44 protein-coding genes and 1 other RNA gene are annotated in these 54,949 nt (G+C 59.2%); 34 read left to right on the top strand and 11 right to left on the bottom strand.

Translation table 11 applies throughout. The features are described from left to right. The coding region (locus tag HMPREF2528_RS08955) for an S-layer homology domain-containing protein (protein WP_141744706.1) at nt 1-825 on the top strand (825 nt) is incomplete at its 5' end. Nucleotides 826-946: 121 nt separating this feature from the next. On the opposite strand, the gene HMPREF2528_RS08950 is transcribed toward HMPREF2528_RS08955, so the two are convergent. The 4 genes from HMPREF2528_RS08950 to HMPREF2528_RS09185 form a co-directional block, all read right to left on the bottom strand. Then, nucleotides 947-1,711 (bottom strand): PspA/IM30 family protein, encoded by a 765-nt coding sequence (locus tag HMPREF2528_RS08950; protein ID WP_070543768.1) that lies wholly within the window; start codon nt 1,709-1,711, stop codon nt 947-949. 265 nt (nt 1,712-1,976) lie between these two features. Continuing rightward, entirely contained in the window at nt 1,977-4,046 is a 2,070-nt protein-coding gene (locus HMPREF2528_RS08945) for a TPM domain-containing protein (RefSeq protein ID WP_070543767.1), read from the bottom strand. Nucleotides 4,047-4,315: 269 nt separating this feature from the next. Beyond that, a complete protein-coding gene (locus HMPREF2528_RS08940) occupies nt 4,316-6,730 on the bottom strand; it encodes a non-ribosomal peptide synthetase subunit (protein WP_070543766.1) in 2,415 nt (804 codons plus the stop codon). Between the two features lie 314 nt (nt 6,731-7,044). Then, nucleotides 7,045-7,212 carry a hypothetical protein gene (locus HMPREF2528_RS09185; protein ID WP_168160863.1) on the bottom strand — a complete coding sequence of 56 codons (168 nt, stop codon included), beginning with the start codon at nt 7,210-7,212 and terminating at the stop codon, nt 7,045-7,047. 380 nt (nt 7,213-7,592) lie between these two features. On the opposite strand from HMPREF2528_RS09185, the gene HMPREF2528_RS08935 reads away from it, so the two are divergent. After that, complete coding sequence (locus HMPREF2528_RS08935; RefSeq protein WP_070543765.1) at nt 7,593-8,921, top strand: S1C family serine protease; 1,329 nt, start codon at nt 7,593-7,595, stop codon at nt 8,919-8,921. Nucleotides 8,922-9,114: 193 nt separating this feature from the next. Here the strand turns inward: HMPREF2528_RS08935 and HMPREF2528_RS08930 are convergent, their stop codons facing one another. Both HMPREF2528_RS08930 and HMPREF2528_RS08925 read right to left on the bottom strand, forming a co-directional pair. Next, entirely contained in the window at nt 9,115-9,762 is a 648-nt protein-coding gene (locus HMPREF2528_RS08930) for a uracil-DNA glycosylase family protein (protein WP_070543764.1), read from the bottom strand. Between the two features lies 1 nt (nt 9,763). Further along, nucleotides 9,764-10,231 (bottom strand): tRNA (cytidine(34)-2'-O)-methyltransferase, encoded by a 468-nt coding sequence (locus HMPREF2528_RS08925; RefSeq protein ID WP_049352650.1) that lies wholly within the window; start codon nt 10,229-10,231, stop codon nt 9,764-9,766. Between the two features lie 180 nt (nt 10,232-10,411). On the opposite strand from HMPREF2528_RS08925, the gene HMPREF2528_RS08920 reads away from it, so the two are divergent. The 10 genes from HMPREF2528_RS08920 to secA all read left to right on the top strand — a co-directional run bounded on the left by HMPREF2528_RS08920 (nt 10,412) and on the right by secA (nt 24,292). Beyond that, on the top strand, nt 10,412-11,659 hold the full coding sequence (locus tag HMPREF2528_RS08920; RefSeq protein ID WP_070543763.1) for a cysteine desulfurase family protein: 1,248 nt from the start codon (nt 10,412-10,414) through the stop codon (nt 11,657-11,659). A gap of 188 nt (nt 11,660-11,847) precedes the next feature. After that, nucleotides 11,848-13,071, top strand: a complete 1,224-nt coding sequence (gene mnmA / locus HMPREF2528_RS08915) for a tRNA 2-thiouridine(34) synthase MnmA (protein ID WP_049358409.1) — start codon at nt 11,848-11,850, stop codon at nt 13,069-13,071. Nucleotides 13,072-13,172: 101 nt separating this feature from the next. After that, a complete protein-coding gene (locus HMPREF2528_RS08910; RefSeq protein WP_049342203.1) occupies nt 13,173-13,562 on the top strand; it encodes a chorismate mutase in 390 nt (129 codons plus the stop codon). A gap of 150 nt (nt 13,563-13,712) precedes the next feature. Beyond that, on the top strand, nt 13,713-15,017 hold the full coding sequence (locus HMPREF2528_RS08905) for a uroporphyrinogen decarboxylase/cobalamine-independent methonine synthase family protein (RefSeq protein ID WP_049358411.1): 1,305 nt from the start codon (nt 13,713-13,715) through the stop codon (nt 15,015-15,017). A 55-nt stretch (nt 15,018-15,072) separates the two neighbouring features. Next, nucleotides 15,073-15,774, top strand: coding sequence for an MtrAB system response regulator MtrA (gene mtrA / locus HMPREF2528_RS08900; RefSeq protein ID WP_012903206.1), 702 nt, complete (start codon nt 15,073-15,075; stop codon nt 15,772-15,774). A 34-nt stretch (nt 15,775-15,808) separates the two neighbouring features. After that, complete coding sequence (gene mtrB, locus HMPREF2528_RS08895) at nt 15,809-17,563, top strand: MtrAB system histidine kinase MtrB (protein ID WP_070543762.1); 1,755 nt, start codon at nt 15,809-15,811, stop codon at nt 17,561-17,563. A 235-nt stretch (nt 17,564-17,798) separates the two neighbouring features. Continuing rightward, complete coding sequence (locus HMPREF2528_RS08890) at nt 17,799-19,505, top strand: LpqB family beta-propeller domain-containing protein (RefSeq protein ID WP_070507581.1); 1,707 nt, start codon at nt 17,799-17,801, stop codon at nt 19,503-19,505. A gap of 228 nt (nt 19,506-19,733) precedes the next feature. Further along, complete coding sequence (locus HMPREF2528_RS08885; RefSeq protein ID WP_246823926.1) at nt 19,734-20,474, top strand: ComF family protein; 741 nt, start codon at nt 19,734-19,736, stop codon at nt 20,472-20,474. Between the two features lie 209 nt (nt 20,475-20,683). Then, entirely contained in the window at nt 20,684-21,325 is a 642-nt protein-coding gene (gene hpf, locus HMPREF2528_RS08880) for a ribosome hibernation-promoting factor, HPF/YfiA family (protein WP_239665130.1), read from the top strand. A 351-nt stretch (nt 21,326-21,676) separates the two neighbouring features. After that, nucleotides 21,677-24,292, top strand: a complete 2,616-nt coding sequence (gene secA, locus HMPREF2528_RS08875; RefSeq protein ID WP_070543761.1) for a preprotein translocase subunit SecA — start codon at nt 21,677-21,679, stop codon at nt 24,290-24,292. Between the two features lie 113 nt (nt 24,293-24,405). Here the strand turns inward: secA and HMPREF2528_RS08870 are convergent, their stop codons facing one another. Both HMPREF2528_RS08870 and HMPREF2528_RS08865 read right to left on the bottom strand, forming a co-directional pair. Beyond that, nucleotides 24,406-25,059: an Rv3235 family protein gene (locus tag HMPREF2528_RS08870; RefSeq protein WP_070507575.1), complete on the bottom strand. Its 654-nt coding sequence runs from the start codon at nt 25,057-25,059 to the stop codon at nt 24,406-24,408. Nucleotides 25,060-25,168: 109 nt separating this feature from the next. Then, nucleotides 25,169-26,101 carry a LysM peptidoglycan-binding domain-containing protein gene (locus HMPREF2528_RS08865; RefSeq protein ID WP_070507664.1) on the bottom strand — a complete coding sequence of 311 codons (933 nt, stop codon included), beginning with the start codon at nt 26,099-26,101 and terminating at the stop codon, nt 25,169-25,171. 208 nt (nt 26,102-26,309) lie between these two features. On the opposite strand from HMPREF2528_RS08865, the gene HMPREF2528_RS08860 reads away from it, so the two are divergent. Then, the gene (locus tag HMPREF2528_RS08860; RefSeq protein WP_049349479.1) at nt 26,310-26,963 is read left to right on the top strand and encodes a hypothetical protein; all 654 of its coding nucleotides are present in this window, start codon (nt 26,310-26,312) and stop codon (nt 26,961-26,963) included. Nucleotides 26,964-27,154: 191 nt separating this feature from the next. Here the strand turns inward: HMPREF2528_RS08860 and HMPREF2528_RS08855 are convergent, their stop codons facing one another. Beyond that, nucleotides 27,155-27,388, bottom strand: a complete 234-nt coding sequence (locus HMPREF2528_RS08855; RefSeq protein WP_044150292.1) for a helix-turn-helix domain-containing protein — start codon at nt 27,386-27,388, stop codon at nt 27,155-27,157. 363 nt (nt 27,389-27,751) lie between these two features. Here HMPREF2528_RS08855 and HMPREF2528_RS08850 point away from each other — a divergent pair, with 363 nt between their 5' ends. From HMPREF2528_RS08850 to HMPREF2528_RS08840, 3 genes are all read left to right on the top strand, one after another. Next, a complete protein-coding gene (locus tag HMPREF2528_RS08850) occupies nt 27,752-28,444 on the top strand; it encodes an SAF domain-containing protein (protein WP_012903218.1) in 693 nt (230 codons plus the stop codon). After that, nucleotides 28,441-30,120 (top strand): CpaE/TadZ family protein, encoded by a 1,680-nt coding sequence (locus HMPREF2528_RS08845; protein WP_070543760.1) that lies wholly within the window; start codon nt 28,441-28,443, stop codon nt 30,118-30,120. Before HMPREF2528_RS08850 ends, HMPREF2528_RS08845 begins: the two co-directional genes overlap by 4 nt. Before the next feature lie 324 nt (nt 30,121-30,444). Then, the gene (locus HMPREF2528_RS08840) at nt 30,445-32,019 is read left to right on the top strand and encodes a sensor histidine kinase (protein WP_070543759.1); all 1,575 of its coding nucleotides are present in this window, start codon (nt 30,445-30,447) and stop codon (nt 32,017-32,019) included. A gap of 155 nt (nt 32,020-32,174) precedes the next feature. Here HMPREF2528_RS08840 and HMPREF2528_RS08835 read toward each other — a convergent pair whose 3' ends face one another. After that, nucleotides 32,175-32,423 carry a WhiB family transcriptional regulator gene (locus HMPREF2528_RS08835; RefSeq protein ID WP_005505386.1) on the bottom strand — a complete coding sequence of 83 codons (249 nt, stop codon included), beginning with the start codon at nt 32,421-32,423 and terminating at the stop codon, nt 32,175-32,177. Nucleotides 32,424-32,902: 479 nt separating this feature from the next. Between HMPREF2528_RS08835 and HMPREF2528_RS08830 the strand changes: the two genes are divergently transcribed. Further along, nucleotides 32,903-33,343 carry an alpha-N-acetylglucosamine transferase gene (locus tag HMPREF2528_RS08830; protein WP_070543758.1) on the top strand — a complete coding sequence of 147 codons (441 nt, stop codon included), beginning with the start codon at nt 32,903-32,905 and terminating at the stop codon, nt 33,341-33,343. A gap of 65 nt (nt 33,344-33,408) precedes the next feature. On the opposite strand, the gene HMPREF2528_RS08825 is transcribed toward HMPREF2528_RS08830, so the two are convergent. Next, nucleotides 33,409-37,932, bottom strand: coding sequence for an FtsK/SpoIIIE domain-containing protein (locus HMPREF2528_RS08825; RefSeq protein ID WP_246823925.1), 4,524 nt, complete (start codon nt 37,930-37,932; stop codon nt 33,409-33,411). Between the two features lie 621 nt (nt 37,933-38,553). On the opposite strand from HMPREF2528_RS08825, the gene glf reads away from it, so the two are divergent. The 17 genes from glf (at nt 38,554) to HMPREF2528_RS08740 (ending at nt 54,879) form a co-directional block, all read left to right on the top strand. Then, complete coding sequence (gene glf, locus HMPREF2528_RS08820; RefSeq protein ID WP_005508581.1) at nt 38,554-39,741, top strand: UDP-galactopyranose mutase; 1,188 nt, start codon at nt 38,554-38,556, stop codon at nt 39,739-39,741. A 2-nt stretch (nt 39,742-39,743) separates the two neighbouring features. After that, entirely contained in the window at nt 39,744-41,750 is a 2,007-nt protein-coding gene (locus HMPREF2528_RS08815) for a glycosyltransferase (RefSeq protein ID WP_070543756.1), read from the top strand. After that, nucleotides 41,747-42,628, top strand: coding sequence for an ABC transporter permease (locus HMPREF2528_RS08810; RefSeq protein ID WP_012903227.1), 882 nt, complete (start codon nt 41,747-41,749; stop codon nt 42,626-42,628). The genes HMPREF2528_RS08815 and HMPREF2528_RS08810 overlap by 4 nt, the downstream gene beginning before the upstream one ends. A gap of 4 nt (nt 42,629-42,632) precedes the next feature. Next, a complete protein-coding gene (locus tag HMPREF2528_RS08805) occupies nt 42,633-43,406 on the top strand; it encodes an ABC transporter ATP-binding protein (protein ID WP_044150294.1) in 774 nt (257 codons plus the stop codon). Between the two features lie 437 nt (nt 43,407-43,843). Continuing rightward, entirely contained in the window at nt 43,844-45,106 is a 1,263-nt protein-coding gene (locus tag HMPREF2528_RS08800) for a TadA family conjugal transfer-associated ATPase (protein ID WP_070507565.1), read from the top strand. Further along, complete coding sequence (locus HMPREF2528_RS08795) at nt 45,106-45,960, top strand: type II secretion system F family protein (protein WP_070507563.1); 855 nt, start codon at nt 45,106-45,108, stop codon at nt 45,958-45,960. The genes HMPREF2528_RS08800 and HMPREF2528_RS08795 overlap by 1 nt, the downstream gene beginning before the upstream one ends. Continuing rightward, nucleotides 45,957-46,889: a type II secretion system F family protein gene (locus HMPREF2528_RS08790; RefSeq protein WP_070543755.1), complete on the top strand. Its 933-nt coding sequence runs from the start codon at nt 45,957-45,959 to the stop codon at nt 46,887-46,889. The genes HMPREF2528_RS08795 and HMPREF2528_RS08790 overlap by 4 nt, the downstream gene beginning before the upstream one ends. 108 nt (nt 46,890-46,997) lie before the next feature. Beyond that, nucleotides 46,998-47,225: a hypothetical protein gene (locus HMPREF2528_RS08785; RefSeq protein ID WP_005505403.1), complete on the top strand. Its 228-nt coding sequence runs from the start codon at nt 46,998-47,000 to the stop codon at nt 47,223-47,225. Beyond that, nucleotides 47,225-47,680: a TadE family protein gene (locus HMPREF2528_RS08780; protein ID WP_070543754.1), complete on the top strand. Its 456-nt coding sequence runs from the start codon at nt 47,225-47,227 to the stop codon at nt 47,678-47,680. The genes HMPREF2528_RS08785 and HMPREF2528_RS08780 overlap by 1 nt, the downstream gene beginning before the upstream one ends. After that, nucleotides 47,646-48,167, top strand: coding sequence for a pilus assembly protein TadE (locus HMPREF2528_RS08775; protein ID WP_083297896.1), 522 nt, complete (start codon nt 47,646-47,648; stop codon nt 48,165-48,167). Before HMPREF2528_RS08780 ends, HMPREF2528_RS08775 begins: the two co-directional genes overlap by 35 nt. Beyond that, nucleotides 48,154-48,723, top strand: a complete 570-nt coding sequence (locus tag HMPREF2528_RS08770; RefSeq protein WP_083297895.1) for a pilus assembly protein TadG-related protein — start codon at nt 48,154-48,156, stop codon at nt 48,721-48,723. Before HMPREF2528_RS08775 ends, HMPREF2528_RS08770 begins: the two co-directional genes overlap by 14 nt. Nucleotides 48,724-48,984: 261 nt before the next feature. Beyond that, nucleotides 48,985-50,112, top strand: a complete 1,128-nt coding sequence (prfB, locus tag HMPREF2528_RS08765) for a peptide chain release factor 2 (protein WP_070543752.1) — start codon at nt 48,985-48,987, stop codon at nt 50,110-50,112. Nucleotides 50,113-50,131: 19 nt separating this feature from the next. Next, a complete protein-coding gene (gene smpB / locus HMPREF2528_RS08760) occupies nt 50,132-50,626 on the top strand; it encodes an SsrA-binding protein SmpB (RefSeq protein WP_005508591.1) in 495 nt (164 codons plus the stop codon). A 127-nt stretch (nt 50,627-50,753) separates the two neighbouring features. Continuing rightward, on the top strand, nt 50,754-51,218 hold the full coding sequence (locus HMPREF2528_RS08755; RefSeq protein ID WP_049354298.1) for a DUF4190 domain-containing protein: 465 nt from the start codon (nt 50,754-50,756) through the stop codon (nt 51,216-51,218). Nucleotides 51,219-51,457: 239 nt separating this feature from the next. After that, nucleotides 51,458-52,321 (top strand): DUF4190 domain-containing protein, encoded by an 864-nt coding sequence (locus HMPREF2528_RS08750; protein WP_070543751.1) that lies wholly within the window; start codon nt 51,458-51,460, stop codon nt 52,319-52,321. Between the two features lie 345 nt (nt 52,322-52,666). Beyond that, nucleotides 52,667-53,039: a transfer-messenger RNA gene (gene ssrA, locus HMPREF2528_RS08745) on the top strand. A 1,240-nt stretch (nt 53,040-54,279) separates the two neighbouring features. Then, entirely contained in the window at nt 54,280-54,879 is a 600-nt protein-coding gene (locus tag HMPREF2528_RS08740; protein ID WP_070543750.1) for a hypothetical protein, read from the top strand. The last annotated feature ends 70 nt before the right edge of the window (nt 54,880-54,949 follow it).

Raw genomic sequence — 54,949 nt, 5'->3', positions numbered from 1 at the left:
TCCGGTGGCGCTGAGTTCATCACCTACGAGCTGACCGACCACAACACCTCCTGGCGTAACGGCGGCGGCTCCATCATGGTCGCAGGCGGCGACTCGGATGGCTCCGTGGACGCTGACGCAACCACCAAGGCATCCCCGATGTACTGGTGGGTTGGTGCGAAGGACACCTCCGGTAACACCAACCCCGTCACCTGGAGCGCACGAGGCGCAGTCGAGTCTGGATACAACGCATACCTGGGCGCAGGCTTCTCCGATGCCCGCGTGAAGCTGATTGACGGCTTCAGCCACCACGATTACGACCTGCCGCACATCCTGGCGTCCTCCCTGGACTTCGCCGGTAAGACCCCCGCGCTGGGCTACAGCGACCTGTCCGACTCGAACCCGAACTACAACGAGATCAGCTGGAACTCTGATCACCGCATCATGCTCGGCTTCGCGGACGGTACCTTCCGCCCGAACGCATCGGTCAACCGTGCGCAGCTGGCAACCTACCTGTACCGCGTGGCTGGCCGCCCCGCAGTGAACGCACCGGCTGTTTCGCCGTTCAGCGACGTTCCGGTCAACCACCCCGCGTACAAGGAGATTTTCTGGCTGAGCCAGCAGGGCATCAGCGGTAGCGACTTCCGCCCCCTGGAAGCCGTCACCGAGTCCACCATGGCTGAGTTCATGTACCGTGCAGCTGGCTCCCCGGCACAGGCTCAGGGCGGCTACGCGTCCCAGGCTCTGGCGTGGGCTGCCTCCAACGGCATCGGTACCGGCTCCACCTCCTCGGCAGCCATCACCCGTGACGCTATGGCAGGCTACCTGTACATCTACGCTAACTAAGGCGCACGGCCCCTAACGCATAAAGAACCGCCCCGCTCCTGAAATTCAGGAACGGGGCGGTTCTTTCTATAGGTTTAGCTCAAGAAGCTATACGCTAGACCAAGCTTAGAAGATCCTAGGCTTAGAGGGTCTGGGTGGGGGATTCCACAGCCAGGGGAGCCGGAGCTGCTGGAGCGTTCTTTGCCTTCAGAGCAGCCAGGCGAGCGTCCAGCTCGGTGTCGCGCTCCATCTGGTCCAGGGTGTTGAACTGTGCGTCCAGGGAGGAAGCTGCCAGCTCCTGCTGACCGATGACGCGTGCCTCTTCGCGGCGAACCTTCTCTTCGAAGCGGCTCATCTCGCTGGTCGGGTCCAGAACGTCGAACGCCTTCAGAGCGTCGTTCACCTGGGTCTGAGCTGCTGCAGTCTTCTGACGTGCGGTCAGCTCATCGCGCTTGTACTTGACCTCTTCAAGCTTGGAGCGCATCTTCTCCAGGCCGTCCTTGAGCTGGTTGACAACCTGAGTCTGAGAAGCCAGCTGAGGCTCAACAGCCTGCGCAGCCTTCTCAGCCAGCAGCTGCTTGTTCAGAGCAATCTTCGCGAGGTTATCGAACTTGTCAGCGTTGGCAACGTCGCCAGCTGCGCGGAACTCATCAGCCTTGTTAGAAGCTGCCAGAGCCTTGGTGCCCCACTCCTGAGCGGTCTTGACGTCCTCAGCGTGGTCCTTCTCGAGCAGACGCAGGTTGCCGATGGTCTGTGCTACTGCAGCCTCCGCCTCGCGGATGTTGTTGGTGTAGTCACGAACCATCTGGTCCAGCATCTTCTCCGGGTCCTCAGCTGCATCAATCAGAGCGTTGATGTTTGCCTTAGCGAGCTGTGCAATACGGCCGAAGATGGTCTGCTTAGCCATAATCTCCTACTTTCTGTTCACGGGCTGCGGGGGAGCACTACGCTCCTCGTGAGCCGTGCCCGTATAACTAATTATGTGGCAGATTTCTGGGTGCATGCTGTGAAAATGATGCACGCCTGATTTCTGCAACCTAAACTTTTGGTAAATTACCTCAGGTGTTTTCCGACTGGGGAAGAAAGCGGTGAGGTAAGCTATCCACCCCGCCGGTCAGACTGTAGAAAAACCTACAGAAACCGACCGACAGAATCGGTAGCATCGGAGGCGGTTAGAAGCTACCGCCGTCACCACCGCCGCTACCCCAATCGCCGCCACCGCCGCTGAAGCCGCCGCCCCAGCTGCCGCCGCTACTACCACCACTGCTGTGGCCGCCGCTGCTACCCCAGCTACTGGTGCCGGAGTTCATCGCGGTCATCAGAGCGCCCAGCAGCAGGCCCTTCGCCAGGTCACCGCCGAAGCTACCGCCGCCGCGGTCGTTCTGGTTGTTGTAGTAGTTGCCGACCTCGCTCTGAGCTCGGTTCTGCGCGTCGGTCGCCTTCTGAATCGCCATGTTGGCTTCCTTCATAGCGTTCAGCGGATCCGAAGAAGCCAGACGCTGAGCCTGACCCAGGTGACGCTCCGCCTCAGAAACAGCGGTCAGGGTCATCGGACCCACCGCAGCACGGCGGTTATTGATGTAGCTACGCGCACCGTTCACCGCAGCGTACGCAGAACGCATCGTACGATCCAGGTTCTGCGAAGCCGCACGAGAACGCTCGCGGGTAGCACGCATATTCGTCATTGCCTTATCCAGCTCGGCGGAAAGCTGACGCAGCTGGTTCGCCAGAGTCAGCGGGTCATTCGGGCGAGCCGAAGCGCTCTGATTGACCTGGTTGAGCACCGCCTCCATACCGGCAGCGACCGCACCCAAATCATCGCGACGCTGAGATGCAGCCAGGCTCTTCGCCTCCGCCACGTCACGCTGAATGCTCAGCAGGTCGGTGCTCAGACCCAGCTGAGCCTGCTCCAGCTCCTGCGCGCGGGTATTGACTGCCGCACCCAGAGTCTGAATCTGCGAGGCGGCTTCCTCAGCGGTGCGCAGGTGAGCAACTGCCTCCGAACGAGCGGTCGCAACGGTCGCCTGAGCCTTCTCAACCTCCGCAGCGCACAGCACCATGTTCGAGTCCAACAGGGTGGGAGTCTTCGAAATGGGCTCCAGGGCGCTGGGTAGGTAACGTTCCTTCAATGCGCGGTACTGGGCGGCAATCTCCTCCACCGAGGCACGCAGCTGCGGCAGACGCTGAGCCAGAGCCTCAATAGCCTGCGGTGCCTCCTGCTCCAGGTTGCGCAACTGAGCCAGCTTAGCGTCCTGCTCCTGAGCAATGCGGGTGACTTCCTGAGAGTTATCAATAATCTCAGTCAACCAGGCACGCTGCTCAGCCTCGGTATCGGGGATGCTATCGGTCAGGAGCTGCTGACGCTGGAAGGACTTACGCATCAGATCCTCAGCACGCGCAATCTCCTGGGCGAACTCAGCAACCTGCTGATCGCTGTACTGTGCGCGCGCAAAATCCAGTTCCTGCTTCGCGTGGCTCATCGTCGTATCAGCCTGCAGCAGGGCGCTACCGGCGCGAGTGCGCAGCTCCTCCAGCGGAACCTCCGGAATGGGGGAGTAGTTACGAGGCGCACCGTAGGAACGCTGAGGCTGCTGCTGAGCGTTCTTCTTCTTGCGGCGGCGGTACATCGCGTAACCGCCAGCACCCACGGTCGCCGCAGCACCCACACCGAGCACGCCGGTTACAACACCCGAAGAGCTACCGCCCTTCTGAGCCTCGATACCCTCAACCGCGGCCAGTGCCGCACCCGAATAGTCACTATTCTGCAGCTTCGGTTTAATGTAGTTCTGGTACACCTTGGTCTGCTGATCACTCGACAGGGTCTTCGTGCTACCAGCCAAGAAATACGCCTGGCGAGACTCGGTAGCAATCACCAGCACCACATCGGCAGAACCCCAATTGTTCTTCGTAGCAAGCGCCTTCGTCCAGCTCGAAGAAGTAGACGGGTTCTCAAACTTATCGATGACCACCACATGCAAATCCACGTTGTGCTTCTTCGACAGAGCAGAAATCTTAGACTTCAGGGTAGCGGTATCACCCAAAGAGTTCGTGGAATCGTACACAGTGGTGCCCGTAATCTGCATCGGGTCAGCAGCCTGCGCCGAGGTGCTCAAAAATGCAGAACCAGCCGGCAGAACCACCGGGGCACAAGAAAGACCTGCCGCCAGCACTGTGGCACCCAAGATAGTGCGCAGGCGAGGGCGTGCGGGACGAATCTGACGCGCAAAGGCGTGCTCGGTCATGGTCTTTCCTCCGTTGTCGTGAAGTATGAACGGACCTGCACTTCACGGCGTGCGTGTTCATCGCACACCTTAGTGCTGGTCACATTATTAGTGTAGCGGTGGCACAGGGGCCCAACAGCACAGATACGAGAATATTGCGCCGCTGTTTGCCGACCGTTTACCGTCTTCCCAGGCTTTATACAGGAAAGCCGGTATACAGGAAAGCCGGTATACAGGTGAGCCGGCGTCTAGCCTCACGCCAGACCCCGGCTCACCGGCTATTCAGACAGTTAGCGCCGACGCGCAATCTTTAGATTGCTCATCAGGTGCTCCACTACCTCCGCGGCATTAACATCGTGGATGCTCTGTGCTATGCCGTTCACTACCTGAACCCGCGAAGATGAGGCGAACATCCAGCCTAAGAACTGCACAGTATTCAGCAACCTAGAACTGCGATCTGCCTGCTTTCGCATCTGTGACCACAAAAAGGGCGTAGTCGGCACACCACGGCCCTTATACACCTGGGAATTAGAATGGGCATCCAGAAGCTCAGCGAGCGCCTCAATATTTTCGGTCAGCTCCTTCAAATCCTCATCCCCGGCAGAGGAGCCGACGTAATACCGTTCAACCAGGCTCAAAGGCATGTAGCCGCTACAGCTACTCACCCACGCCAGCTTCAAACGCAGATTCTGCAGACGAAGCACCTGCTTCAGAAGTCTCGAATGGGTGCGCAACACAGACAACGGTATGGAAGAGAATGCCATCGCCTCCGAGAGCAGGCCCTCGGAGAGCGCCTCCTCGGAAGACGCCTCGTTCTGATTCAAGCTACCCACCAGAAGCTCCGGTCCCTCGTAGTGAACGAACGCCAGAACCTCGGGAACACTCGAGAGGGAACGGATGCGCTCGCCAATGGTCGGAAGATCCTCCCCATCCGGGGCGTACTGTTCGCGGCTGAACATCAACGTCTGGATAGGCTTCTCGGCAAGGTCGGGCGAGTAATGAGCAAGCGCCCGCAAATCGGTCACAACCTCCGCTAGAACGCCGTCCTGCTCAACCTGCAGAAGCTCCTGGAGAAGCTCAATGACAGAGCGCGCCTGCAGGCACAAGACAGCGGCGCAGAACTCCGCATCCTGAAGCTCAAGACGCACCTTCTCCAGGCGCTCTTCCAGCGTGGACTGCACGCCCTTGAGCTCAAACTCGCTTAGCTGTTCCGGACGGAGCATACGGTGCGTACCATCATCGCCGGAACGGTAGAAAAGCTCGCTAAACTCCAACGTAGACTGAACGCCCTTCAACGCCCGCTCTCGCAACTCGGGCAGAACGTTAAAGGCGACTTCGGTCATCTCATTCCAGACCTTGGCCTCATCGATCTTCGAATCCTTACGAGCAGTCTTCTTCCATGTCTCGGCAAGCTGCATAGCGCGGTCAAATTCGCTCAGTTCCACAAAAGCCGCCAGCTTCTGTGCGCTCTCACGCAGATAACGCACCGCATACAGGCGGTCGCTCAAAGAATCTGGGAGGGTATCCTCCAGCAGACGCCAACGGAAGGTACGCTCAAAGCACTCCTCGGTCAGGCTAATGACGGTGGCGCTCAGGGAGAGCGCATGATCGCGAGCAAACGCGAAAGAACCCGGGGTATCCGCCAGACGAGGCAGGGACGTATAGAACTCCAGCGCCCCGCTCAGCTTCAGCTGAGATACCCGGATGGTTTCTTCCAGCTCGGCGGCAAGCACCGCGCGGTCAGCCTGGGCAGTCTCCTTGAAACAGTGCAACGGAGAAACCTGCGCACGCTCGAGCGTCTGCAGGTTCATGACCGCACGCATGAGATAGTTCTCAAGAATATCGATCTGCTGCCGGCGCGGACGCTGATTCAGCGGAACATGATTCTCCTGCGTGCCGACCAGCAGATGCTGCGGCACACCGCTAATCGACGGCAGCGCAAAGACCTCATCCTCTGATGTACTGACAGAAAGCACCATGGGGTAGCGGCTACGCTGCGCATTCTCTAGAGGGGGAATGAGCTTGAAGTTGGTGCTCAAAGAGAAATGGTCAGAGGGCGCCGGGTTACTCTTGGGAGCCTGCTGGGCGGTCTCCTGCTGCGGGCGCTCTTCAGGCTGCGCCGGGGTGTTCTGGGGCATGCTCTGCTGTTCCTGGCTTTCTGCTGAATGGTTTTGCGCCGAGTGGTTCTGTGCCGAGTGGTTCTGTGCCGAAGAACCGGAGACACCACCGGCCTGCATCGGCTCCAACGGGGATGGCGCCGCCACCGGCTGCTGAGGAGGCTGAGGCGACTGAGTCTGCTGTGCCTGAGCCTGTTGAGCTTCGACAGCCTGATCCTGCTGGGGGATCGGGGGCTGTGCCGGCTGCTGAACGCTACCACCGGGCTGTGCCGGTTTCGGTTGGTAATGCATCGGGTAGCTCACCGCGCCCTGTACCTGCTGAGGGGGTACTTGCTGTGAAGGCCCCTGCTGAGGTGGTACCTGCTGATTCATCGCCTGGTTCTGCTGCTGTTGCAGTACCTGCCGCCTAATCTCACGCGCACGACGGCGCGAAGGGCTCAACGACGCGAAAAACGCTACAGCCGCGCAGATTAGAACAAATATAAGCAACGCATACAGGCGTGTTGCGCCGTCTAGGGAAGACGCCACCGCCGCAGGCATGATCGGCAGCGCGCCAACAAGAGCGAAAACAGCAGAAATAATCCTCATGACTTCACCATAACCCAGCTAAATCCCGGGTGCTCGCAACGCCGTTGCCTTACCGCATACTAAAAGGGAAGTAGCCGGGGTACCGGGTGCTCTCCGCCAGTGCTTCCCGTGCTCGCATCCGCATCCGCCTCACAGTTAAAAGACGATGCGGCGTGCGCCCCATGTAGGGGCTCACGCCGCATCAATCATCACTCAACTCATTATCACACCCGGGCCGGTCCTCACACCGACCCTTCGGGACATACTGGGGATTCTCGCCCCTCCCGGTGCAGGGCTCTCATCTCCCGCCCCGGAAAACTATCAAACTTTATACGCTACCTACCGGCAGTCAGTGCGTGGGTAGCCATCTGCTGAGCCAGCTCGGAGGCCTTTTCCGCACGATGACGGCGGTACACCATTCCCGAGCAACACGCCACAATACCCGCACCAATACCGATGGAGCTTGCCAAGATCGCACAGAAAATCAGGGTGCCGATCATCATGGGTTTCTCCTTTACCTTTGTCCTTTGCCTTTGTTCTCGGCTCTATGTGCCTTCAACATTACGGAGCAACCCTGTGTTCAAGCTGTGTACCAAGAAGCGTCATGCTGTGTAAACCGTGAAGAAAAACTGGGCTCTTTAAAAGAGAAACCTGAGAGTGACGAAAAATAGTGAACAAAGCCCCAAAATAAACTAGCTGCCGGGCAAATCGCCGGGTATCTCAGACCAGCGAATCAGCTGCCGATGAAAGGGTGCGAGGAAAATTCCCAGGGAACTCCCCGATAACCAACAGCAAAAAGATATAGAACGCAATGAAACACCATCTACAGTAGAAAGATAGCGTGCGCCCAGGGTGACGCATACGCACGACTCTAGGAGAACTCATGACTCAAAATAACGGATGGTCTTACGGCGGCAATGACGGCGTCACGGATGCAACCCGTCCCCTGCAGAACGTGAACGGACAGGCAAGCTACCAGCCCGCAAACCAGCAGCAGGGTCAGAACGCATACCCGCAAGCATATGCTTCTCCCGGCTACACCTACCCCCAGGCAGCCGCTGCTCAGGTCGCTTCGGCGCAGTCTGCACGCCAGAACACCGATAACAACAAGCGTTACGGCGCAGGTGTTGTGCTCACCGCGGCTCTGCTTGCAGCCCTCGTTGGCGGTGGCGTTGGCGCGGGTGTCGGAGGCGGCATCGCAGCATCGAATAACAGCTCCACCAGCACCTCCTCCCGTGGTTCCGTCAGCTCCAATATCAGCAACTCTTCCACCGTGGCAGGCGTAGCAGAAACCGCGAAGAAGGTCCTGCCCTCTACCGTGACCATCATGGCCTCAAGTGGCTCCACCTCCGGCGGCGGTAGTGGTGTCGTCCTCGACAAGGACGGCCACATCCTCACCAACCACCACGTGGTCACCCTCGAATCTTCCAGAGAAGCATCCACCATTGAGGTTCGCCTGAGCGACGGTACCGTACGCACCGCATCCGTGGTAGGCCTGGACTCTGCCGCTGACCTGGCAGTCCTGAAGATTAACCCCTCCGGCCTGGACCTGCAGCCCATCACCTGGGGCGACTCCTCCAAGCTGGTCTCCGGCGAAGCCGTGGTTGCCCTCGGCGCGCCGTATCGTCGTAGCGAATCGGTGACCGCCGGCGTAGTCTCGAACGTCAACCGCGTGCAGCCCGCTGACGCGAAGGGTCAGAACTACATCCCCATGATTCAGGTTGATGTGCCCATCAACCACGGTAACTCCGGTGGCCCGCTGGTGAACCTCAAGGGCGAACTGGTCGGCATTAACGCGCAGGGTCAGGCAAGCCAGGACGGCGGCACCGCCGACGGTATGGCGTTCTCCATTACCTCCAACTACGCCAAGCGCATCTCCTCCGAGATCATTGCCAAGGGTAAGGCAACCCACGGCTACCTGGGCGCGAGCGTAAAGAACAGCCCCGCGGACACCGGTTCGGGCTCGTCCAAGCTCATCCCCGGTGGCGTTGAAATTGCCTCGGTAGAATCTAACAGCCCCGCCGCGAAGGCAGGCCTGCGATCCGGCGACGTCGTGATTGAAGCCGACGGTCACGCCGTGACCAAGAGCGACGAGCTTAACGGTACCGTGCGTGCCGCGGCAGCAGGCTCTGATCTGAAGCTGAAGATTAAGCGCGGCTCCTCCACCCATGACATCACCGTGACCCTGGGCGACGCCGACAGCCAGAAGTAAACAGCCAGAAGCAAAACGCGTTGCGCCAACGAACGTTGAGAGATACGGCTGAGAGACACCCGCTCAGTTGCCTATAACGTTCAGCAAGAACGCAACATAGCGTACACAAAGAAAGCTCCCACCCCGCGTATGGGGTGGGAGCTTTCTTTTGTTAGTACAGCAAACTGTATTGGCGTTGCAGATTAGGGGAGAATTAGACGCCCTCGAGAACCTCGCCCACGCGCTTCTGCAAAGCCGGGACAACCTCCTGCTCGAACCACGGGTTCTTCGCCTGCCACCTAAAATTCAGCGGCGAAGGATGCACCAGCGGCAGAAACTTAGGAAGATAAGACTCCCACGCACGAACCGTCTCCGTCAGGTTCTTCTGCGCCTTAGGGGCGTGCACACCATCCAGGTAGTGCTTCTGAGAGTAAGCCCCCACCAGCAGAATTAGCTGAACGTTCGGCATGAGCTCCAGAAGCTGCGGATGCCACTTCGGGGCGAAATCCTTACGCGGCGGGTTATCGCCGTGCGCGCCCTTACCCGGGTAATAGAAATCCATCGGCAACAGCGAAATCAGGTCGGGGTCATAGAACTGCTCATCCGTCACGCCCATCCACTCGCGCAACTTCACGCCGCTCGGGTCATTCCACGGGATACGGCTCTCCTGCGCGGCACGCCCAGGCGCCTGACCAATCACCACAATACGCGCCTTTGGGGACGCCGAATAGACCGGCTCCCAACCCTGCTCCGTGAACTCCCTATTCTGCGGATCCTGGCGAATCTGCTCAGCCAGGGGAGGGCGCGTCTCCAGAATCTGCTGAACCAGAGGCCCCGGCAGATTATGGTGTGCTGCAGCCATGCTAGATAGCGCCTCCCTCAAAACCGTTCTGACGCCACGCCTCAAAAATCGCAATGGACGCAGAATTAGCCAGGTTCAGCGAACGGCGACCCGGCTTCATCGGAATCTTCACCCGCTTAGTCACGTGCGGGTCCTGCTGAACCTCAGCAGGCAGCCCCACCGACTCCGGACCAAACATGAACACGTCACCGGGACGGTACTCAATATCCGCATACGACGTCGAAGCAGTCGTCGTGAACGCAAAAACACGCTCCGGAGCCAGAGCCTCCCACGCATCCTCGAGGGTCTCGTGCACCGTCACCACCGCCAGGTCGTGGTAGTCCAGACCCGCACGGCGCAGATGCGCATCATCAAAGTTAAAGCCCAGCGGCTTCACCAGGTGCAGCTCAGCGCCAGTAATCGCCGCCAAACGGATAGCATTGCCGGTATTGCCCGGAATCTCAGGGGTATAGAAAAGAATCTTGAACACGTTCCTAAGTGTACCGCGCAGCCCCCGACCAGCCCGGAACAGCCCCCGACCAGCATTGAGCGTCCCGGGGCAGTAGCGCTCGCCGACCCAGCCGCAGGTGAACACACCTAGAAGAGCGCGGATAGAGCGCGATAAAATAAGCGAGGCGAAAAACCGCCGAACAACCCAGCAGGAGGAACCATGAGCGCAGAAACCAACCGTCAGAACGGCCGCGTCTACCTTGACCACGCCGCCACCACCGACGTACTGCCCGCAGCCATCGACGCCATGGTCGAACAGATGCGCAACGGCGGCAACCCCTCCTCCCTGCACGCTACCGGACGTGATGCCCGCGCCACCGTCGAGTACGCCCGCGAACGCATCGCCCGCGCCGTCGGAGCCGACCCCGCCGAAATTATTTTCACCTCCGGCGGCACCGAAGCAGACAACCTCGCCGTCAAGGGCATCTACTGGAAACGCCGCGAAGAAAACCCGCAGCGCACCCGAATTCTCGTCTCCTCCATTGAACACCACGCCGTGGAAGAAACCTGCGAATGGCTCGAAAAGGCAGAAGGCGCGCAGCTCGAATGGATCCCCGTAGACGAGCACGGTAGCGTCAACCCGCAAACCGTCCGCGAACTCATCGAAAAGAACCCCGAAGACGTCGCGCTCGTGACCGTCATGTGGGCGAACAATGAGGTCGGTACCGTACAGCCCATCCCCGAGATCGCCGCTATCGCCGCCGAATACGGTATTCCCGTGCACTCGGACGCGGTGCAGGCATTCGGCGCAATCCCCATTGACTTCCACGCCAGCGGGGTAGCGACCCTCGCAATCTCCGGCCACAAAATCGGTGGTCCCATGGGCATCGGCGCGCTGGTTGCAACCCGTGCCGTGCAGATGACCCCCGTCCTCCACGGAGGCGGCCAGGAACGCTCCGTACGCTCCGGCACCATCGACGCACCCGCCATCGCAGGTTTCGCAGAGGCCGCCGTGCACTCGGTACAGCACCTCGACAAAGAATCCGCCCGCATCGCCGCGCTACGCAACGAACTCGTTGCGGCAATTAGCGCGCTCATCCCTCAGGCGCACCTGAGCGGCGAAAACCCGCTCACCGAAGAATACCCCGGCCAGAAGCGACTGCCCGGCAACGCCCACTTCACCTTCGAAAACGCAGAAGGTGACACCCTGCTCTTCCTGCTGGACATGCAGGGCATCAGCAGCTCCACCGGCTCCGCCTGCAACGCCGGGGTGACCCGCCCCTCCCACGTGCTCATGGCAATGGGAATGGACGAAGACACCGCCCGCAGCGCCCAGCGCTTCACCCTCGGTCACTCGACCACCGGAGCCGATATTGCGCGCCTCATCGCGGCACTACCCGCTGCCTACGAACAGGCAGCAAAGGCGGGGCTGTCCTCGCAGCTGCCGGACGCCTCCCGCTGGTACTAAAAGACAGAAAAAAGGTACCGAACCGCCCTCAGCTTGCAATATCAGCGTTCGCTGAGGGCGGGCTGAGGGTGCACTGCCCAATATCCCGCCGAGCCCCTGCGTACAATGGGTAGCTACAGTAACGAAAAGTCCGCCCACACAAATAAGGCGTACCTTTCTAAAGGCTCAACACAACAGAAGGATAGGCAGTGAAAATTCTTGCAGCTATGAGTGGCGGCGTTGACTCCGCAGTCGCCGCAGCCCGCGCCGTAGAAGCAGGACACGAAGTAGTCGGCGTTCACCTCGCACTATCCCGCATGCCCGGCACCCTGCGCACCGGCTCCCGCGGCTGCTGCACCCTCGAAGACTCCATGGACGCCCGCCGCGTCTGCTCCCAGCTGGGCATCCCCTTCTTCGTCTGGGACTTCTCCGAACGCTTCAAGGAAGACGTCGTCGACGACTTCATCTCCGAATACGAAGCCGGACGAACCCCCAACCCCTGCATGCGCTGCAACGAAAAGATCAAGTTCGCCGCGCTCCTCGAACGCGCCCTCGCACTCGGCTTCGACGCCGTGGTGACCGGCCACTACGCCCGCGTCATCACCACCGAAGACGGCAACCGCGAACTGCACCGCGCCGCCGACTGGGCCAAGGACCAGTCCTACGTGCTCGGTGTGCTCACCCACGAACAGCTCAAGCACGCCTGGTTCCCCCTGGCGGACACCCCCTCCAAGGCGCAGGTACGTGCGGAGGCGGCAGAGCGCGGCTTCTCCGTGGCGAAGAAGCCCGACTCCTACGACATCTGCTTCATTCCCGAAGGCGATACCCGCGCCTGGCTGGGCGACCACATCACAATGCGCCCCGGCCTCATCAAAGACACCCACGGCGAGGTGCTCGGCGAGCACCCCGGCGCGCAGGCATACACCGTAGGCCAGCGCAAGGGCCTGGCACTGGGCCGCCCCGCCGCCGACGGCAAGCCCCGCTTCGTGCTGGAGGTGCGCCCCAAGGAAAACGAAGTTATCGTCGGCTCCCGCGAGCTGCTTGCCGTGCACGAAATCCGCGGTATCCGCGCCACCTGGGCGGGCGTACCCGTAGAACAGGCGGCACGCTTCCTGGAACAGCCCGCACAGCTGGGCGCCCGCAGCGAAGAGTTCGAGGTGACCGCACAGGTGCGCGCGCACGCCGACCCGGTCCGCGCCAAGGCGTACATGACCTGGGCACCCGACCCCGAAGCTGAAGAAGAAGGCGCACTGCGTCTGGAAACCGTAGTGCGCCTCCTGGATCCGCTCTCCGGCGTGGCACCGGGACAGACCATGGTGCTCTACCAGGGCACCCGCGTACTGGGTCAGTCCACGATCGCCCGCGCCTACTCGCTGGACCGCGAAGACATTCAGGAAACCCTGTCTGCTGGCGCCTCCACCAGCGCCGACTAGCCGCACAGAATAGCCGCGTACCCCGCTATTCGCAGCTGTTGCCGCAACAGCCTGCTCGAGCGCAACGCACAGAAGACCACAACCGGACTGAGGAGAGACCGATGACTGCCGAACACACTTCCTGCGAATTTGACCCCCACGCCACCTCCATGGGCGATGAAGTCGCGCCGGAGGTTTACGAGGAGCTCTTCGCCATGCGCCGCTCCATCGACAACTTCGATGCAGCGTTGGTGCACATCCTCGCGGAGCGTTTTCAGGCAACCAAGCGCGTGGGCGTCCTGAAGGCTAAGCACAACCTGCCCGCTGGCGACCCCGGTCGTGAAGAGGCGCAGATTGCTCGCCTGCGTGCCATGGCGAAGGAATCCAGCCTGGACCCGGAATTCGCGGAGAAGTTCCTGAACTTCATCATCTCTGAGGTGATTCGCCACCACGTGCGCATCGCGAACGAGCACGCTGACCAGGACGAAGAGACTGAAAAGTCTGAAAGCTAAGACTTTCTAAGATTTCACCCTCTTCGAGATCTCAGCCTCTCCGAAAAGCCCCGCTCTCATCCCTGCTGAGCATCCATCGTGCTGAGCGTCCAGCGGCAGAGCATCGACCCGCCCGCACTTTTCCCTAACCTGTCTTAACCTCACTCGTTTATGCCCCCTCAATCTTCCTCCCGCCAGAATGCCCGCACCGAGCCGGTGCCGGAGCGCCTGCTACTGCCCGGTGAGTACCGTGCCCCCGAAGGGGACGAACTGACCGAACAGGACCTCGCCGCGCTCGCTACGGAGCGTCCGCTGGTACGTGCTAGCGGTCTGGGCGATTTTCCCGGCGATGACCTGGCTGAGGCGATGTCCCGTGTGGAGGGCGAGCTGGGTTCCCCGCACTTGCCGTTCCTGCCGCATCTGCCTGCGCTGGGCTGGCGGAGTACCCCGCTGGCACGCACCCTGGCGGTGTGCGAGGGACTTGCCTTTGACGGTGCCTCGTTTGGGTGGCGCATGGTGCATAGCGGCGGCAGGGGAGCGCGCGAGTCTGCCCTGGCGCAGGACCGTCTGCTCTCCGATATCAATCTTCTCGCTGACCGCGTGGGCTCGCAGAAGAAACGTTTCGGTTCAGGGCAGGATACCGCCCCGGCGTATAAGATTCAGCTGGCCGGTCCGCTGACTCTTGCCGCCAGTATCTATTTGCCCGGCGGCGAGCGTGCCATTAGTGATGCAGGGGCGAGCCGTGACCTGCTGGAGTCGTTCCTGGAAGGCCTGGAACGCTGGATGGGTTCTCTGCGCGAGGCTCTGCAAGCTCCGCGGGCGCTGATTGCCGTGCAGCTGGATGAATCCGAATTTCAGCGTCTGATGGAGGGGGCCATCCCTACGGTGAGTGGTTTCCGCTCCCTGCCGGCTTTGCAACCTCACTACTATCAGCAGGTGTACCGCCGTATCTCGGAGCGTTTCGCCGAGCTGAATCTGCAGCTCATCCTGGATGTGGATGGCACCGCGCTCAAGCCTGTGCAGGAGCTGAAGCTGCTGAGCCAGTCCCGCCCCACCCTTGACGCGTTGGCTCTTGTGAAGGCGATGCGTGTTGAGGGCGGCGCTCCTTGCGCTTTGCTGTTGCATCCTGATCGTGCCCGCCTCAAGGGGCCGGGCACGCTGCAGGTTCCGCCGCTGAGCGACCCTCGTTCCTGGGAACCTGTGGCGCAACTTTTGGAGGCTCAGGCTCAGCTGTGGCTGCCGGTGGTGACCTCTGCGCGGGTTCCTGATCAGGTGCGCCGCCTGTACAGCCTGTGGCGCGAGGTTGGTCTTGAGCCGACCCAGTTGAGCGCGGTGGGTTTGATGCCTGATGAGCGTATTCAGAGCGGTTCCGTGCCTGCTGGGATGACTTCAGCCGCGGTAAGTATGCTGGATGCCACGGCTTCGCTGGCTCGGGTGACAGAGTGTGCCCGTGCATTGGCTGAGTGCGCGGTATGATTAGAGAATCAGCTTTTTTATGTAAGTATTTACGACAATTCTTTAGGGAGGTACTGTGAGCGCAAGCGACGCACACACCATTTTGGTGGTTGATGACGATGATGCTCTGGCGGAAATGATTGGCCTCGTGCTCGCGCAAGAGGGCTTTAACGCTGTTTTCTGTGAAAATGGTGCACGCGCTTTTGAAACTTTTATGCGTTCCACTCCCGATTTGGTGCTTTTGGATTTGATGCTTCCTGGCATGAACGGTATTGAAGTGTGCCAGCAAATTCGCCGCTCTTCTAATGTGCCGATTATTATGTTGACCGCTAAAAGCGACACTGAAGATGTTGTTAAGGGTCTTGAGGCTGGTGCTGATGATTACATTGCGAAGCCTTTTAAGCACGCTGAATTGTTGGCGCGTATTCGTACTCGTTTGCGTCCGCGCGAGAGCCGCCAGCTGGTGGTGTCCATTGGCGATATTGTCATGGATATGGACGGTCGTACCGTCAAGTACCACAGCACTGAGGTTCCGATGACTCCTCTGGAGTTTGACCTGCTGGCTGCGCTGGTGCGCCACCCGGGTCAGGCGTTGAGCCGTCAGGAACTGCTGGATATGGTCTGGGGTTACACTGATGTGAGCGATTCGCTGGTAAACGTGCACGTCCAGCGTTTGCGCGCTAAGTTTGATGAGCTGGGTGCGGATCGTTTTATTCAGACGGTTCGTGGCGTTGGCTATAAGATTCCGACCGAGCTGGTGGGATCTTCCGGTAGCTAATCGGAACCTATTCATAGGCGAAGGGATAACCTGATTGTCTGTTGCGAAGTCGAGCCATGAGCACGGCGCTTTGACGGCGGAGGCGGTAGCCTCCGCCTCTTCGCGTACCCGCACTTCCAAGCCGCGTAAAGCGAAAAAGCAGAGTAGTAGGAGCCTGATGCAGCGCGCTCAGCGTCTGTGGAAGGAATCTCTGCAGTTCCGTGCTCTGGGAACCGCGGGCATCATGATGTTCCTGAGCTTCTTGATGGTGGGTTGGTCCTTGTCAAGCCAGATTGCGTCGAGTCTTTTTGAGAATCAGAAGTCTCAGGCGCTGGCGGAATCGGAGAGTGGTTTCCGCAACGTTCAGAGCGTGCTGGACTCCTCTGAGGCCCGTAGTGACAGCGAAATTCGCCGTAATGTGAGCCGTACCCTGACCGTGCTGGATGCGGGTAGCTCGGGTAAGCGCAATTGGATTCTTGTGCCTTTGGAAGGTCAAGGTAAGCAGGGTTTTATTCCTGAGCAGAGCAGTAATAATTCTTTGAATTCTTCGAGTATTCCGAATGATTTCAAACAAACTGTTCGCGATAAAGATGGTATTTTCTGGCAGACGTCTACGGTGACTACTGTCGAAAATAATCGTGAGCGTACCTATCCGGTGCTTATTGTTGGTACACATATTTCTATTGCACAGAACCCTAATTACGGTTTGTTCCTTGTGTACGATATGACGGATTCTTCCGCCACGATTGCGCATATTAACTTTGTTCTTTTTGGCGGTTTCTGCGCACTGCTTACTGTGGTGCTTTCTGTGGTGTGGATTGTGACTCGTTTTGTGGTCCGCCCGATTACGCAGACCGCTATTACGGCGGAGAAGCTGGCTGCTGGCGATCTGGATCAGCGCGTGTCTGTACACGGTGAGCATCAGGCGGCGCGTCTGGGCTATTCCTTCAACCTGATGGCTGACTCGCTGCAGGAGAAAATTGTTCAGCTGGAGCGCCTGTCGACTCTGCAGCAGCGCTTTGTGTCTGACGTGTCGCATGAGTTGCGTACTCCGCTGTCGACGGTGCGTTTGGGTACGGAACTTCTGTACGATACGCGTGACGAGATGGAGCGCACGCAGAGCCGCACCGTGGAGCTTCTGCACGATCAGGTGGATCGTTTCCAGTCGATGCTTTCTGACCTGCTGGAGATTTCTCGTTTCGATGCAGGTAGCGCAATGCTGACCATCGACACTGAAGACTTCATGCGTGTGCTGTCGAATATTTTGCAGGAGGCTCTGCCGCACCTGGAGCGCACGAATACTAAGCTGAACGTGCATACGAGCCATGAGAGCATCATGGTTGATATGGACCGCGTGCGTATTGAGCGTGTGCTCCGTAACCTGCTGTACAACGCGATTGAGCACGGCGAGTCCCGCCCGATTGACGTGTACGTGGGTGCGAATGCCACGAACCTGGGTGTTGCGGTGCGTGACCACGGTATCGGTCTGTCTGAGGATGAGGCTGTTCAGGTGTTCAACCGTTTCTGGCGTGCTGATACTTCCCGTAAGCGCACCCTGGGCGGTACGGGTCTGGGTCTGTCGATTGCTGCTGAGGATGTGCGTCTGCACGGCGGCACGATTGAGGCGTGGGGCGAGAAGGGCCGCGGTGCCTGCTTCACGATGAACCTGCCGCTGATTCACGGTGCGCCTTTGGGCGAGTCGCCGGTTTTGGTGACGGGTGAGCCTGAGGTGAGTGCGCATCGTTCGGCGACCGCGAAGGATACGCTGCCCAATATTGCTCCTCGTGCGAACCTTGAGGGCGAGCTCTAAGGGGTTCAAACGGGGAGAGGCTTTAGGCTTCTGTCATATATCGGTGCGTTGGTGTTGCTCGGCTGTATTTACGCTTATCCTTGCGTATTTGCACTGTTCACCCAGTACAATCAATGCAGATATGTTTTCACGGTGTTGCTATTTCGCCGTGGTTATCTTTTCACCGTGTTGCGGTGGCCTGCAACGGTAGTTGGTGATTGTTTGTCTTTGTTCGTAGAGGAAGGTTAAGACCTCCATGGCTCATAGGGCTATTGTTTCTCGACGCGCCGCGCTGTCTTGGGGTGCGGTGTCTTTGGCGACGCTCGTGAGCTCTTGCGCGGGTCTTCCCTCGAACGATCGAGTGACTCAGCACAGCAGCGGTCTGGACGTGAAGAGCGTTAACACTTCTCCGGCGCGTGCGCCGGGACCGCTGGCGGGTGCTACCCCCGAGGCGATTATTGAGGGCTTCGTGCGTGCTGGTGTGGACAGCATTGAGAATTATGCTGTGGCGCGCCAGTATTTGAGCTCTTCTTTTGCGCGCCGTTGGAATCCTATGGGTACGACTCGCGTGTACCGTAATACGGTGCAGCCTCGCAGTGACGATAGTGGAGCTGCCGAGGGTACGTATCATGTGCGTTTCCAGCAGACGGCGACTGTGAATAGTCAAGGTATTACGAGCACATTCCCGGAGGCTCAGACTGAGACTCAGGATTTCACCATGGTTATGGAAGATAACCAGTGGCGTATTAGCTCCTGCCCGGATGGTCTGTGGCTGGATGGTGCCGAGTTTGAGCGCGTGTTTAGCCCGTGCCGCCTGTACTTCTACGATCGTGCGTTCCGTTATGCTGTGCCGGATATTCGTTGGTTCCCGCATACGGATCGCTATTTTGAGTTGCTGGTGCGTACGCTGATGGCTGGCCCGGCGTCCTACCTGAAGGACGTCGCGTTCTCGGCGTTGAACGAGTCGATGAGCCTTGAGACGGCAACTATGAGCGATAACCAGGATGTGCTGGTTCGCCTCTCGGGTGAGCACCTGGACGATAACCGTTTGGCGCGTGTGCGTGAGCAGATTATGCACGGCTTGGAGAACTTCTCGGGTCTGGGCAAGACTGAGGTTTTCTATAACGGCACTCTGATTCCTGAGAACGCGCCGAGCGGCTTTTCTGCGGTGAAGCTGAACCCGGGTGTTCCTGCCCGCACGGTTGCTATTAATTCGAACGGCCAGATGGTGGCGCGTGATGACTATATGAGCAATGCGGGTGAACAATTGCTTCTGCGTGGTGTGACCCAGTTGAGTTCCCCGGCGATGGGCTATTCGGCGGATGTTTACGCCTGCTTGGCGAACGATGCCGCGAGCCTGTACACGGTGTATCAGGGTACTGCCCGCCGCGTGTGGCAGAGTACCGCTCTGACTGCTCCCAGTTTTGATGCGTATGGCTGGGTGTGGGCAGCCGATGGTGAGGGTATTGTTCGTGCCTTCAAACCGGATTCTGAGGATGCAACCGAGCGTGAGCGCGGTGTTGATATTGGTCTATCCTGGCAGCGTAATTTGAGCTTTACGAGCGTGAACGTTTCGCACGATGGTGCCCGCATGGCGATTGTGGCCTCTACTGAGGGTGCGTCGGCTGTGATTATTTCCGGTATTGTGCGTGATGATGCCGGTAAGCCTCTGCGTCTGACGGAGATGGTGCGTCTGAGCTCTTCTGTGACTCCGCGTAATGCCCGTTGGGCTGGCGACCAGAGCGTCGTGGTGGTGAACGTGAAGAATGGTGAGTCTGAGGTGATTTCCCTCAGCGGTGAAGAGACGAAGCTGGACCGTCTGGATGGTGTGATGACCATTTCGACGGCGGATAATACGTCGAATATTATTGCTCACCGTTCTGACGGTTCGTGCTACCTGATGGAGGAGCGCGGCTGGATCCGCCTGGACACGACCCTGCACGAGATTAGTTACGCCGGTTAGCCCCTGTAGCGGGGAGCGGCGCGCGCGGAAAGGTTGTTTTTGGTGAGTTCAGTACAGCGTGGTTTGAACGAGCCCGTGAATGGGTCCTGGAGCAAGTCTCTGACCGGGCTTGCGGGCGCTCTCAAGAGCGCCAGCGGGGCTTTGGGCGAGGTATTGATGCCGCGTACTTGCCCGTGCTGTGCGGTGCCGGTCGCCTATGGGGCAGGCTCGCCACTGTGTGAGGCTTGCTTGCCGCAGTTGCGTTCGGCGTTGGCTAAGGTGGAGCGAGTATATGCTCTGCAACCTCTTGATGGCGCGGCTGCTCCCGAGGTGCGTGCGGCATCCCGTTATGAGGGGATCATGCCGCGTGCCCTGTTGGCGTTGAAGAATGCGGGCCGTACCGACCTGCTGCCCCTGTTGGGAGAGGGTTTGGCGCGTAGCGTGTACGAGCTTCTTCGGGCGCATCGGGTTGAGCTTCAGAGCGTACCGGGGTCTTCTATCTCTTCTGTGGGCACCTCCGCCGCACCGGTTGAGGTTCTGCTGATTCCGGCGCCGTCCTCTGCCCAGAGCGTGCGCCGCCGCGGCTATGCGCCGGCGAATCTTTTGGTGCAGGAGGCGGCGCGTCAGCTTAATAAGCGTCTGCCTGCCTCGGTGCGGGTGCGCGCTGTGGACGTTATCGGGTACGTTCCTCGCGGTCGGCGGGGGAGCGGCGCCTCCCTATCTTCTCGTGTGGGTGCTTTTCTCCTTAGCGCCTCTGAGACAAAGAATGAGCAGAAGAGCCTGGGCGCTGTGGGGCGTGCCGAGCGGATGCACGGTGCCTTGCGCGTCATGGAGCCTGCCCTGTGCACGGGTCGGGTGAGCGTTATTTGTGATGATGTGGTGACCACCGGTGCGACCGCCTCTGAGATGGTGCGTGTGCTACAGGAATCCGGTTCGCGGGTGCTGGGCGTGTGTGCTGTGGCGGCGGTACCGAAAAAGGCTCAGACATAGCGTTTCTTGTAGTTAGTTGCAAGAGATACACGATTTTTGGCGAATAAAGTTCGCAGACGGACGAATAGCTATTATTTAGGCTAAATATTTGTCATATCTAGTGATATGAAACATGTTTCGTACTAGAATATAGACAAGGGAACGGCATTGGAGTCGAACCCCCGTACCGGGTCCAGCCGGACGCGGTATAAGCCCCCAACCTGGAGGGAATGATCGTGGAAGTCAACATCTACGGCCGCAATATCAAGGTCACCGAACGCCTGGAAGAGTACGTGAGCGAGAAGGTTCAGAAGTTCGCTCAGCTCGGCGATAACGTGAAGGACATCGACGTCAAGTTCAGCAAGGACGGTCACCTGGGTGGCGAGTCCATCCGCGTTGAGATTACCGTTGTTGGTACTGGTCCTGTCCTCCGTTCCGAAGCCCAGGGTCACGACAAGTTCGCGGTCTTCGATGAAACCTACGGCAAGCTCCTGGAGCGTCTGCGCCGTGCACGTGACCGCCGCAAGCTGCACAAGCGCGGTGGCAAGCACCCCGTCTCCGTGGCGGACGCTACCGGATCGATTCCCGTGGTTACCGAAGCAATTACCGAGATTCTGCTGCCGGATGTTCCGGTTGAAGAAGCAGCATTCGATAACAGCGAGGTCACCCTCGCCGACGAAGCCGCATCTCCCATCGAGATTCGCCACAAGAGCTTCAAGGGCGAGCGTCTGACTCCCGCAGAAGCTGTTGACCGTATGGAACTGGTCGGCCACGACTTCTACCTGTACATTGACAGCGAGACCGGCGCACCGGCTGCGGCATACCGCCGTAAGGGCTGGAGCTACGGCATCATTACTCTGGACAACGAGTAAAACTAACGTACCTGCTGGCTGCTGAGGCGTAAGGCTCTTTAGGGGTCGTACTCAGCGAGCAGGCTCAAGACCCGGGCGGTCTGGGAACACACACCGTGTTTCTCCAGGCCCCCGGGTTTTTCTTTGCCCTCCACACAGCCGTTCCTTTAGGCGGACGGGTCGGCTCTGCCTCAACCGGAGGGTGAAAGATTCGAGTGTCACCAAATGTCACCTCGTGGGCGCACAGCGTAAAAAAGAGCTCGGACGGGCGAATTAGGCGGCTCTGCCATACAATATGTAGGAAGGCCTCACCGCGCGCACTTTCGCGCGCCCTTGGTGAGGGTACCGAAACAAGCAAGGAGTAGAAGCTCAGTGGCATCTTTCTTGGAGAAAATCCTCCGAACCGGCGATAAGAGGGTTCTGCGACAGCTCGAAGCGTACACAAAGGCGGTGAACTCGCTCGAGGACAGCTTCTCATCGATGACCGATGAGGAACTGCGAGCAGAGACCGACAAGTTCCGCGAGCGCGTCAAGGACGGCGAATCCCTCGACATTATGCTGCCGGAGGCCTTTGCGGTGGTCCGTGAAGCATCCAAGCGTACCCTGGGCAAGCGCCACTACGACGTGCAGCTCATGGGTGGTGCAGCGCTGCACCTGGGCAACATTGCCGAAATGAAGACCGGTGAGGGTAAGACCCTCGTTGCGACCCTGCCCGCGTACCTGAACGCGCTGAGCGGCAAGGGCGTGCACATTGTGACCGTGAACGACTACCTGGCTGAGTACCAGGCGAACCTCATGGGTCGCGTGTTCCGCTTCCTCGGCATGGAGTGCGGCGTGATTCTGTCATCCATGGAGCCTGACGAGCGTCGTAAGCAGTACGCCGCAGACATCACTTACGGTACGAACAACGAGTTCGGCTTCGACTACCTGCGTGACAACATGGCGTGGACCGTGGAGGAGCAGGTTCAGCGCGGCCACAACTTCGCCATTATCGATGAGGTGGACTCCATCCTGATCGATGAGGCGCGTACCCCTCTGATTATTTCCGGCCCCGCAGCCGGTGAGGCGAACCGCTGGTACGCAGAGTTCGCGCGCATTGCCGCGACCCTGCTCAAGCGCGGTGAAGACTACGAAGTAGACGAGAAGAAGCGCACCGTCGGTATCCTCGAATCCGGCATTGACAAGGTGGAAGACCACCTGGGTGTGAAGAACCTCTACGAATCCAAGAACACCCCGCTCATTGGCTTCCTGAACAACTCCATCAAGGCGAAGGAGCTGTTCACCAACAACAAGGACTACGTGGTCATTGACGGCGAGGTCCTGATTGTTGACGAGCACACCGGTCGTATTCTGCCGGGCCGCCGCTACAACGACGGCATCCACCAGGCGATTGAGGCGAAGGAAGGCGTCGAAATCAAGCCTGAGAACCAGACCATGGCGACCGTGACTCTGCAGAACTACTTCCGCATGTACGACAAGCTGTCCGGTATGACCGGTACCGCAGAAACCGAAGCGGCAGAGTTCATGAACACCTACGAGCTCGGCGTGGTGCCCATCCCCACCAACAAGGGTGTGCAGCGCATCGACAACCCCGATAAGGTGTACCGCGACGAAATCGCCAAGTTCAAGGCGGTCGTCAAGGACATTAAGGAACGCCACGAAAAGGGCCAGCCGATTCTGGTGGGTACCGCAAGCGTGGAGAACTCCGAGTACCTTTCCCGCCAGCTGGCGAAGGCAGGCGTCCGCCACGAGGTGCTGAACGCAAAGAACAACGAGCGTGAGGCTGCTATTGTTGCGCAGGCGGGCCGTAAGGGCGCCGTCACCGTGGCAACCAACATGGCTGGTCGCGGTACCGACATTATGCTCGGCGGTAACCCCGAATTTGAGGCCGTCGAGAAGATGCGTGAGCTCGGCCTGGACCCGAACACCAACTCCGAGGCGTACGAGGCACGTTGGCCCGAGGTCCTGAAGGCCTGCGAAGACGCCGCTAAAGAAGAGCACGATGAAGTCACCAAGCTCGGTGGCCTGTACGTGCTCGGCACTGAGCGTCACGAGTCCCGCCGTATCGACAACCAGCTGCGCGGTCGTTCCGGCCGTCAGGGTGACCCGGGTGAGTCCCGCTTCTACCTGTCGCTGACCGACGAACTGATGCGCCTGTTCAACACCGGCATGGCAACCCGCCTCATGGCGGCAGCCCCCGAGGACTCCGCACTGGACTCCAAGATCGTCAGCCGCGCTATCGCTACCGCCCAGTCAAACGTTGAAGGCCGTAACGCTGAACAGCGTAAGAACGTGCTCAAGTATGACGACGTGCTCAACCGCCAGCGCGAAGCGATCTACAAGGACCGCGGCCGCATCCTGCACGGTGACGACCTGAAGGAACAGATTTCTGGCTTCGTGGACGAGGTGCTGACCACCATCATCGACGCGCGCGTCGCTGAAGGCCACGCCGAGGACTGGGACTTCGACGAGCTCTGGAGCGCCCTCAAGCAGGTGTACCCCATCTCCATCACCGTGGACGACCTCGCTGAAGACGCTGGAGACCGCACCAAGATTACTCGCGACCAGATCGTGAAGGAAGTCCTGGCGGACGCACACCTCATCTACGATGAGCGTGAAAAGAGCGTCGGCGAAGAGAGCATGCGCGAAATCGAACGCCGTGTCATGCTGTCCGTCATCGGCGAGCGCTGGCCCGAGCACCTGTACGAGATGGAATACCTCAAGGAAGGTATCGGTCTGCGTGCGATGGCTCAGCGTGACCCGCTGGTCGAGTACCAGCGTGAAGGCTACGACATGTACCAGTCGATGCTCGGCGCGATCCGTGAAGAGACCGTGACCTACCTGTTCAACCTTGACCTGTCCAAGCAGCGCACTCAGGCTTCTGCCGTGCGCCTGGCTGAGCCTTCGCGCCCGAAGTTCCTGCAGTACTCCGCCCCGGATGAGGACGGCCACGAGCAGGTTCACGTGGAACGCTCGAAGGACAAGTAGCCTCAGCGTAAAAGCTGAAATGCTATAGACCTAGCAGAGAGGGTGCGAATCCAACACTGGATTCGCACCCTCTCTGTTTGTCTGTGTGTTTTGTAGGGGAAGCCGGGGAAGCCTTAGTCTTCGTCCAAGCGGCTCTGCGGCTGCTCAATTGCGGTAATCAGCCACATGCCGTGAATCAGGCGCATCTGCATGGTCACCACGCGCACCTTATCCGCACAACGCAGTAGCGCCACCACCTCGTAGAGCTCCTCGTGTACCTTCTGCGCTCGCACCCGCAACAGAACCGGCGGAAGGGTCAACAGCATCTCCTTGCGCACCTGACGCGGGTTCTTCGGGAAGAATGGCAACAGACGGTGGAAACAATCCGCTGACACCCACTGCGCCAGCTGCTGACGCGAACGACGAGCCGACATGATCTCCAGGTAAGCAATCGCCACACCCGCGCAACGACCCTCCAACTGGCGAGCTAGCGCATCCGCCGGACGCAGCGGGCGGCCCCTCTTCACTACCTTCGGGCGCTGAGCCGAATGCTGCTCATAACGCGGCAGAGGAAGCAGCGAATAAACCGAGGGACTGTTGCGCCTCTGCACCAGAGTCATCGTGCCCTGCCCCTGCTCGGGGAGCGGAGCCACCTGCTCGGCAGCCACCGGCTGGGAGGCGCGTGCCGCCTGACGCTTCGAGTACGGGCTGGCAGACTGGTTGTCGCGGGAGGCAGGCTGATGCGGCGGGGTCCACGGGGAACGGGGGAGAAGGTTGGAGAAGCTCATGACGGCTCCTTTCGGTGCAGAGGCTTTCGGTGTAGGGGTATGTGAGGTGAGTTGAGCGAACGAAAGACTGTTGGGATGAGGTGGAATGGGGTGGAAGACGCGGGTGAGGTTAGTGAACGGGCTGTTCGGGGATCTGTAGAACCTGCCCCTCGTAGAGCAGCTCAGCGTTCTGACCCAGAGCGTCCTTGTTCGCCTCGTAAATGTCGAGGGTGTAGTCGTAAATGGTGGAGGCGTCGGTGCCTTCGCCCAGCTGGTCGGCGGCAATCGACCAGAGCGTATCGCCCGCCTGAACCGTGTAAGAGTAGGTGCCCGCCTCGGTGCGGGGAGGAGAAAAGAAAGGGCTACGGTCCTGCAAGTAGCCTGCCGCCTCCGAAGGCTCGGGAGCCAGGGGAATATTGGGAACCTCAGCAGAAAGGGTCAGGGGAGTAGCGGACTGATTCGGGGCGGTATCGGAGAGAACCGCATCTGAGCTGGCGTCTGCCGCCGCGGTAATCGATGAATCTGCTGCCATAACTGCTGAAATGGTTGTCTGCGGTATGCCCTCCGCGCCGTTCAGCCCCGCGTTGCTGGGCGTAGCCACCGTAGCTTGCGCGGGAGCCAGAACCGCCCCCACTCCGAGCGCCGTGCCGCCGAGCGTCAGAACGATGCGGCGCATAAAACGCGGACGGAAAATCGCCGGAACCTGCAGCACAGCGCGGTCAGCGTTGCGGCTCGAAACTCGCAGGGAACGAGCGTAGAAGAGCGCGTAGATAAAACTGATGAACCACCAGGCGGTAATGAGGATTGCCGCCGCGCCAGCGCAGAGCAACGAAGCGTCAGCAAGAGGGTGCGCCGAGGGGATGCGGTGCAGGTTCACGCTCAACGCGCCCAGGACCGCCGCGGAAAGCAGGGGAGGGGCGATGAAGAGCAGAGCGTCCTGGTAGTTAGCCTTGGTGCTGGTTTCATGACCTGCGTCAGCGCCAGATGCCAGAGGAGTAACGGACGCAAGGGGATGCGAAGCGAAGGCTGCGGGGGTTGAACCCGGCGTGGAAAGATGGTCCACAATGACCTCCAAATGGTGTGTTTGATGTGTTTTGATGTTGCTTCATTTATACAGGAAGTCGTGTTAAAAATGAAGCAAAACGCATCAAAATGTATAAAAAACATGTAATTTGGTGGAATTTGCTTCAAAAATTAGGCTCAAGAATCATTGCCCGACCAGAAAAACACCCCGGTTCGTATCCGCATCCATCCTCAGGTAGGGTCATAGCATGAGCATGGAAAAGTTCCTACGAGACATTGAGGCGCGCCTCGCCTCCGAACGCGCCTGGGATATGGAACAAGACGCCCGCCAAGTCGCCCGCGTCCACTATTCAACCATCACCCTCGACGACCGCCTCCTCGCACAAGTTGGCGGCCCCATCCGTATCTGCGCCACCGACATGCAAACCTACGAAGGTAAGCTCGAAATGGTCGGCGAAGAATGGGTCAGCATCGAAGCGCGCGGCGAGAACATCATCATCCCCTTGCGCGGAATGCTTTGGTGGGAAGGCGGCATAGCTCCCGGACGCGCTGATGTTCGCCCCGAACGCTACCGCATGAAAATCCAGCTCGCCCTGCGCTCCCTCGCCATGGCACGCGAGCCCGTCCGCCTCTCCCTCGAAGGCGGCACCGTCAGTTACGATGGCGTGATTGAGCGAGTTGGCGCCGACTTCCTCGAATTGCGCCTGCTCAACGGTGGACAGTACCCGCGCATCCACGAACGCGACCAGTACGCGCGTGCAGCCTACGGTGCGCAGGGAGGTTACGGGCAGGCTGGTTATGGTCAGGGCGCCTCCGGCTACTCCCGTGCACCTCGCGGCGCTGGCGTGCGCACCATTCCGCTGGCTCGTATTAGCGCAGTTATCGCCCGTATCTCACGCTAAAAGCACGGGGTAAATAGTGGGCAGTTCAATTTGTGGGAACGCCCATAAAAACGCCTCGACAAGTATAAATTCCCTTATAAAAGCAACAATAAACACAAAAAGGTCCGCCCCTCTCCATTGAAATCTCAATGAGAGGAGCGGACCTTTCTAAAACCACTCGAGCGTTGCGCCCGCGAGGTGCATGTCGAATGCTACTCAGCCTTAGCCTTTGCAGTGAGCTTGCCGGAAGCAATCGCCTCCAGAGTCTGCTCGTGGCGCTCAGTAATGTACTCTTCAAAACGAGAGCGTTCAATGCGCCACTGGTTACGTCCACCAATCTGAATGGCGGGAAGTTCGCCGCTACGCACCAGAGCACGCACCTGCGAAAGCGAAACCTGCAGCTCCTCGGCAACGTCGCTCAGAGTGAGGAAACGAGGTGCAGTCATCGAATTATTCCTTTCCGTGAGTGAAATCCTGGGCCCCTTAGCCACCGTTAGCGGCCTTATACATAGAGTCCATACGGAACATCTATTGAGTACTTTCAGTATATGTCATCACCATGAAATTTGCGCACAAAAAGCCTTATATGAGCTGAAAAGTTATCTAATTACCCATTCAAAAGGGGCAAGACTCAAAAATATTTCATAAACGCGACTCTTGTTGAGAGCGAGTACTAAATGAAATATGCTGTTAGAGTTAGTGCCAGAATCCAGTCAAAGCACTATCGAAAACACACCACTCGCTCATCGGTCAGTTGAACAACACCCGGAATCACCGCCGGCTTCCGCACCGAAAGGCACAACCACATCATGCGCATACGACAGAACGCGACGAAGCGTTCCACCCTCACCGAGCCCCACGCCAGGCGCCTCAAAAGGCCCACCGTCAAGGACTGGCGATTCATCCTCGGTGTACTTCTCGTGCTCGTCTCCATCACTGGCGTGCAGCTCTACGTGCAAGCCAACAACAGCAAAACCGAGTACTACACCGCCAAAAGCGAGATTCGCCTCGGCGAGAAGATCACCGAAGACAAACTAGCCCGAGTCGAAGCGAACATCGACTCCGCCAACGATAAGTACTTTACCCGCGCCGACGCCGCCCAGATGAACGGCAAAATCGCGATTCAGCGCATCCCCGCCGGTAACCTCATCAGCAAGGAATCCGTAGGCACCGAAACCTCCCCGGGCCGCCGTCTCGCCACCGTCAGCATTGACCGTGCGGCAGCCTCCGCGCTGAAGGCGGGCGAGCGCGTGGACGTGTGGACCTCCGGCCCGCGCAACCCCGACACCAAGAGCGATAACCGCACTGAAAACGGCGCCCGCGCCATCGTCACCAACGCCGAAATCGTTGCCGTAACGGTCGACGAAGGCGTGCTCGGCGCCAACGGCAAGGCAACCGTGCAGCTGTGGGTCAAGGAAGAAGCCCTCGCCGCCCTGGTCAAGGAAAGCAATAGCGACTCCAAGATCAGCCTCATCCCCGGCACCTACGGGGAGGGCCAGTGAACATCCCTGTCATCCTCTACGGCGATGACGGCTCGCTCCTGAACCGCATCGAATCTCAGCGCGGCCGCGTCTCCGTGGCGCGCACCGTGCAGGACTTCAGCGAAGCCGTGGGCATGGCACATACAGGCATCGCCCGCGTACTGCTCTGCGCCCACGTGCCCGCCGAAATGAGCGCCTCCACCGTGGACGCGCTCGCCGCCTCCGAAGTGCTCCTGGCGGTTATCGCCCCGGACAACCTGCCGCTGCCTACGCAGGCGCACCGCATCCGCCCCGAAGCAGCCCTCGAAGAAATCCTGGGTTCGCTCGAACAGGCGGTGGATGCGGCACTCGCCCGCCCCGCGGTAGGCTACGGCATTCCCGCGCAGATCCCGGCTCAGCCGCCCGTTCAGCCTGTTATCCACCGCCCCGAGGCTGCCTACGGTCAGGACGCCGGTTACGGCTACGATGCAGGCTACGGCTACGACAGCGGACACAGCGGCTACGGTCAGGATTACGGCGCTGCTGGCCATGGGGCGGGCGGCTACGGCTACGACCCCGCCGCGGGCGCTGGCTCAAACACCGCCGCGCCCTACGGAGCCGACTACGGAAGCTACGGAATCGACCCCGCGGTGCCCGCCGGAAACGCACCCGGTGCACCCGGCGTACACGACCCGGCAGAAGCCTCCTCCGTTGCGCCCAGCAACGAAGAATCCGTGCTCAGCCAGGCCGCCGCCATCGTCGACTCCTTCGCACCCGGCAGTGACTACGCCCTGCACGTGCAGAACGAGAACAACGACGGCACCCTGCCTCAGCACCCGGACATCAACCAGGATCCCGCCGCGCCCTCCCGCTACCAGCCCGGCCACCGCCTCGGCACAATTGTGACCGTCTGGGGCACCCACGGTGCACCCGGTCGAAGCACCATTGCCTTCAACCTCGCCGCCCTCGCGGCGCAGCAGGGCCAGCGGGTCTGCCTCATTGACGCAGATACCTACGCGCCCAGCCTGGATGCGCTCATGGCGCTCGAGGATACCGGCTCCGGCCTGGCAATTCTCTGCTCGGACGCCGACCGCGCCCAGCTCGACGAGAAAAAAGCCGGCGCCATTATGGAGCGCGTGCCCCTCAAAAACGGCACCTTCGACTTCTTGAGCGGCATCACTTCCTCCTCGCGTTGGCCCGAGGTGCGCGCCCGCGCCTTCGCCGAGGTACTCGAATGGCTCAAGCACCGCTACGACCTGGTCATCTGCGATGTTGCCGCCCCCATCGAGGTGGACGAGGAACTGACCTTTGACGGCCCTGCACCGCGCCGTAACGCCGCGACCCTCACCGCGCTCGCCTGCGCCGACCGCGTGATTGCGCTGGGCGAAGCGGACGTCATCGGCCTGCCGCGCCTGATTAACCTCGCCCGCGAGGTGCAGTCGCGACCGGATCTTTTCGCTCCAGAAACGGATGTGCAGTACTGGCTCAACCGCAGCCGCCGCGAAGCCGCCGGGTTCAACCCGGAGGCGAAGATGCGTGATAACTGGGCGCGTTACCTGTCGGTTCCGCTCACCGGCGTGATTCCGTACGAGCGTAAGGTCATGGACCGTTTGCGCCGTAACGGTGAAGCGCTGCTGGAGGTGTCGCCCCGCCACGCGGTCGTGCAGTCCCTGGAGGCGATGCTTGAGGGCATGTACGCAGTACGCCCCGGTGCGTAAGCCCGTCAGATAAATCCGTCAAATAAGCTCGTCAGATAAAACTAGCGCTGCTCAAAGACCCGGCTTGTCGGAGTGCCCCGTTCAGAGGCTCCGACAAGCCGGGTTTTCTGCGTCTTACGCATATTTAGGGTAGGGGAGTGGTGCGAATGCCTCACTGTACAACTGAGGGGTTCATCTCATCTCAGGGCGTCATATTTGCGATTAAAAGCGCACTCCAAGAAATGCTCTGTAAACTATTCCACGTATTGTCGTTTGAATGGGATTTGCGGCGAACAAACCGTAAAATGGTTGAACACACCCGAACTTAGGGAAGCACACAAACATATGTCTTTTGCAGAAGGAATTATGAGCGCCTGCGACTTCGGTCCCGGCGACACTGAACGCGTTCACCTCATCATGGGCGAATGGCAGGTCATCTCTGACATCGCCCAGAGTGACCTGGTTCTATGGTTCCCCACCGACTACGTTGTTGCCGACGGCAGCTCCCCGGACGCCGTATCCGGTCCCAGCGAAACCAGTACTTTCCGTGCCTTCGCGCACGTGCGCCCCTCCAATGTCCGAACCCTCTTCCACCACGACATCATCGATCACGACATGGAAGACGGAATCCGCGACGAAGCATACCGCGTCTGGATTGACCAGAACATCAGCACCTACACCGACGAAGGAAGCGGTGAGGGTGTTGGTGCCCGCCCGCGCATACACGTAACCTTCGTGCCTATCGTGCGCAACAACCGCACCATTGCGTTGCTGACCAGCCACAAGATTGCCACACCCAGTGGCTACCCCTCCATCAGCGACGAGGTCTACGAATATACTGCCGACACCATGCTCTCCATGGTGCACTCCGGCCTGTGGCCCGACCCCCTCGCCCAGGGAAATAACACCCAGGGCAACCCCCGCGTGATCGACGGCATTATTGTGCTTGACCCCTCCGGCCGTGTGGTCGTCGCTTCCCCGAACGCGAACTCCATGTACAACCGCATGGGCATGACCGGCTACCTCGAAAAGCAAAACCTTGCCGATGTCACCCGTGCGATGCTTCCTGCCGGTGAACAGGCAGACGAAACCCTGCAGCTGGTCCTTGCCGGTCGTAGCGACCTGCGCACCGAATTGGTTATTGCCCGTGCTCGCGTGACCATGCGATCCATCCCGCTGCTGGTGCAGAGGCGCGCCCGCATCGAGCGTGAGGGCGCCGTGATTCTTTGCCGCGACGTGACCGAGTTGCGCCGCCGCGAACTGGAACTTATGACCAAGGACGCGACTATCCGCGAAATCCACCACCGCGTGAAGAACAACCTGCAGACCGTGTCCGCTCTACTGCGCCTGCAGTCACGCCGTATGACCACTGATGAGGCACGTCAGGGCCTGGAGCAGGCGATGCGCCGCGTGGCAACGATTGCTACCGTGCACGAGGCGCTTTCGCAGGGCCTGACTCAGAACGTCGACTTTGATGAGCTGATTGAGCGTCAGTTCCACCTTGCCGCTGAGCTTGCTTCCCCCGGTCAGCACGTGTCTACCAAGCTGATTGGCTCCTTTGGGTCTTTGCCGAGCCAGTTCGCTACCCCTCTGGCACTGGTTATCAACGAGGTTGTCGCGAACGCTGTGGAGCACGGCCTGGACGGCGAGACCGGCACCGTGACCCTTGAGGGTATTCGCGGCATCAACGATGAGGGTGAGAACATCCTCACCGTCGTGATTACTGATGACGGTAAGGGCATGGGCGATAAGAAGATTGAAGAGTCCGGCCCGAACGCCTACCGCCCGGTGACCGGTAAGGAAGGCCTGGGTATGCAGATTGTGCGTACCCTGGTGGCAAGCGAGCTGAACGGCTCAATCCGCTGGGAGGCTAACGAACCGACCGGTACCCGCGTGGTCATCACCGCGGTGCTCGTCTAAGCCCCTTCTCGTATGACATATAGAACTGCCGCCGCCCCGAGTACGGGGTGGTGGCAGTTTGCTGTCTAGATAGGTTCTGTATATGACAAAAGCGTGGTGCAGTGACTTTATATCACTGCACCACGCTTTTGATGCCCTATTGAATACTCCGGAAGTTAGGATGCACGGCGGGCACGAGCTGCGCGACGCTTCATCGCACGACGCTCGTCTTCACTGGTGCCACCCCATACGCCGGAGTCCTGGCCGGTCTCGATGGCCCACTTCAGGCAGACGTCTACAACCTCGCAAGAGCGGCAGACAGTCTTAGCCTCTTCAATTTGCAACAGGGCAGGTCCGGTGTTTCCTACGGGGAAGAACAGCTCCGGATCCTTGTCCAAACAAGCTGCACGACTACGCCAATCCACGGTGGACCTCCTTCATGATTTACGGTCTCACGCGGTGGCAAGACACATCTATTTTCCTGTGCGCGTGTCAAATACATCCGCTGACGGGATGCTCACCCAGCGTTAGGGTGAAAATTGACTTATCAACTTTCGCATGTTGGAGCGGATGTGACAAGTACTTTTCTCTAAAAACTTCAGTATTACGCTGAGGCATCTATCACTTAGGCAAACCTTTGTCTAATTGAGGGGGTGGGGAATCGCATGCTGACACGCATATTCTGCGCCGCGTCTCATAGATGAGATGCGGGCGGCCGGGTGAGCGGCGCCTCAGGCATAATATAAAGCGGTACCTACCCCTGAAATACCGCACCGATGACGAGGCGGTGAACCCGAGACAGGGGAGCGCCCACCCGCTAACGCACTAGCGCATCGGAAACATACCAGCATGCCGGACCGAATACACCCCGGTCTGCCCCGCCACTACCCATGAGGAGCCCACCGTGACGTCACGCCCGTTCAACGTCATCTACGCATTCGCCCTGACCGAAACCTTCGCGGCATACATTCTGATTCGCGGCATCCTCTACCCCTTTATTGTCAGCGGTATGTCTACCGCCCAGGCGATTGTGGGCGGTGTGCTCCAGGTGCTCATTGCCGCGGGCATGACCTACTTTGGCCTGCGTTTCTACCGCGGCCGCTTCGGTTCGCGCCTGCCCATGATCCTGATTACTCTCTGCACCCTGTGGGTCACCGCAAGCACCCTCATTATGAACGTGAGTGCTTACGGCCTGAATATCGGCCAGCTCATCACGATTGCGGGTGTTATTGGCGCGGCGGCTGCCTTCATCTTCGTGCTCATGCCCAGTAGCCGCCGCTATATTGAGGCGGTCACTGAGGAGTCGGGCGAAGAAGCGGAGAAGTACAGCCGCCGACGCCGCTAAACCCCTAGAGCGTAAACCCCTAACGCCGCTAAACCCTAGATAGCTCGGCGCTAGAGTGCTCAGCTTTAGACCGCTACCGGCACCTTCTGCGTAGCTGTTACAGCCTGTGCAGCCGTGGTCAGTGCCAGGGGAACCTGCGCCGCACACACGGAAGCACCATCCACCACCACAAGACGACCGGCGGGCTGCTCGCCCTGCGTGAATCGATCCAGCGGCAGCGCGGTCACCGTGCACATGTCAGCATCCGCCAAGGATGCGGGTGCGAGCAGAAGCGCACGCGAGCATCCCATGAGCGCAGCCAGCAGCGGTGAGGAGGCGCGCCTCGGCCACGGCGTGTAGGCGACCAGCATCGCGCGGAACTCACCGCGACGCTCCAGAAGTAGCTGCTGAACGGCGGGTTGCAGGTACTGCAGGTCGTCAATGAGCACGAGCGTGCGCGCGGGGTTTGTCACTGAGTCCAGGAGTGCACGGGTACGCTCCACGCTCGGTGGTTCACCCGACGCTCCGCCATCACCCGAGGTGCCGCCAGAACCCTCAAGGATGAGGGTTTCGAGCTGCGGGTTGAGCTGAGCAATACTCTCCAGCAGGGTGCTTTTACCCGCCGACCGGGAACCCTGCACCGGAACTACCGCGCCAGCCGGGGCGCTCAACCACACCGGCATCTGCCGGCGATCAAACGCGACCAAGAGCTTAGCGCCCTGCGGATTGCACGCGGCGTGGGCGGCGGTCACGTACTCGGTCGAGGGCATGCGATAGTACTCGGGGAACTGCCGCAGAAGAGTGCCGGGGTGAGTGCCTGACCCGTTAGAAGCGCTCGTGGCGTTACCCTGCAGAACCTGAACCAGCTCCTGGAAACCCGCAACGCAGGGCGAAAGAATCGACGCGCTCAGCGGCTGATCCCCAATCAACTCCTCGTTAATGGCACCCTCCACGCAGTAGTGGCTCTGTGCCGGGGTCGGGTAGTCCTTGCTCGTTGAACGCATCAGGTCAGCGTCCAGGAAGCGGCGGCTCAACAGAGTGGAATGCGCCGCAGCGGCGAAACGACCGCGCGGGTTCAACGCGGAGGTGAACACCACCGAATAGCCGCGACGGCACCCCTGCGAGAGCAGATCGTAGAGCAGGTTCTCCGTATCGGGTTGGCGAACCAGTGCCTCCAGCCAACTGTCCAGACCGTCCACGACAATGAGCGGGCGGGTGGAAGCCTCGGTACCCCACAGGTTCGGGGTGCGCAGCTCCTCCAAGCAGAACCGCAGATGCGAAAGCTCCTGTGCACCCACGAGCGACTCAAAGGCACCGGCGTAGGGTTCCAGGTCGCGGTAGAGCGCACCGTCAGAGGTCAGCAGAACAACCGGCGTGCGGGCGGCGAATGCCTGAGCTAAAAGCCCGTAAAGCATCGGGGCTCGTTCGGCGCTCTGCGCCAGCAATGCCAGCGCCTGCTGACCCGACCAGCTGATCGGGCGGCGCACACCGTAGCGGGCAATCTCCAGCTCACCCAATAGATACCCTTCGGAGGCAACGCCAGAGTCTGCAGGCTCCTGCGGGGTAGCCGCCGGGTCAGTGCCGTACGCTACCGGTTTGCTAACCGGCGCCTCCACCACGGGCAGCGGGGTGTTCTCGGGAAGCTCCGGTGGAATCGGGCAGTACTCATCCTGAACCGCTGCATTCTTCTGAAGACTCCTCGGCGCGTACTCGCGTTCATAGAGCGCACGAATCTGCTGCGCCGAACGAATCAGCAGCTCATCCTCATTACCGCCGCCCTTCTGAACGGCAGAAGCGGCAGACAGCTCACGCCAGCCGCCCTCCTCAAGACCCAACACCTGCACCGGACGGGCATCGCTGCTCGAGGGGACCGCATCCACCAGCGGGGCGCGGAACGGCAGGGAACGACCATCCGGCAGGCGCACATACCCGGCACCCGGATGCGCCGCCGAAATATACGCCGCAGACTCATGCTCCAGCAGGTTATAGGAATCCTGAGCGCTCGCCACGCGCAGGCAAATGCTCGCGGCAATATTGGCGCGAATATCCTGCGAAATAGCACCCTGCGGACGCTGAGTCGCCAACACCAGATGCAGACCCAGCGAGCGACCAATCGTGGCAATGCGCATCAGCTCAGCCATAGCATCCGGCATGGAATCGATGAGCATGCGGAACTCATCCACCACAATCAGCAGCTCGGGGTAGCGCGGAATCGTGCCCGCAGCCTGGCAGGACGCCAAGTAGTCGCGGTAGGAGTTCACACCGAGCGCCTGCAGATCCACCTCACGGCGGTGAATATCGGCGCGCAAAAATTCGAGCGCACGCTCCACCGCCGACACATCAAAATTACTCAACACGCTGAGTGCATGCGGCAGCTGAGCCAGAGGACCCAAACCAGCAGAGCCCTTGAAATCCACCAGAATCAGGCCCAGACGCTCGGGCGGGTAACGTAGCGCAGCGCTGAGTACCAGCGAACGCAGCAGCTGCGATTTGCCAGCACCGGTCGTGCCACCGAGCAACCAGTGCGGACCGTGCTCAGATAAACCAATATTCAGCGAACCGCCCGAAGAAACACCCAGGTAGCAGCGAATATCGGAGGCGTAACGCTGAGCGGACCAGCGCTGCAGAACGGACTCCACCGCCACGTCATCGGCACGGTTCTTCTGCTGTGCGCTCTGCTGCTGAAGAGATGAGAACAGATGCGCCGACTGGTGCACCTGCCCCTCACTGAGCGCGCCCTGCTCCTGCTCGCACCCGGCGCGGTACAGGTTCTCAAGAGCGGCACAGAACGCCTCGAGGCTGAGCCCATCGGCGTGCTGGCACAGACCCTCACACGCCAGAGGATGCACCTGGTAGACACCCTCGGTGGGCTGCACCGGAGGCATCGCATAGCCCTGCGCGCGGTAACGGATGCTTTGACGGTGGCTACCCTCACTCGCGCACTCAACCCAGGCGGCACCAAAAAGCGCACCGGGTGCATGTGCGGAATTATCACCCTCAGCACTGCCCAGCACGCAGAGCGCAGGGGCGTTCATCTTCTGCTCACGCGGGGAGGAGAGCGCGCGGGATTGCGAACCCTCAGCGATAGCACCGGAGGTTAGTGCGGTCAGCAGGGGAGCGTAAACCGCGCTCGCATGCTGCGGCATGAGAATCAGCGGCGGAACCGAGGAAGAAAGCTCCGACTGCAAGCTGCTCTGCAGAGCCTGCAGATACTTCTCCTGCTGCGTACCCGGCAGACAATGCACACTCACGCCCGGCACCACAGCCAGAGTTTGTAGCAGGGCGTTCATACGTTTCTGCGCACTATTGTGAGCTTCGGCCAGCAGAACGTGCACCGAACCCGGATAGCCCGCCACCAGCTGCACCAGGTAGGCGCGCAGATGCGCCTCCTCCAACTTAAGGTAGTGACCGAGAACCGGGGTGGGCAGCGGTAGATAGTGGGGTGCATCCTGCTTCTCCAGAGCGCCCAGCGGGAGGTTGCGGCCGCGCAGGTAGGGCTGGCGGGGACCGCACCCGAGCACGATAGCCGGGTAGTCATGCAGGGCAGAGGGACCCGAAATCGCCAGGTCGCCCGCAGTCGGCAGGGTGAGGGCACGTTCCTTTTCCTGCTCAGCCGCCTGATGAGTTTGCTGCGATGCGGCACGGTTCTCCGCCCGACCGCCAAAGAAATGCAGAAGCATCAGCAACGAAGACGCCGCAGACATCAGCAGAAGGAACCACATGCCGGTCACCAGCGCAATAATCAGGCCCACCACAATCGGAAGGCACACGCTCAACAGAATCTGCTTGAGCTTACGCGGCGCGGGAGGGTTCACCACCACCGGCTCAAAGGGGTTGCCGGCGTCGCCCAGGGGAGCAAGCGTCTGCGCGGGTTCGCCAGGGGAAGAACCGGGGGGAGCGGTGGCGCTCGCCTTCTTAGTGGTGTGTTCGCGGTCGGCGCTGGGTGAGGTGAGCATGCAGAGTGAGGAGCCGAGGCGGAAAGGCTCGTCCCAGCGCAGGATGCGCGGCTCGGCGCCCTGCGCCTTCATACTGCCATGTGCCTTCTCGCTGCCCTCGCTTGCGGCGGGGCGTTTCTCGATCCAGCGGATGCCGGAGCTATCGGCGTAGAAGCTGCCGTGCACCGGCTTGAGGAAGGGGTCCTGCAGGTGAATGTGGTGCGGCTGTTCTCCTCCACGGGCAGGTAGTGCCGCCCTGCCGAGGCTGGTGCGGCCGCGGCTGATGGGGAAGGTTGCGCCCGCTTCGGGTCCGCGCAGAATGTGCAGGAGGCTGACGGCGGGCGCGTTCAGCGATTGAGAATCTTGGGGCTGAGAATTTAGGGGCTGAGATTCGTTCGGAATGTGGATATTTAGCGCATCCGAGGTGTTGAGGGGGTCCTTATCGTGCGCGGGGCGTAGCTGGAACGTTGTATCCCGCGCCTGAGCGTGCGCGCCGGGTGTAGAGCGTTGCAGAGCGTGGTTGAGTGCCTGCTCTAGAGCCTGCTGGTTTGTGCTACCTGTGCTACCGGGGTGCAGCTGTATTCCGTTGGGTGCCGCCTCGCCGTCGAGTCGGAGTACGCGGGGGTAGGGGAGCGCGTTGGTGGTGTTGTGGTGGTCGAGAAAGAAGAGAGTCATACCCTCAGAAAACATTAAAAAGCATTAAAGCTCAATGAATTACCTGTATATAAACTAAGACGTTCGTATTTTTTGAATTTTTCGCCCCATTTTTCAAAAAGCTGTGGATAAACCGCCCCAATCACCTCTCGCGTGCACCGGCGCGCATCCCCAAATATGCCGGCAGGGGTGCTTTCTTGTAGCGCGTGAGAGCACTTAAAATGCCCGCTTCGACCTGTCCCTTGTATCTGCGGCTCTATGCGACGGCTAATTATCGCAGTAAATAGAGCGGGGTGAATATTTACCCGTAAATAAAATTCCTTCACCGTGAGCGGGCCGTAAAAATACACAGAAGAAAGAACTGTCTCAGACCCGCTTGACCTCGGGGTTCGCGAAGAATATTCACACAGAGAAAGAGTGTGCGAACAATAGTCCAAAAGCCCCTAAAAGCACGTCATAAGTATGCGTAGTGCTTGATAAACAGGTATCTTAGATTATGACTATATCCATCACGGGAGGGGCTTTTTGTACCCACCCGTGCGGATTGCGGCGCGACTGAGAACCCTCGGATGTGTCCAATCTGGTAGGTGAATACCGCCCTCGCAGAAGCGGCGGTGCGCCGTGATAATACAGGAGAAAACATTGACCGCTGACCTCGTAGTAGTCGGTTCGGGCCTCTTTGGTCTGACCATCGCAGAACAGGCTGCCACTGAGCTGGGCCTGAAGGTTGCCCTGCTGGACCGCCGTTCCCACATCGGTGGTAACGCATACAGCGAGAAGGAGAAGCAGACCGGTATTGAGGTGCACCGCTACGGTGCGCACCTGTTCCACACCTCCAACGAGCGTGTCTGGGAGTACGTGAACCGTTTTACCGAGTTCACCAACTACGTACACCGCGTGTACACCCGCCACAACGGCATCGTCTACCCCATGCCGATTAACCTGGGTACCATCAACCAGTTCTTCAACGCAGCTTACTCTCCCGCAGAGGCAAAGGCGCTCATCGCTGAGCAGGCTGGCGAGCTGGCTGGTACCGACCCGCAGAACCTGAATGACAAGGGTATCTCCCTGATTGGTCGCCCCCTGTACGAGGCGTTCATCAAGCACTACACCGCTAAGCAGTGGCAGACCCCGCCGGAAGAGCTGCCCGCATCCATCATTTCCCGTCTGCCGGTTCGCTACAACTATGACAACCGCTACTTCAACGACAAGTACGAGGGTCTGCCCGTTGACGGCTACGCAGCATGGCTGGAGCGTATGGCGGCGCACCCGAACATTGAGGTGCACCTGAACACTGACTTCTTCGAGCCCGGTCACCAGTACTCTCGCGAGAACGTCCTGGGTCAGATTCCCGTGGTCTACACCGGCCCGGTTGACCGCTACTTCGACTACGCTGAGGGCGACCTGTCCTGGCGTACCATCGACCTGGAAGAAGAAGTCCTGCCGATTGAGGACTTCCAGGGCTGCTCCGTGATGAACTACCCCGATGCTGATGTTCCCTTCACCCGCATCCACGAGTTCCGTCACTTCCACCCCGAGCGTGACTACACCAAGGACGCAACCGTCATCATGCGCGAGTACTCTCGCTTCGCGAACAAGGGCGACGAGCCGTACTACCCGGTCAACACCTCCGTGGACCGTGAGAAGCTGCTGGCGTACCGCGACCTGGCTAAGGGCGAGAACAACGTGCTGTTCGGTGGCCGCCTGGGTACCTACAAGTACCTGGATATGCACATGGCTATCGGCGCTGCACTGTCCATGTTCGATAACAAGATCCGCCCGCACTTCGCTAACGGTGCGAAGATCGAGTCCGGTGGTGTTGACGCATAACCATGGCTGATAAGACTTTGAAGAACCTGCAGCGGGTTATTTTCCCGAGCGCGGTTGAGACTGACGTCGTGCCCCTGTACGTGGACGCGAGTGTCGCAACCGGCGTTCAGCTGCCCACCCGTATTGACGGTGACGCTTCCACCTCCATTGCGGAGGCGATGAACACCTCCGGTCAGTCTGTGTCGAGCGCCAGCGCGAACCGTGATGCCGCGAACAGCCTGAACAGCCGTCGCTCCATCACCGTGAATGCGGGCCAGAGCCTGTCTTTCGGCACGTACTTCAATGCGTTCCCCGCCTCGTACTGGCGCCGCTGGACTGACCTGCAGAAGGTCGTTCTGAGCGTTCAGACTCGCGGCGAGGGCATGGTCATTGTGTACAAGTCCAACGGCCGTGGCGTGATTCAGCGCGTGGATGCGAAGCTGCTCTCCGGCGAAGAGACCAACACCTTCACCCTGCCCCTGGCACCGTTCGGTGACGGCGGCTGGTACTGGTTCGACCTGGCTGGCACCGGCGACCTTGAGCTGATTGAAGCGAACTGGCTGGGCGACATTGAGCCCCGCGCAGACGTGAAGGCTGGTCAGGCGACCGTGCAGATTACCACCATGAACAAGGTGGAGTACTGCATCAACAACATTCGTGCTCTGGGTGAGAGCCCCGAGATTTTCGATGCTGTGCACGAGTTCCTGATTGTGGATCAGGGCACCCAGAAGGTGCAGGACCACGAGGACTTCGAAGAGGTCGTCAAGCCCCTCTCCGGTAAGTTCCGCATCATCAACCAGGGCAACCTGGGTGGTTCCGGTGGCTTCTCGCGCGGCATGTTCGAGGCTGTCAACAACGGCTCCGATTACGTGTTGCTGCTCGATGACGACGTCATCGTTGAGCCCGAGTCGATCCTGCGTATGGTGACCTTTGCGAACTACTGCAAGGAACCCACCATCGTGGGTGCGCACATGTTCGACATGTTTGACCGTTCGGTCCTGCACGCATTCGGTGAGGTTGTTGACCCGTGGCGTAACTTCTACGCTAAGCCGCACGAAGACATGGCGATGGGCCACAACCTGGGCCACCACAACCTGCGTAACACCCCGTGGCTGCACCGCCGCGTGGATGTGGACTACAACGGCTGGTGGATGTGCCTCATCCCGACCACCGTCATTAAGGAAATCGGTCTGTCTCTGCCCCTGTTCTTGAAGTGGGATGACGCTGAATACGGTCTGCGCGCTAAGGCTGCGGGCTTCGCTACTGTGTCCTTCCCCGGTGCGGGCGTGTGGCACGTGTCTTGGACTGATAAGGATGACTCCGTCGGCTGGCAGGCGTACTACCACGAGCGCAACCGCCTCATTACGGCGCTGCTGCACTCGCCCTTCGATAAGGGTGGCCGCGTGCTGCTGGAGTCCCTGTTCTTGGACGTCAAGCACACCCTGTCCATGCAGTACTACACTGAGGCTGGCCGCCTGATGGCGCTGGAGGATCTGCTCTCCGGCCCCGATCACCTGCACCCCTCGCTCTCGCAGCGTCTGCCGGTGATTCGTGCGATGGCTAAGGAGTACCCGGAGTCTCAGGTGAAGCCGAATGTGGATGATTTCCCGGCTATCCAGACGAAGAAGCCTCCGTTCCGTGGCCGCCGCGCCTTTGCGTCCCCCGGTTACAAGAAGCTTGCTTCCTGGACCGCGAAGACTGTTGCTCGTCAGCTGCTCAAGCCGGTGAGTGAAGAGGCGAAGGCTCACCCGCAGATTCAGCTGAACTACGGTGAGACCAACTGGTGGACCCTGTCGAAGTTCGATTCGGCTCTGGCGACTAACGCTGAGGGTACCGGTCTGTTCTGGTACCGCCGCGATCCCGAGCAGCTCAAGTCGAAGCTGGCTCAGGCCGCTAAGCTGCACGTTCAGCTGGTGACCGGTTGGGATAAGCTGCGTGAGCAGTACCGTTCGAAGGCTGCTGAGGTTGCCTCCTACGATGCGTGGGCTAAGACCTTCGCTGAGCATACGGATTCTGAGCTGACCCGATGAACGATCTGAAGTCTGTTCCCCTGAAGGCGCCCGGCCGTGGGCGCGGCATCCTGGATGCGGTGAAGAACCGCTACCTGCTTCGACTGCTGGTCGATAAGGAAATCCAGGTCCGCTACCGCGGCTCGGTGCTGGGCATTTTGTGGTCGTACATTAAGCCGGGTGTGCAGTTCCTGGTGTTCTACATTGCCATGGGTATGTTCCTTGGCTTGGAACGCGGTATGCACAACTATGCGGTGTACCTGTTCTCGGGCATGATTGCCATTAACTTCTTCTCGGAGGGTTTTGGTAATGGTGCTCGCGCCATGGTGGTTAACAGCGCGCTGATTCGTAAGATTTACCTGCCGCGTGAGCTGTTCTCGCTGTCGACGGTGTGGGTGGCTCTGGTGCATTTTGTGCCTCAGATTGCTGTGATGCTGCTGGCCTGCTTCTTGGTGGGTTGGTCCCCGACCTTCCTGGCGTTTGGGTCGATTCTGGCGGGCATGCTGATTGTGATGATGCTGTCCTATGGTCTGGGTTTGATTTTCGGTGTGGCGAACGTGTTCTTCCGCGATTCGGAGAACATTGTGGACATGCTGCTGATGGTGGCTACCTGGTTCTCGCCGGTGCTGTACTCCTGGACCATGGTGCGTGACACTCTCTATCCGTGGGTGTTCAACGTGTTCATGCTTAATCCGCTGACCGTTGCGGTGGAGCTGTTCCACTATGGCTTCTGGCATCCGACGCTCCGTCCTGAGGATTTGGCGCTTCCTGCTTCGCAGGTGGTTCCGCATCTTTTCAGCTTCTGGACTCCGATTGCCCTTGGTATTTCTCTGCTGACCGTTTTGATTGGTGATTTGCTCTTCCGTAAGTTTGAGGGCAACTTCGCCCAGGAGCTCTGATTCTGTGGATATTAAGAAGCTTGAGTTCCCGCCGGTGAGCCCGGACGCTCCCGTGGTGATTCACGTGGAGAATTTGGTGAAGCGCTTCGTTCTGCGCCACACCCGTTCGATGAAGGAAGCTTTTGTGTGGCTGATTAAGGGCCGCAAGGGTGATCTTTCGGAGAAGTTCAATGCGCTCAACGGCGTGAGCCTGGACATTCGTCAGGGTGAGCGTGTGGCTCTTCTGGGTCTGAACGGCTCGGGTAAGTCCACGCTGCTGAAGATGATTTCTGGCGTGATGCGCGCCGATGAGGGTGAGGTTCTCACTCGCGGCAATATTGCGGGTCTGATTGAGGTGGGCGCTGGTTTCCACCCGGATCTGACTGGCCGCGATAACGTGTACCTCAACGGCGCGATCTTGGGTATGTCCAAGGAGGAGATTGAGGCTTCCTTCGATTCGATTGTGGATTTCGCTGAGATTCACGACTTTATCGATACCGAGGTGAAGTTCTACTCTTCGGGTATGTACCTGCGTCTGGCGTTCTCGGTTGCGGTTCATACGAACCCGGATATCTTCCTGGTGGATGAGATTCTTGCGGTGGGCGATGAGCCGTTCCAGAAGAAGTGTATTGCGAAGATTCAGGAGCTGTGCTCTGCCGGTAAGACTCTTGCCGTGGTGAGCCATGACCTGGATTTGGTTTCTAAGATTTGTGACCGCGGCGTGGTGCTGGAGCACGGTAACCTGCGTTTTGACGGTCCGATTAAGGAAGCTGTGAAGGTGATTCGTGGTGGCGACTAGCCGCTAGGTGATTGCTTGTGATGGGGCGTGTATTCCCGATGGGGGAGTGCACGCCCCTTTACTGTGCCCGAAAGTTGTTGCTTCGGGATGGGGTGCGATGCTGCAAGATGGCGGCTGCGAGTGTTTTAAGACGAAATGTTACGTGTGCACCAAGTGCAACATGGCTGCGGTGGGCGGTAAGGGGTTCGAGGGGTGCGCGTGCAGCTGTTCTGCAAGTCACAGCTGACTAGGCGTTTTGAATGTTGGTGCACGTTGGGTAACAATATGTGCAATTCCATGCATCAAAAATACTCAAATACTATACTCGTAAATATTAAGGGGCGTTTTATTACATTTTGATAAATTTGATGCGCTGAGGGTAGGGTGATGGTGGCATTGATGTATCAATGCTTCACCGTATTCCACACAACCACACCACACAGCATCGGATCATTTCAATGGAGAACACCGTACTGGATACCCGGGCGGAGCATCTAACTCTGCTCGAGGAGAATATCCGTGAGGCAATGCGTCACCGCAGCCTGGACCCGCACGAGGACCAGCACGCGGTGCGCGGGCTCATTGACGAGCACCTGAACGATTATGAGCAGCGACGCACCCGCATTTCCCTGCCGGATTTGGGTGACCGTGAATCCGTGATTCAGCGCCTGCACGATGAAATCTGCGGCTTCGGCGTGATTCAGCCGTTCCTCGATGATGAGAGCGTTGAAGAAATCTGGATCAACTCTCCCGACGAAATCTTTATCGCCCGCAATGGCGAAAGCGAATTGACCGGTCTGCACCTGAGCACTGAGGCAATCAATAGTCTGCTGGAGCGTATGCTCAAGCCTTCCGGTCGTCGAGTGGACCTTTCCTCCCCGTTCGTTGATGCATCCCTGCCGGACGGCTCCCGCTTGCACGCGGTGATTCCGGATATTACCCGCAAGCACACGAGCATTAACATCCGTAAGTTCGTGGTGCGTGCCCGCCGCTTGCCCGACCTGGTGCGCATGAACTCGCTGAGCGCCGGCGCTGCGTCCCTGCTGCACGCGGCGGTGGAGAGCGGCATGAACATCCTCGTCTCGGGTGCGACCCAGGCGGGTAAGACCACGATGCTGAACTGCCTGTCCGCGTCCATTCCTCCGCGTGAGCGCGTGATTACTTGCGAAGAAATTTTTGAGCTCGCGGTTCCGCTGCGCGATGTGGTGGGTTTGCAGTGCCGCCAGCCGAACCTTGAGGGTACCGGTGCGATTGAGCTGCGCCGCCTGGTCAAGGAGGCTCTGCGTATGCGCCCGGACCGCATCCTCATTGGTGAGGTTCGTGAGGCGGAATCCCTGGATATGCTCATTGCGCTCAACGCGGGCCTGCCGGGCATGTGCACGATTCACGCGAATTCGGCGCGTGATGCGGTGACTAAGATTTGTACCCTGCCGCTGTTGGCGGGCGAGAATATTTCCTCGGCGTTCGTGGTGCCGACCGTGGCGTCCTGCTTTGACATTGTGGTGCATTGCGGTCGTGATTCGCGCGGTCAGCGTCAGGTCGAAGAGATTAGCATGCTGGGTGGCCGCGTTGAGGACGGCGTAATTGAAATGTCCCCGCTGTTTGTGCGCCGTGACGGCCGGATGGTGTGCGTGGCGTTGGAGTTGCCGAACCCGGACCGTTGGGTTCGTGCCGGTCACCGCCCCGAGCAGGTGCTGGCTGCGGCGAAGGCGGGTCAGTGATGCCTCTGTTTCTGAGCCTGATTTTGGGGTTGGGCGTCTGCCTGATTTACCTTTCCTGCTTTCCTGATAGTGGCAAGCCGCCGAAGCCGAGTAATGATCCGGCGCTGGTGATTGCTCTTCGTAAGGCGGGCATGCATTCGTTGACGCCTCGCACGTTCATGTGGGTGAGCGTTGCCAGCGGTGTGACTGCCTCGGTGTTGTTGCTGATGGTCACTCAGCTTCTGCCGTTGGGTCTGCTGGGCCTGATTGGTGGTTTTGTGGCGCCTCGCGTGGTCGTGAATCATCGTGCCCGCGCGGCGGATGCCCGTATTTGGCAGCTGTGGCCGGATGCTGTGGACCACCTGCGTTCTGCGATTCGCGCGGGTCTGTCCCTGCCGGAGGCGCTGATTCAGCTCTCGTACCGCGGCCCGGAAGAGCTGCGTGATGCCTTTGCCCATTTCTCGCGTGATTACCGTGCGTCGGGTGAGTTCGTGCCGTCGCTGAACCGTTTGAAGGAGTATCTCTCTGACCCGGTGGCGGACACCATTATTGAGGCGTTGAAAATTGCCCGCGAGGTGGGTGGTTCGGACCTGGGTAAGCTGCTGGGTACGCTGAGTGATTTTCTGCGTGAGAATGCGCGTACCCGTTCGGAGCTTCTGGCGCGTCAGTCGTGGACTGTGAATGCGGCTCGCCTTTCCTGCGTGGCGCCCTGGTTTGTGTTGTGCCTGATGGCGACTCAGCCTGCCGCGCGCATGGTGTATAACTCGTTTGCCGGTGCGATGCTGATGATTGCCGGTGCCGCTATTTCTTTGGCGGCGTATCGTCTGATGCTGCGTATTGGTGAGTTGCCGCGTGAACGGAGGGTTTTCGGATGAATCTGCCTCTGATTTTTGGTCTGCTGCTGGCGACCGGCGTGGGTCTGATTCTCTCATCGGTGCTGAATACTCGCAGTATTTCGTTCTCTGATCGTGTGGCGTCGCAGCTGCGCGGTGAGACTCTACGTGAGTCGCTTTTGAAGGAGCAGGAGCGCCGCGAGCCGAGCCTGTTGGAGGCGATTTCGGCGTTCTGCGCGCCGCTTCTGCGTTCGTTGTCTTCGTCGCTGAGCGGCTCGTCGTTGAGTGATAGTTCGGTGCAGGAGCGTCTGCGTCGTGCTGGCTCTTCGCAGAGTGTGAGCGCGTTTCGTGCTGAGCAGCTGCTGTGGGCTCTTGCCGGTGTGACCGTCATGAGTGCCCTGACCGTTATCGGTGTGGTGCAGGAGCGTTTCTCTATCCTGGTGGCTCTTGTGCTGGTGCTGGTGAGTGGTTTGAGCGGCTTTCTGGCGCGTGACTGGTGGCTGGGTGAGGCGGTGACTAAGCGTGAGAAGCAACTGGTTGCTGAGTTCCCGGCGCTGGCGGAGATGATGGCTCTGTCGGTAACGGCGGGCGAGTCGGCGCTGGCGGCTTTGGAGCGTATCTGTTTGACTTCTCGCGGCGAGTTGGCTCGTGAGTTTTCTGAGATTTTGGCGCAGACCCGCACCGGTGTTTCGTTGCTGAGCGCACTGCAGGAGTTTGCGGAGCGTACTCGCGTTCCGGCGTTGAGCCGCTTCGTTGAGGGTATTGCTGTTGCGATTGAGCGCGGTACCCCTCTGGCTGATGTGTTGCGTGCGCAGGCTCAGGATGTGCGCGATAACGCTAAGCGTGAGCTGATGGAAACAGCCGGTAAGAAGGAGATTGCGATGCTCGCCCCGGTGGTGTTTTTCATCCTGCCGCTGACCGTAATTTTTGCGGTCTTCCCGGGCCTGTCGCTCATACGTTTGAACTTTTAGATTTTGCGGCGGGTACACACCGTACCGGCTGCACCGCGGTGGGCGGGGCTGATTGCCCGGTGTGCCGCACCAACCACACACTACACCCTTTGATAGAAGGAGAAAATCATGTTCCGTCGTTTCCGCACCACCCTCACCGTGCTGATTGCCCTGGCTATCGCATCCGTGCTGGCTCTGCGCCTGAAGAACAAGCAGGATGACCCCGAGCGCGGCGACGTGCCCGGCTGGGTCATGATCACCATGATGAGCGCCGTGCTGGTTGCCGCTATCTTGGCGATTGCTCAGCCTGCTCTGACCAAGATGTTCAACGACGCAATTGCTCTGGTTCACCAGTAATGCGTAAGCGCCGCATCGCTTCTGAGCTGACTGCCGCTGAGCTATCCTCCGCGGAATATTCTGCGGAGGAGAGCGAGCGCGGTGACGCCAGCACGGAATTCGTCATGGTCGGTGCGCTGCTGGTGTTGCTGACCATGGCGATTCTGCAGGTTTCTTTCGCCCTGTATGCACGAACCATGTTGGTGGATGCTGCGGCGGCTGGGGCACGTTACGGTACGATGCGTGACCGCACTCCGCAGGAGGGCATGGAGCGTACCCGTCAGATGATTGAGGGGTCTCTTCCCTCTTCCTATGCTGAGAACATTTCGTACCGTCAGAGTAGTGATTCTACGGGTGTGCGCACCTTGGAGGTGACGGTAAAGTCGCCTTTGCCGGTGCTGGGCCCGTGGGGTTTTCCGGATTCTATTGAGGTGAAGGGGCATGCGATTTATGCGGAGCATCGTTCCGGTGATTAGTGGCTTTTCGCTTCGGCAGCGGGTGAAGGAACGCCTGAAGAGCCGGTCTGACCGGCCTCTTTCTAACCGGCACAGCCCCGAAGAGGGTAGCGCCATTGTGGAGTTCCTGGGTTTGGGTATTACTCTGCTCATCCCGGTGCTCTACGGCATTCTGACGATTTTTAGCTTGCAGTCTTCGGTGATGGCGGCTCATGCGGCGAGCGCCCAGGTGGTGCTGTATGTGCAGGAGCAGCCGCAGGATTCGTCTGTCGGTCCTGATTTGGCTCAGCGTCTGGCGGTGCATGCTGCCGCGGATTACGGGGTTGAGCCCTCCGATGTGAGCGTGTCATTGAGCTGTCCGTCGGGGGAGTGCGTCTCAGGTACGAAGGCGTACGCCACGGTGACGGTTCAGGCACGTCTGCCGTTGCTACCTTCGTTTATGGGTGGCGGCGTGATTCCGGTGAGTTCTCACGCGACGAGTTGGGGGTCTGGTCATGCTGATTCCTAATGGTTCGCCCGCTCGCCTGTTATCGCCGGCTCGCCTGCTTTCCTCGGTGCGGGAGCGCTACGCTAACGCATGCCGTCGTACCCGTCTACAGGCTCGTGCCCGTGCGCAGAGCCGGGCGCTCGCCTCAGACCCGTTTGCCTCAGACCCGGAAGAGGGCAGTATTGCCCCGCTGATTGTGGGCATGTTGGCGTTGCTTCTGCTCATCGGTTCGGTGACAGTGGCGATTACGGGTGCGTATCTGCAGACTCAGCATCTGCAGGATATGGCGGACGCTCAGGCGAACTCGATTACCCGCACGATGCGCACTCCGGATGAGGCGAGTGGTTCGGCGGCGTGGGAGTATGCGAGTGCGTACTTGGCTGAGGTTCAGCCGGGGCAGGATTTTCAGGCGTTGCGTCTGGAGAATGTGTCCGTGGATTCTGATCAGAGCGTGCACGTGTACCTGTCGGCTCGTATTCGTCCGCCGCTGCTGTCGATTCTGGTGCCTGATGGTATTGAGGTGACCGCTCATGGTTCGTCGCGTTTGAAGACGAGCCAGGGCCCGTCCACCGATTAGTGCGTCCATCAACGGCGCACGGGCGTAACGGCGCACGGGCGTAACGGCGCACTCGCTTATTGGTGTGTTGTGAGCCCCATAGACTGCGAGGGCGCATCCGCAAGGTAGTGTAACGGCTAGCGGATGCGCCCTCGTTTTATGCCTTTTTATGTCTTCGTTGCGCGGCTTCTGCCCTCTAACCACTCTGTCCTTCTGCGCTGTGGGCTGTTGCGGGCTGTAACGGCGGGACTTTCTGGCAGTTTCGCGATAGTGTTAAAAGCTATGGCATCCTTCGACTTTTCTGCTGAGATTAAAGAGCTTCGCGCGATCTTCGACTCTATTGCTGCTGTGAGCGATATTGAGGGGATTGAGCGCGCTATTGAGGACCTGTCTGCGCAGGCTGCCGCACCCGATTTGTGGGATGACGTGGAGAACGCGCAGAAGGTGACGAGTGCACTGTCGTATAAGCAGTCGGAGCTGAATCGTCTGCGTTCGCTGTCTTCTCGCATTGATGATGTTGAGGTGATGGTGGAGCTTGCCGAAGCTGAGGATGAGGAGACTGCCGCCGAGCTGCTCGCTGATGCTGAGCGTGAGTGCGGTGAGATCCGCACCAAGCTGGAAGAGCTTGAGGTGCTGGTGCTGCTCTCGGGTGAGTACGATCAGCGTGAGGCTGTGGTGACGATCCGTTCGGGCGCCGGTGGCGTGGATGCTGCTGATTTCGCGGAGATGCTGCTGCGCATGTATCTGCGTTGGGCGGAGAAGAACGGCTACCCGACGAAGGTGCTGGACACCTCCTACGCTGAGGAGGCGGGCCTGAAGTCGGTGACCTTTGAGGTGAACGCGCCGTACGCTTTTGGCCGCCTGTCGGTGGAGGCGGGTACTCACCGTCTGGTGCGTATTTCGCCGTTCGATAATCAGGGCCGCCGCCAGACCTCGTTCGCGGCGGTTGAGGTGATCCCTCTGATTGAGCAGACGGATGCTATTGAGATTCCCGAGTCTGAGATTAAGGTGGATGTGTTCCGCTCGTCGGGCCCGGGTGGTCAGTCGGTGAATACGACGGATTCGGCGGTGCGTATGACTCACTTGCCGACCGGTATTGTGGTGTCGATGCAGAATGAGAAGTCGCAGTTGCAGAACCGTGCGGCGGCTTTGCGTGTGCTGCAGTCTCGCCTGTTGCTGTTGCGTAAGGAGCAGGAGGATGCGAAGAAGAAGGAGCTTGCCGGTGATATTAAGGCAAGCTGGGGTGATCAGATGCGCTCCTATGTTCTGCATCCGTACCAGATGGTGAAGGATCTGCGTACCGGCTATGAGGAGGGTAATACCTCTAATGTTTTGGATGGCGGTTTGAACGCCTTTATTGATGCTGGTATTCGCTGGCGTGCTTCGGGGCGCGCGGCTGAAGAGAGCTAAGACGTATAAGGATTGAGTGATGGCTCAGAAAAAGAAGAAAGACGCGAAGAAGGACCCGAATAACGCGATTATTGCCCAGAATAAGAAGGCTCGCCACAACTACAACATTGTGGATACCTATGAGGCGGGTATTGTTCTGCTGGGTACTGAGGTGAAGTCTCTGCGTGATGGTGGGGCGTCCATTGTGGATGGTTTCTGCCAGGTGACCGATAACGAGTTGTGGCTCGAGGGTATTCATATTGCGGAGTATGGTTACGGTACGTGGACGAACCATGCAGCTCGTCGTCGCCGTAAGCTGCTGCTGCATCGTTCTGAGATTAATAAGCTGGCGCAGAAGCTGAAGGAGACCGGTTACACGGTGGTTCCGTTGAAGCTGTACTTCTCGAATGGTCGTGCGAAGGTTGAGATTGCTTTGGCGACCGGTAAGCGTGAGTATGATAAGCGTCAGGCTTTGCGTGAGCGTCAGGATGACCTGGAGGCGCGCCGCGCGATGCGTTACCGCAACCTCGGCTAGGGCTGAGGCAACGGCGGGATGCACCGCTGGTTCGGTGACTGCCTGTAGGGGCGGGGCGCGGTTCCTCGCGTATAATGGTTGAAAATTCGCGGTGTACCGCGAGCACCATACGTTTTTGAGGAGACACATGTCTGAGAACCCGAACTACCAGCAGAACCCGGGCGAGTTCATCCCCGCACCGCAGCAGGCACCCGCATACAACATGCAGGGCGGCTACCCCGGCTACCAGCCGACTCCGAGCTCGGCTCTGGCGATTGCTTCGCTGATTCTGGGTATTATTGGTCTGCTCTCTGGCTGGCTGATTTTCGGTGGCGCGCTGGGTCTGGTCGGCGTGATTCTGGGTATTGTTGCCCTGGTGAAGGTAAAGAACGGCACTGCCTCCGGTAAGGGCATGGCGATTGGTGGTATTGTCACCGGTGCGCTGGGCATGATTGTTGCTGTTGTTGTGCTGGTTCTGGGCTTGATTGGCATTGGCATGCTCAGCGAGTGCGCTGAGAATGCGGTGCAGGATTCGAGCGGTAACTATGTGTGCACCGTTCATGGTGAAACCATGACGATGAGCCCTAAGGAATATGAAGCTGTCCGCCGCTAAGCCGCGTTGAGCATATAGAGATGTGAAGGGACCGAATAGTGTTGAACTATTCGGTCCCTTGTTCTTTCTCGGCGCTGATTCTGCCCGATTGGTGGATTCTGGGCGCTGAATCTGAAATCTTGAACTTCACAGATGACCCAAATGACAGCTTATTTATATAATGGAACCGAACTCAGCGCGCAATGGTGCGTTGGGCGAGTATAAATTGTTCGCTGCAACTGTGAAGGAAAGAACGACGGATGTCTGAGAATAACTACGGAAACAACCAGGGGAACGCGCAGAACCCCTACGCTGCTCAGCAGCCTAATTCTTCCGCCCAGGGCTCGTACGGTCAGGATTATGGCCAGGCTCCTTCGGCTCAGAACACTTACGGCCAGGACTACGGTCAGAGCGCATCCGCTCAGAACAGCTACGGCCAGGCGCAGCAGAACTCGGGCCAGCAGTCTTCGGCTCAGCAGAGCCAGTACGGCCAGTTTGGTGCGCAGCCCTCTTCGCAGAATGCTTACGGCCAGAACGCTGCCCAGGGTGCTTCGGCACAGAACACCTACGGTCAGCAGCAGTACGGCTACGGTCAGGACGCATCCTACCAGGCTCAGCCCGCTCAGCAGAACCAGTACGGTTACGGCCAGGAAGCCTCGTACCAGGCTCAGCCTGCTGACTACAATTACCAGCAGAACTCTTACCAGCAGCAGCCTCAGCAGGACGCTTATGGTTACGGTCAGCCCGCAGGTTACCCGTATGCGGCTCCCATTGTGAAGAAGGCTCCCGGCATGGCGCTGGCTGCGATGATTCTGGGTATTGTGGGCGTCGTGACCGGTTTCTTCGTATTTGGTGCGCTGCTGGGTATCGCTGCGATTATTCTGGGCGCCCTGTCCCTGAAGAAGGTCAAGGAAGCTGGTGCGGGTAAGGGCTTCGCGATTACCGGTATCGTAACCGGCGCGGTGGCTGTCCTGTTCTCGCTGTGCATGCTCTTCGTGTACATTTCTGTTGCTCAGACTGCTGAGAAGTGCCTTGAAGTTGGTACCGATGACGGCCACGGTAACGTGGTGTGCCAGATTGGTGATAACCCGAACAACCGCATGACTGTTCCGGCTCACCGCTAAGTCTTAGCCGCCTAATTTTGGCTACCCAGCGCGGTACGCGAACGGGGTGAGGATCCCAGATTTTCTGGGGTGCCTCACCCCGTTTTCTGTGCCCGTGATTTTCTGCGCTCGCCGTGTTTTTTTGGTGCTAGCGGCGGCGGATGTTTCGGTGGCGGAGGCGCGCTAGCACTCTTCTCTGGTAGCGTTCTCTGTCAGTGAGAGCGCTGCGCGTGCGGGGTGGGTGACTTGCACGCCGTTAAACATCTTAGTTATACTGAATCTCTACCGTGTTTGAATGGCACCGCGGCATCAAGGTATGTCGAGGAAAACTTTCAGAAGACGGTGGGCTTTTTGATAAAAGCATAGGGGGATGATCGGTTTCGACGATGTGAGTTGAGATGGGTGAAGCGTGCCGAGGATGCAGGGTTATCTCGTTAACGCCCTCTGCAAAAAATTAAGTGCAGAATCTAAGCGCACTGACTTCGCACTCGCTGCCTAAGCGCGAGTTGCCGTCTGTCGGCCTGAGCATGCCTTTGGCTCAGTTACCGGCATCGACTTAAAAGGCCACTGCTGCTAGCCCTTGTTGCGGGGGTTAGTGGGACTTTTACGTAACTAGGTTCGTCGGTATATGTGTTTATGCAAGTACCGGAGCCGAAAAGTAGCGTTCGCATAAACTGCGCACGGAGAAGCCCCGTTGACGCCACATCGGACCGGGGTTCGATTCCCCGCATCTCCACGATCTCCCAACCGTCCGCTATCCCGTATGGGGTGCGGCGGTGATTATCGGTTCCAATCCAGAGGAAGAACCGCGGTAGGTTTCTACCACCCGGCAGGACGCCCCACGGCGTCACCTGCCGGGTATTTTTATGCCCAATTGTCAGTCTGTATTGCTGGTTCATTCTGGGGTGTACCGGCGTGCTCGTGGGTTGGGCGTCAAAAAGTTTGGGCTAACGTCAAAAAGTATGGGCTGGCGTCGAAAGGTTTAGACGGACAACATCTTCATCCGCACCGACCCTGCCGGGACCATCAAACCCTACAAAGAAAAATCCACCGAGAAGATCGACGGCGTGGTGGCCACCATCATGGGCCTCGACCGCGCGATTAGATGCGGCAGCGGACCCGACACTGAGAGCGTGCATGACAGAAGAAGCATATTTTTCATGTAATGTAAATTTACGTGTTACATCTGGCGAGACTCTCTGATAGACTGCTGAGTAGTGATGTAAGATACATCACTATGTGACGTGGGAATGCAATCACAACCGCAATTTCTGCTTGGAATCGGGGGTTAGCTGCTTCCACGATTGCAAGAGCTTTAGGGCCAGCATTCGTTGGTGGTTTTGGAAAAGCCATTGGAGGTCCGGCACTAATTGCCTTTGCGCTAGCTGTTGCAGCAGTGTCCTGCACTCTTTAATCTGGGAGAGGTCCAATGCGTACGAAGAATATATTTACACTAGGATTTTTTCTCACTATTGTTCCGGTGTTCTGGGTGATTATCTCATTTGCCAGAGACGGGGAGTTCTTTAATCCAGTATCAATTCTAAGTGCAATTTTAGGAGGTCTTTTGGTCACTTTTGCAGCCAGAAGGACGCTTGAGAGTGATTCAAAGTTCCCTAAGGGACCTAGCAAGTAAAACATCGCTTAGAAGTTTCTAAGAGGAGGAACCGCGCTAGGTTTCTACCACCCGGCAGGACGCCCCACGGTGTCACCTGCCGGGTATTTTTATGCCCAATTTCGGTGTCACTCGGGGCGTGCCTGCGTGCTTGGAGGGTGCTCAGGTGACCGCATTGTAATGAGAACGTCATCAGAGAAGACGAAAACGCACCCTATGCCGTAGTATCGAAGGGTAGATATCGTTGTTCGGTGTCGGCTGTTCATTCAACCTCATCGGCAACGTACGAGAGCAACCCAAAAGTCGCTTATAGGCGCACCACCGCTACGATGCGGTAGCTACTATGACGACCACTCAAGGACACACCATGGAAAACCAGATTCCCGCCCCCTCCTTCCCGGAGCAGAGCAACGCAAACTCCCCGCAGCCGGTACCTGCAGGCGTAGCACCCGGCGCTCCCCTCGGCGCCGCACCCGGTGGCCCCGCCCTGGGCGTGGCACCCGCTAACGTGCGCGACCGCGACGACAGCTACCAGCGCATCCCGGACATCTACCGGGTACCTGCTGAATACCGCCGCCCCTACGGCGAGACCACCGGCGACTTCCGCGGCCCCGGCTACTTCTACTCCATCGGCGCGTTTGGCGCCTCCCTGGGCGCCCTGGCACTGACCCTCTACGCGTGGGTTCAGGTCGCGGCACTCCACTCTGAAGCAACGCTCAACTCCCGCGGTTACAGCTCCTCTGCGTATAGCTCCGGTCTGAGCCCCAACATCATGGTGATTGCTCTGCTGCTCGTGGGCCTGATTCCGGTCGGCGTTTCCATCTGGCTTGCCATCTACTCGGCGAAGGTGAACGCCGGTCACACCACCAAGTACACCTCGAAGATGACGACCTTCAACATCCTGGCGTACATCATCTCGGGTCTGAGCCTGCTGGGTCTGCTCGGCACCCTCACGATGCTGTCCTAAAACTGGCAACGCTTGCTCTCATAGCGATACACAGCGAGGCGGCGGCTTTCCACTTACCGGAAAGCCGCCG

Source organism: Rothia sp. HMSC078H08, from assembly GCF_001808955.1.
Lineage (GTDB): Bacteria > Actinomycetota > Actinomycetes > Actinomycetales > Micrococcaceae > Rothia.
The sequence above is the reverse complement of the archived record's forward strand: the minus strand, read 5'-3'. Positions and strand labels throughout refer to the sequence as shown.

Coding starts and splice junctions, on each gene's coding strand:
- HMPREF2528_RS08950 (WP_070543768.1), bottom strand. CDS start 1,711: ATGGCTAAGCAGACCATCTTCGGCCGTATTGCACAGCTCGCTAAGGCA.
- HMPREF2528_RS08945 (WP_070543767.1), bottom strand. CDS start 4,046: ATGACCGAGCACGCCTTTGCGCGTCAGATTCGTCCCGCACGCCCTCGC.
- HMPREF2528_RS08940 (WP_070543766.1), bottom strand. CDS start 6,730: ATGAGGATTATTTCTGCTGTTTTCGCTCTTGTTGGCGCGCTGCCGATC.
- HMPREF2528_RS09185 (WP_168160863.1), bottom strand. CDS start 7,212: ATGATGATCGGCACCCTGATTTTCTGTGCGATCTTGGCAAGCTCCATC.
- HMPREF2528_RS08935 (WP_070543765.1), top strand. CDS start 7,593: ATGACTCAAAATAACGGATGGTCTTACGGCGGCAATGACGGCGTCACG.
- HMPREF2528_RS08930 (WP_070543764.1), bottom strand. CDS start 9,762: ATGGCTGCAGCACACCATAATCTGCCGGGGCCTCTGGTTCAGCAGATT.
- HMPREF2528_RS08920 (WP_070543763.1), top strand. CDS start 10,412: ATGAGCGCAGAAACCAACCGTCAGAACGGCCGCGTCTACCTTGACCAC.
- HMPREF2528_RS08910 (WP_049342203.1), top strand. CDS start 13,173: ATGACTGCCGAACACACTTCCTGCGAATTTGACCCCCACGCCACCTCC.
- HMPREF2528_RS08905 (WP_049358411.1), top strand. CDS start 13,713: ATGCCCCCTCAATCTTCCTCCCGCCAGAATGCCCGCACCGAGCCGGTG.
- HMPREF2528_RS08890 (WP_070507581.1), top strand. CDS start 17,799: ATGGCTCATAGGGCTATTGTTTCTCGACGCGCCGCGCTGTCTTGGGGT.
- hpf (WP_239665130.1), top strand. CDS start 20,684: ATGATCGTGGAAGTCAACATCTACGGCCGCAATATCAAGGTCACCGAA.
- HMPREF2528_RS08870 (WP_070507575.1), bottom strand. CDS start 25,059: ATGAGCTTCTCCAACCTTCTCCCCCGTTCCCCGTGGACCCCGCCGCAT.
- HMPREF2528_RS08860 (WP_049349479.1), top strand. CDS start 26,310: ATGAGCATGGAAAAGTTCCTACGAGACATTGAGGCGCGCCTCGCCTCC.
- HMPREF2528_RS08855 (WP_044150292.1), bottom strand. CDS start 27,388: ATGACTGCACCTCGTTTCCTCACTCTGAGCGACGTTGCCGAGGAGCTG.
- HMPREF2528_RS08850 (WP_012903218.1), top strand. CDS start 27,752: ATGCGCATACGACAGAACGCGACGAAGCGTTCCACCCTCACCGAGCCC.
- HMPREF2528_RS08840 (WP_070543759.1), top strand. CDS start 30,445: ATGTCTTTTGCAGAAGGAATTATGAGCGCCTGCGACTTCGGTCCCGGC.
- HMPREF2528_RS08825 (WP_246823925.1), bottom strand. CDS start 37,932: ATGACTCTCTTCTTTCTCGACCACCACAACACCACCAACGCGCTCCCC.
- HMPREF2528_RS08815 (WP_070543756.1), top strand. CDS start 39,744: ATGGCTGATAAGACTTTGAAGAACCTGCAGCGGGTTATTTTCCCGAGC.
- HMPREF2528_RS08810 (WP_012903227.1), top strand. CDS start 41,747: ATGAACGATCTGAAGTCTGTTCCCCTGAAGGCGCCCGGCCGTGGGCGC.
- HMPREF2528_RS08800 (WP_070507565.1), top strand. CDS start 43,844: ATGGAGAACACCGTACTGGATACCCGGGCGGAGCATCTAACTCTGCTC.
- HMPREF2528_RS08795 (WP_070507563.1), top strand. CDS start 45,106: ATGCCTCTGTTTCTGAGCCTGATTTTGGGGTTGGGCGTCTGCCTGATT.
- HMPREF2528_RS08790 (WP_070543755.1), top strand. CDS start 45,957: ATGAATCTGCCTCTGATTTTTGGTCTGCTGCTGGCGACCGGCGTGGGT.
- HMPREF2528_RS08785 (WP_005505403.1), top strand. CDS start 46,998: ATGTTCCGTCGTTTCCGCACCACCCTCACCGTGCTGATTGCCCTGGCT.
- HMPREF2528_RS08780 (WP_070543754.1), top strand. CDS start 47,225: ATGCGTAAGCGCCGCATCGCTTCTGAGCTGACTGCCGCTGAGCTATCC.
- HMPREF2528_RS08775 (WP_083297896.1), top strand. CDS start 47,646: ATGCGATTTATGCGGAGCATCGTTCCGGTGATTAGTGGCTTTTCGCTT.
- HMPREF2528_RS08770 (WP_083297895.1), top strand. CDS start 48,154: ATGCTGATTCCTAATGGTTCGCCCGCTCGCCTGTTATCGCCGGCTCGC.
- prfB (WP_070543752.1), top strand. CDS start 48,985: ATGGCATCCTTCGACTTTTCTGCTGAGATTAAAGAGCTTCGCGCGATC.
- smpB (WP_005508591.1), top strand. CDS start 50,132: ATGGCTCAGAAAAAGAAGAAAGACGCGAAGAAGGACCCGAATAACGCG.
- HMPREF2528_RS08755 (WP_049354298.1), top strand. CDS start 50,754: ATGTCTGAGAACCCGAACTACCAGCAGAACCCGGGCGAGTTCATCCCC.
- HMPREF2528_RS08750 (WP_070543751.1), top strand. CDS start 51,458: ATGTCTGAGAATAACTACGGAAACAACCAGGGGAACGCGCAGAACCCC.
- HMPREF2528_RS08740 (WP_070543750.1), top strand. CDS start 54,280: ATGGAAAACCAGATTCCCGCCCCCTCCTTCCCGGAGCAGAGCAACGCA.